Genomic DNA, 57,671 nt, shown 5'->3' with positions numbered 1-57,671 from the left:
AAGAGATGTAAACCATTATCTCACCCGAATAGTGTATCGGAAGTGGTGAAAATGTTAGTGGAGGCTGTTGAGGAAAATCCGGAAAAGCGTTGGAAGGATAAGGATTTTCAGCAATTATCGGTTGATGCATCCACTGCCCGGCGCCAATTTAAGAAAAGATTTGGTATGACATTTGTTGAATATGCGAGAGCCCGCAGGATGGGGCTGGCCATGAAAGAAATCAGATCTGGTGCCAAAGTCATTGACGCTCAACATGTAACCGGTTATGAATCAGCCAGTGGATTTAGAGACGCTTTTTCAAAAATAATGGGTTCAGCTCCGGCTTGTTCCGAACATAATACTGTGTTAAAAACAGCGTGGATCGATACCAGACTCGGGCCGATGATCGGGATTTCTGATGAAAAGGAACTTCATTTATTAGAGTTTGTTGACAGACGGGGCCTGGAACGGGAAGTGGAAAGGTTGAGACATAAAACAAAGTCAGCCATCATTCCGGGCACATCAGAACCACTTCGTTCGATAGAAAAGGAACTGGACGCTTACTTTAACGGAAACTTGTCAGCGTTTACCACTCCTATCCATATGAGTGGATCTCCATTCCAAAGGAAAGTATGGAGTGAGCTAAAAAGAATTCCAATTGGGGAAACAAGATCATATACCGAGGTCGCCCAAAATATCGATCAACCTGACGCCGTACGTGCAGTGGCAAGGGCAAATGGATGTAACCAGCTTGCCATCATCATACCTTGTCACAGAGTGATCAGGGCAAATGGTGATTTAGCAGGTTATGCGGGAGGTCTTAACCGGAAAAAATGGTTGATTGAGCATGAACGGAAGGTGGCAGATAAGAAGGGGCAGTTAGGATGATGTACAGCAGTTTCTCTCATATGTAAATGATTCAATGCTTCCATGAGTAATTAGGTGTTGCAGATTCCGGAAAGAGCTACTAGACTATGAAATAGAGTTCTTACAGAATTGGGAGCAATGTACATATGGGTGTGTTGAGAAAAGCAGTCATTTTAGGGTTGGCATCAACCATACAAGGTTTGGCTATGGCCGTGTTTTTGTTTCCCCACTTCATCCCTTCCGGTGGTGCAGCAAGTGTGAGTGTGCTATTAAACTATTTACTGCATGTCCCGTTTGCGGATACCTTATGGGTTATGAACGCGTGTTTATTGGGAGCAGCTATAAAGTGGCTTGGGAAGGGAAATGCCTTCTGGACCATGTATTGCGTAACCGTCACTTCAGTGGTGGTGGATGCGGCAGATCCATTGATGACGGGTACTGTTTCATTTGTATTTGTGGATCTTCTCATTGGAAGCATCCTTTTTGGAATCGGCGTCGGAGTCCTATTCAGGATGGGTGCATCCTCCGGGGGCATGGACATTTTAGCCCTGATCATTTCCAAGCTGAAAGGATACTCACCCGGGAAGACGTTATTCGCTATAAATGGCAGTGTATTACTCTTAACAGGGATCGTAGTGGATCTGAAAATCATTCTATTCGCCATAGCGTGTCAATTCATCGCGACAAGAATCTTGGATATCATCAACAAGTTTGATATCAGGCGGAGCATTCCACATGTCGAAAATGTGTAAATGAAAGGTCCGTCCCTCACAGAGGGACGGATCTTTCATTTAGGAAATTTCTTTGATGATTGATTTGACGGTATGTGTAGGAGAATTTTCAAAGAAAGAGATGTATTGAAACAGTTTGTTTTTCGGCAGGAGGTTTTTCCGTATTTCCTTGGCTGATTTTCCTTCCAGATGAGCTTTCGTGACAGATTCCTGGAGGCGGAGAAGGTAATCCCTTTTTTTCACCAGCAACTTTCTACCGTGCTTAAGGTACCCTTGATGAGAACAATACACCTCTTCAAAGGAATACGTCAGGACTTTGTTTATGGAACGAATCAGTTCTGGTACCGATTCGAACGAGAAATTAGACGTGGGAGAATGAAATAAATATAAATCTCCGGAGAAGCAAATCCCTTTTTCCTCATCGACCAGGACAATATGATCTTCAGCATGGCCGGGAGTATGGACGATTTGAAAAGTATGGTGCTCGGTCTCAAATGTAGCCTCTTGAAGAGCCTTCGGATGAAACGAAGGGCGGTTATGCCAAAACATGGCCCGGTAGAAAGGCAGTTTGGTACTATGATTGCACTTATCGATTCCCAGAGGATGAATCCATTGAGGAAGGGAATAAAATCGTTCAATCCAAGCACTATTACCGGTATGATCTTCATGGTGATGGGTGTGGATGACCCGCTTGATTGGAAGCTCTTTGAAAATGGTACGAACTTCGTTTTTCATACTATACGGCCCCGTGTCTACAAGAACATCATCAACTTGAAAAATATAAACGGGCATTTTTTGACCAAAGGTTTGAACATTTAATTTGAAAGATTGTATCAACGCAGTTACTCCTTACCAATAAGTGTTATAGTACAATATTCGAATAAAATGTGAAAATCCCTGCTTGCATCTCCATCTTTTCCAGGGACGGACCTCAAATATCATCTATTACTCCCATGCCGAAAATGGTAAACTAGAGAAAAAGTAGTTGTTTGATATAGGAGGCAACGTTTTGCAGAAATGTAATGTATGTGGTCATCAATTTAAGTGGAAAGAGATAGTGTTTTCAATTTGGGGTTCCTATAAACCGATTGAGTGCAGCCAATGTGGAAAGAGGCATACAATCAATTTTGTTTCAAAGTTCATTGTTTCCCTACTTATTATCGTACCGGCTGTAGTATTCGGTTTATTAATCGCACCTGCCCAAGGGCTTTCGAAACCTTTGACATTCGGCCTTATCGTTCTTATGGCTTTTGTTATTTCACTATTTCTTCCGTTATTTGTTAAATATGAATATAAGCAAAGATAGAAAGAGAGAGCTGCCTACCATGGCAGCTCTCTTCTTTGAAGATCACTATTTCTTCTTCATTTCTTTTAACACTTCTTCTAATCGATCAGGATAGTTCGTAAACATTCCCGTCACTCCCCACTCAATCAATCTTTTCATATCTTCTTTTTCAAGGACAGTGTAAGGATGGATAAGAAGATCATGTTCACGTACTTTTTCTACATATGCTTCATCGATTTTTTTATAACTCATTCCAAGACCAACGGCATATTCTTCATAATGGTCAAGCTCCTCGTCCGTGATGGTTGCATCCTTTTTATAATCAATTAACTGGACAAGAGGGATGTTTGCATTCAAGTCATGTACTTTTTGAAGGCTGGCTTCACTAAAGGATTGGATGATCACTCTGCTGGAAGGGCCGTTTTGTCTAGTCAGATTATAGTCTTCCAATATCTTAAGTAATTTTTCCTCCATGCCGGGATATACTTCAGGTGACTTTGTTTCAATATAATAATGCTTGTCTTTTCCGAAATGTTGTATGACTTCTTCAAGAGTCTGTACTTTAAGGCCGTTATATTCGGACTTAGCTCTATCTGGATACATCCTATTGAACCAGGAACCCGCATCCAATTCTTTGATTTGGTCCAAAGTATAATCCTTAACAAGTCCGGTCCCATTCGTTGTTCGATCAAGTGTTTCGTCATGCATGGCAATCAACCTGCCATCCTTCGTCATTTGGAGATCAAGTTCTATGTAGTCCCCGCCCATTTCATCACCCAATTGATAGGATGGCAGCGTGTGTTCAGGAGCGTAACCTGATCCCCCTCTGTGTGCTATGTTCATAAATTTGTTGTCATTCATTGGAGGGTGGCCTGATTGTGCAGAGGCAGTCTGAACAGTACCGGCTCCAATCCCTATAATTGCTGCTGATAGACAAATATTTTTAACCAGTGTATTCATTCTAATTTCTCCCTTCTGATTTAAGCTCATTTTAAGGATATAAAATGAATGTGAATGAAAGTGGAGAGTAATGAAAAGGAGATGTGAAGATTGTATGTATGGAATATGACAGCTGAGGCGAAAGGCGTATGTCCAAAGATGCCAGAATAATTTACAACATTAGGAAGACACTATAACAAAAAGAAAAGGAGCCGTCAGATGGAGGAACAGGATATCAGATTGACTACATCAGAAATCTCCGCTTTATGGACGACGTACATTAAATCCTCGGCACTGAATTGTTTTTATACTCACTTTCTTACGTACCTGAAAGATGAAAGGATTTTGTCCCTTATTGAAGACAGCTTGAAAACCAATGTTGCAACCATGAGGGAAATCGAGAGGCTATTTGTTTCAGAGGGGTTTCCCATTCCCTCAGGTTTCACGGAAAAGGATGTGGATACGTCTGCACCGCCTCTTTACACGGATATATTTGCTCTCAGCTTTGTTTATCGGGGAGGACAGGTCACGAGCAGCCACTTTACGACCATCGTAAGCTCTGTTGCCCGTTCCGATGTGTATGACTTTTTCGAGAAGTGTTTGACGAAATCTCTCTCCCTGTATAAACGATCACTTCAACTGATGTTGGAGAAGGGGATTTATGATCGTCCGCCGAAGATAAATTATCCCAAATCCATTGAATATATTGACCATCAGCCTTCTTTATTGGAAAACTGGCTTGGGGAAACAAGACCTCTAAATGCGTTGGAACTAAGCGAATTATTCTTTGTGATTGAGCGGAATTGTATTGGGATCATATTATTGAAGGGGTTCATCCAAACATCGAGAGACAAGGAAGTAAAAGAGTATCTAAAAAAAGGGAAGAAACTGAGTGAAAAGCAAATTACAACATTCAATAACGTACTCGTAAAAGATGATGCCTTTCCCACTTATCCCGTCTCAATGGAAGTGACAGCCTCGACTATCGCGCCATTTTCGGAAAAACTGATGTTGTTTTTCATTTCATCCTCCAATTCAGTCGGCCTTTCGACATTGTGTCAGGCCATCACGATGTCGACGAGAAAGGACTTAGCCGTTCATTACATGCTATTTGTGACCGAAATCATGAAATATGGGGCGTCGGGTCTCAAACTTTTAGTTGAGCGGGGGTGGATGGAGCAGCCACCACAACAGGATGACCGAAAAGACTTGAGTAAATAATGGCTGCCGATAACCCTTCACTCATCACAAAATGTTCGGAATTTCTTTGGTTTCTTTATGACAAATAACGTTTGGATAGGATAGAATATAAGATACATTAAGGTAAGGCTTCAAAAGCTTTGAGAGTATCATGTGATTGGATCAAAATACGGTTTCCCTATTTGAGAGAATTCAATAGAAGGAAAGCGGTGCTTGATCGATTTCCTGATTCATTCCAGGTTTTTGGTAGGTTGTGCTGTTTATAAGGAGAAATGGATGCTAGAATACATCGTACATCAGGGAGTCGGCAAAGAGTATGTGGTTTTCCTTCATGGAATCGGAGGGACCTCAAGTATTTTCTGTAAACAAATGGAAACCTTTAAAAATCATTATAACGTCGTGACTGTTCATTTGCCCGGTCATGGAAATTCACCAGGGGTTGATACTTATAATGAGCCATTTACAATCAATTTAATTGTTCGTGAGATTGTAAAAGTGTTGGATGAAATTGGAGTAGGACAAGCTCACTTTATCGGGATATCTCTTGGTTCAGTGGTAATTCATGAACTGATGCAACAAGTTCCAGATCGTGTGCAAACGGCGGTTCTTGGAGGTTGCATCACTCGTTTTACTTTATTCTCAAACACATTGTTGCAGGCGGGTCATGCAATCAAAGGCATGATTCCATTCATGTGGTTATATAAATTATTCGCATATGTCATGATGCCCAAAAGAAATCATAGAATTTCGAGGAAGTTATTTATCCGTGAAGCAAAGAAAATGAAACGGAAAGATTTTCTGGGGTGGTATCAGCTTACCCCATATGTGAAATCGACCTATGCCTCTGTACAGGAAAGGGCCTCACACATCCCGAAACTGTACATTACAGGAAAAGAAGATCATCTGTTTGTCCGTTCGCTTGATGAAGATACAAAAGGAGATCCTTCAGCTATGAAGGTATTCCTTGACGGTTGCGGACACGTTTGCAATGTGGAAAGGCCGACTGAATTTAATCGGCTGGCCCTTGATTTCATTCATCATAAACAGGTCCTTCTGCAGAAGGTTCAATAATTTGCATCTCCCATTTCATAATCGAAATGGGAGATTTTTTGTGCCTTTTTATGAAATAGGATGAGTTGATGGAATAGACATACCGAATGCTGTGAAATAGGGTTGAAAGGTCCGTCCCTTAAGAATGGCGTATAAAAAGGCGTTAAATCAGGAAAGTAAGGGGTGAAATCAGGGTCCGTCCCTTTAAAGGAAATGGAGGCATGTTGGGAGAATATAGTATAGATGGGTGTAGGTTGGGGGGATTTAAGGTTTTGATTCGTGAGGTTTTGAATTTCAGGTATGAGGAGTATCCGTTTGAGTTGTTTTCAGGGTCTCATTTGGCAGCTATCATTTTTTCTGTAGGATGCATGGCTGGCTTATTTACCTTTAGGAATCGTCTAAAGGGTAGGGCGAAGAGTTGGCTGAAGTGGTTGCTGGTTATCTTACTCGTATTAAGTGAAGTGTCTTTCCAGTTTTGGTATGGTTTGAATGATCAGTGGGATGTAACGATAAATTTACCTTTTCAATTATGCTCTTTATCTTTGTATCTTTGTACCATCATGCTTATCAGCAACAATTATAGAATTTTTGAAATTAGTTTTTTTTCCAGTATGTCAGGGGCATTTATTGCCATCATCACCCCTGAATTATTTTTTGGCTTTCCCCATTTTCGGTACTTTCAATTCTTTCTCGCCCATTTGTCGATTGTTCTATCATGTTTGTACATGGTTTGGATAGAAGGGTACAGATTGTCATTCGGGTCCCTGATCAGGGCGTTTGCGGCATTGAATGGAATTGCAGTAATAGCGTATGCAGTAAACAAAGTAGTCGGAGCAAATTACATGTTTCTCATGCATAAACCATATAACGCAAGCCCGATTGATTATTTAGGGGAGTACCCCTGGTATCTCCTTTCACTCGAAGGGGTGAGTCTTATATTATTTTTACTTCTCTATGTTCCTTTTTATCTTTTTGAGAAAAATCGGAAAAGTGGAAGGTAAATATATGAAACTTTCCTTTGTCTTCATTCGTCTATTAACATATAAAGCAAGGAGAAGGGTTGATGAGTCAGCTATTTATCTTAAGTGTAATCGTTTTGGTTTCTTACGGTTCGGGAAGCATCACAGGCGCTTATTATATAGTGAAATGGTTCACTGGTAAGGATATTCGTAGGATCGGAAGCGGCAATGTAGGCGCAACGAATGCAGGCAGAGTGGCAGGGAAGAAAGGATTTTTACTGACTCTCCTTATAGACGCAGGTAAAGTCTTATTGGCACTTTCCTTCACCTCGATACTGACGGATGGGGAGGGATATTTGATCATAAGCGCGTTATCAATCATGATTGGACACCTGTTTCCCCTTCAACTCGGTTTTCACGGAGGGAAGGGGGTTGTAGCCTATTTGGCTTCAGCATTATTTCTCTGCCCGTTAAGTATTGGTGTTTTCGCTATGATGATGGGGGGATCATACCTCATCATTAGGAAATACACATTCTCAGGTTTTCTTTCAATGGGTACCATCCCGCTGACTGCCTATGTGATTGAAGGTTCATTCACAAAAGCTATAGGCCTTGGGGCTTTATTTATAACTGTCCTATTGTTCCATAACCGATCATTTCATCATTCAGTCGATACATAGGAGGTAGGAGAATGAATAATAATACTCTACACTATAAAATTGCATGCGAAGCGGATGAATTTCAACAAATATACGCGTTAAATTATCAAACGTTCGTGGAAGAAATCCCTCAGCACGAAGAAAATGATACGTGTATGCTGGTGGATAAATTTCATGATGAGAATACATATGTGGTCGCAAAAGCGGATGAGGAAGTCGTCGGGATGATTGCCGTAAGGTCCAAACGGCCCTTTTCGTTAGATCAAAAGCTGGACAATCTGGACGAGTATCTACCTGATCAGGCTGTCCCTTGTGAAGTCAGGCTACTTTCAGTTAAGGAAGAGTATAGAAGTACAAGGGTCTTTTATCAATTATGTGACCGCCTCGTGTCCTATTGTTTGGAGCAGGGATTCACTATGGCGTTGATTTCCGGCACCGTACGTCAGCTTAAACTTTATAAGCGGATCGGCTTTCTTCCCTTTGCTGAACTTGTGGGAGAAGAGGAAGCAAGGTTTCAACCTATGTATCTGACACGTGAAAGCTTCGAGAATTCAACAAAAGCATTTCAGCGCTTAATGATCCGTAAAACGGGTGCACGAACGACCCGGTCTTTCCTTCCAGGTCCAGTGTCAATTCATCCAACAGTGGAGGCTGCATTCAAAAGGGACGCAACTTCTCATAGAAGCAGCTCCTTTCTTCGGGAAATGGAAGTAGTAAGAAAGAGCTTACGTGATATGACGGGGGCGAATCATGTACAGGTAGCAGTGGGAACGGGAACATTAGCGAATGATATAGTGGCAGCTCAGTTGAAAAGGATTCCGGGAAAAGGTCTTATTCTTTCAAATGGAGAATTTGGCAGTAGATTGATGGATCATGGTAAACGATTCGATTTATCCTATCATACACTCGAAAAAGAGTGGAATGATCACATAACGATAGAAGAAATCGAAACCGTTCTTCAATGTGATCCCGGTATAAAATGGCTTTGGACGGTTCATTGTGAGACATCGACAGGTTATTTATATAAAATAATAGAAATTCTTTCACTCTGTCAAAAATACGATGTAGAACTTTGTATCGATGCCTGCAGTTCAGTCGGAACGGTTCCAGTCGATTTTAATAACGTGTTTCTCGCCACCTCGGTCAGCGGGAAAGGACTTGGCTCGTATCCTGGACTCGCCCTGATTTTTCACCGTGAAATAATCAATCCAAGTCCTTCGATTCCCAGATATTTAGATGTCGGTATGTATGCTTCGAATGGCAGTGTTCCCTATACTCATTCCTCAAATCTACTGGCCGCTTTAAAAGAAGCCTTTCAGTTGATTGACTATGATGGGACCATGAAAATCTCAAAACATGTAAGACGGATGTTGGCTGATGGAGGGTTTCAAATCCTCGGGGGGAAAGATTATTCCCCCGGTGTGATTACCCTTGCACTAAATAGGGAACAGTGTAGTAGACAATTCGGGGATGCCTGCAAGAGTCGGGGTATCTTATTAAGCTATGAAAGTGAATATTTGATCAAAAGGAATTGGGTGCAGGTGGCACTCATGGGTGAACACAACGAACGAGAGGTTTTGAATGCCATGACAATGATCATCGGAGTACATAACAGTATGATTGGAACAAAGGTAGTGAAATGAGTAGGATTAACGATTTTTTTTCGTGTTTTAAGACAAATAAACTGGTTGGGTTTGCCCTGCTTTCCCTATGGATCAAAACCGTTTTGGTCTCCCTGATAGGGTTCAACCTCCATATAGAGACTTTTCTGGACGTATTGCTCATATTATTGAATCCGGTCGGTTCCATCATGATATTAATCGGATTCAGCTTTTTTTTCTTTAAAAGGGTCAAGAAGATCCTGGTCGTTCTTTTTATGGGGATTGCGACGGGTCTCCTTTATGGCGACCTTCTTTACTTTCGATTTTATTCTGATTTCGTAACGGTTCCCATTCTTTTTCAATTTAAGAATGTAGGGGGGATCGGACCAAGCACGTTTGAATTGATGAGTCCGTGGGATGGCCTCTTATTGGTCGATATCATCATTGCAGGATGGATGATGAAGAAAGGCAGGGCAGCTTCTGACAGATTGTCCCGTAGATGGAAGTTGACCTATATTGTAATGAGTCTCTCCCTATTGGTGCTCTCCATCGGGATGGGATTGCTGAAATCCCCCTACTTATTTGCCGAGTCCTATGATAGGGAACAAATGGTTAAATCCGTTGGCCCTTATAATTATCATATGTTTGACATCGGAATTGCCGCAACGAACCCATTCTCCCATCTGCTTGCGAGCAAATCCGACACCAAGGCATCGATGGAGTATACTCAATCTACAAAACAAGATCCTTCTGACTTATTCGGGGTGGCTGAGGGGAAAAACCTGATATTAGTCAGCATGGAATCCACCCAGAATTTCGTTATCAATACAAAAGTGAATGGAGAAGAAATCACACCATTTTTGAATTCCCTGATTAAGGACAGTTTTTACTTCAGTAATATATACGATCAGACGGCACAAGGGAAGACGTCAGATGCCGAGTTCATGATCGACACCGGGCTGTACCCATTATCCAGTGGATCAGCTTTTGTGAGAAAACCGGATAATACCTACGCCAGCCTTCCACATATGCTCAAAAGGAAAAATGATTACTATGCAGCCGTTTTTCATGGAAATGAGCGGACATTTTGGAACCGCGAAATGATGTATGAGTCTCTGGGTTACGATCGCTATTTTTCAAAGAGAGATTATGCGGTAACAGAAGATAATTCGATCAATTATGGGATAAAGGACATTCCCTTTTTCGAGCAGACAATCTCACATCTTGAGAAGATCCCTCAGCCCTTTTATACGCGTCTCATAACACTCACGAACCATTTCCCTTTTTTGTTGGAAGAAGATGATCAATTCATCGATACAGCTTCTACGGATGAAGATGTTGTAAACCGCTATGTCACAACGGTCCGCTACGAGGATGAAGCGATCAAAACATTATTTGAAAAGCTTAAGGCAAATGGGATGTATAAGAATACGGTTGTGGTCCTTTATGGGGATCATTACGGGATTTCCGAGAAATACGAACCGGGTGTATTTGAACTATTGGGGCAGAAGGATACCCCAGTCAACCATGCCAAGCTTCAGCAGGTTCCCCTGATCATCCATGTTCCGGGAGAAGAGCCAAGGACGATTGACACCATTGGAGGGGAAATCGATATCCGGGCAACGGTCCTGCATTTATTGGGGATAGACACAAAGAATGCTCTCTCATTTGGTCATAGCCTATTCACACGAAATGAAAATCATCCCGTTATTTTCCGGGATGGGGATTTCATTACAGATAAGTATATTTTCCAGGATAATGTTTGCTACAATAAAAAGAGTGAGGAGTCTGTCAATGATTCTTTCTGTGATCCATTCAAGGAAACGGTTAGAAAAGAGTTGAGGATGTCAGATGACATTTTATATGGCGACTTATTGAGATTTCTGGAATAGAAAAGTAATTGAAAACCCCCGGCTTAGGTGAGTGCCGGGGGTTTTTAATTTATGAAATGATCATAATTTTATTATGTAAACAAAATCCGTGATCCTTTATCTTTTATCGTCAGAATGAAGGGGATAAAATCTACCATTGAACCCAATCACGTCGATATGAGTGGTGTGCAAAGGATCATACAGGCTCTTATACTGTCTGCTTATACGTAAAGTAAATATCCCCGGGGAATAGGTACCTCTTACATCAGAATACTTAATCTTCTCGGTAATATCTCCACTAACACTATTCATTTCAATGATGGAACAATCTTCGTTGCAATCGATCATATACTCCTCCTGAAGCCACTCTTCAAAGTCTTTTTCCGTCGGTCTGTTGAGGATCGTAACAATACTTAGTGCTATGATTACAGCCATGACAAAAAGAAACGTCCATCTTTTGTTCATTGTTCGATTCCTTCTTTCAAAAAAATATTGGAAAATACTGATAAAATCAGTTTATCACAGATTGCGGGGTAAGGGTGAAAAACACCATAAGAAAAGAGCTTGGGCTCCAAGCTCTTTCTAACGTTTCATTTTTAAGGAAGAAGTGGCAGTTTGATTCTTACAACAGTCCCTTTATCCACTTCACTTTCATATTCAATCATCCCCCCCATTTCACGGATAAGTTTATTTGTCACCATACTTCCCAATCCCGTTCCTTTGGTTTTCGTTGTATAAAAGGGTAAGCCGATTTTCTTTAACTCGTCCGGGGTCATTCCCTTTCCGTTATCCGAGATGCTGATATAAAGAGAGTGAGAGAAGGGATCTTCTTTTAGGGTGATTGAAATTTCACCTTGATTCTCGATGGATTCGATTCCATTTTTCATAACGTTCATGATGGCTTGCTTCAAATGGTCCTCATCACCTTTAATATGATGGGAGCCGTTTCTGTGAAATACGATGGAAGTGTTGGAGTAAGCTGCAAAAGGTCTTAACAGGTCCACGCAATCCCCGATGACATCTTCAATGTTAAGCCTTGACAGTTGAAATCCGCTTGGTTTGGCTACGCTCAGGTAGTCGGTGATAATTTTGTTCGTTCGATCCAATTCATTAAGGATGAGGGGAGAGTACCTTTTTAACCTCTTATCCTGTGAATCCTCGCTTAGGTGCTGTATGAAACCTCTCACTGTGGCAAGGGGATTACGGATTTCATGAGCGATCGAAGCCGCCATTTGTCCAACCATATTCAGTTTATCAAGATATACCATTTCTTCAATCTGTTTATTCGTTCGAATCAAGTGCTCGATAATGAACACTAGGGAGAGGAAGGTAAAATAAAAAACAGAAAAATAAATAATATAAAAAGGCAAGTGCAGAATTGGAATATAGACGTTAATAATCGTAATGTAGAAAATGGAGTGGATCAGAAAGATAAGTGTACTTCCTAAAAATTTGTACTGTGTCTTCAGCAACATCTTACGAAAGATCATTCCCATCAGGAGAGCCAATACGGAAACGGCGATACCCACTCCAACGTACGGACCTCCGATTAAATAACGGACGATGATGACACACCCGAGCACGATGGAACCTGATAATAATCCTGCATAGATGGTTGAAATCAGGATTGCAATCATTCGTAAATCAAAATGGGTGGCCCCAAGCGTTTCAATGGGATACAACATGCATAAAAGGGCTCCAAACGATCCAATCAACCCGTACGTGATTTTATGTTTAAAAATAGAATCCTGTTTTTCTTTGAATGGAAAAAGAACATTTGCATTATAAGTAAAAGAAAATAATATCGTAATATTGACCAATAAAGTTTTGATTAATGTAATCAAAGAAAAGCCCCCAAAACTAATTGACTAAAGGAACCCCAATGGCTCCCTGTCTGATAACACACGAACATACAAATATTAAAAATACTTTATTTCTCCCTTTTAGTCAAATTTCAGGGACGGACCTCTAAATCGCTTGGATTTTTAAGCAATCGTTTTGATGAAATGCAGTGTTGAAGCAGGTTACAAGCAAGTTCGAGATCGTATATGTGACTTATTCCGAGGTCCGTCCCTCTCTATAAGCAGGTATTTTAGCAGGGAGGATCGAATATATACGTTATACAGGCTTGTTTTTAGGGCATTGGATGAAGAGGTATGATACATAGGTGGGTGTTGCCAAGTGCATAGGGTAGTTCGGCTGTTCAGTTAGAGTATCCCATGAGGAGGAATGATGATGATCGAAGGACAGGTCTTGCATCAACGGCAGCAGGTGAAGGTCATGCATAAGAAAATCCCATTGAAAGAAGTGGTGAAGAGGGCGTTCCTGATCACTGTAGGAGCTGTGATCATGGCTGTCGGTCTTGAGATTTTCCTTGTTCCCAACCAGGTCATTGATGGAGGGATTGTCGGCGTTTCCATTATGCTTTCCCACATAACGGGCATTAAGCTGGGTCTTTTTATCTTTATCCTGAACATCCCCTTTTTCTTCATCGGTTATAAACAAATCGGTAAAACCTTCGCATTCTCTACGCTTTATGGCATTATCATTCTTTCGATTTCTACAACCTTCCTACATCCGGTTGCAGCCTTTACACAAGATATTCTGTTGGCATCCTTATTTGGGGGCATCGTTCTCGGCATAGGGGTCGGTATGGTCATCCGATACGGGGGTTCCCTGGACGGAACTGAAATCCTCGCCATTCTATCAAGTAAAAGGCTTCCCTTCTCTGTTGGGGAAATCATCATGTTTGTGAATCTATTCATCTTAGCCAGTGCAGGCTTTGTCTTCAGCTGGGATAGGGCCATGTATTCTCTACTCGCTTATTATGTTGCATTTAAGCTTATAGATATTACGATAAAAGGACTGGATGAATCTAAGTCCGTTTGGATCATCAGTGAGAATTACGAAGAGATTGGAGACGCACTCCTTCATCGGTTAGGCAGGGGCGTCACTTATTTAAAAGGGGAAGGTGCCTTTTCAGGAGATGACAAAAAGGTCATATTCTGTGTCATCACACGACTTGAGGAGGCAAAGTTGAAGGACATCGTGGCTGAGCATGATCCCTCCGCGTTTCTGGCGATAGCGGATATCGCAGAGGTAAGGGGTGGAAGGTTTAAGAAAAAAGACATTCATTGACCAAAAGTGATATGAAAGTTCCATGAAAGATGCACAGAATCGGAATTACTCCCAGTTCTGTGTTTTTTTATATTCTTTTTGTACTGGGTTATGTATATATACTTATTGTCGTCTACATGTCCTTGTAGTACTATTATCTAGATTGAGAGGAAGAAAGTACTCGATTTAATTAGATTCAGAACATTCAATGAGGAACCTTCCATCGAGTCAGTAAAAAATATCATCTTCAATAGAGGAGAACATAATCATGGAAGTTGTAATACTCATTAAAGCATTTATTCTCGGTATGGTAGAAGGTTTGACGGAGTTTGCTCCAGTATCCTCTACAGGCCATATGATCGTAGTGGACGATCTCTGGATCAAATCCAAAGAAGTGTTGGGGAAGTATCCTGCCAATACGTTTAAAGTAGTCATTCAACTTGGATCCATTCTTGCGGTAGTCATCGTGTTTCGGGACAGATTCAAGGATTTACTGGGACTGAATTCCCGTAAAGAAAAAAGATCATCAAAATTAAAACTATCACATATATTGGTCGGATTGCTCCCGGCAGTCATCCTTGGCTTACTATTCGAAGACTACATCGATGAACATCTTTTTTCACTAAATACGGTCCTGGCGGGGTTAGCCATAGGCGCGTTCCTTATGATCGCTGCCGATGTGTTCCGGCCAAAGGTACAGGCGGTGGAGACCGTTGATGAAATCACCCACAAGAAGGCGTTGCTGATCGGTCTGATACAATGTCTGTCATTATGGCCGGGCTTTTCAAGGTCTGGTTCTACCATATCAGGGGGTGTATTGCTTGGATTAAGCTACCGTGCAGCCTCTGATTTTACTTTTATTATGGCTGTACCGATCATGTTGGGTGCAAGCGCTCTTTCCCTGATGAAAAACTGGATGTATTTTAATGCTGAATTCATGCCTTTCTTACTTGTTGGATTCATCAGCGCGTTCCTGTTTGCTTATTTATCGATCCGCTTTTTCTTAAAAGTGATCAATAAAGTCAAGTTAATCCCTTTTGCCATTTACCGTCTGGTTCTTGTGGGGATTATTTTACTGATTTTTGTATAATGTAACCTTGACAGGTAGAAAATACTCCCATATAATTTCAATAACACTTTTATCAGAATGAGAATATACTATACGAAAGCAAAGAAGAGGACATGATTCATTCACTATTTTCTTGATCAGAGAACAGGGTCACCGGCTGAGAGCCCTGAAGAGAATTGAATGTCTTACCACCTTGGAGCTATTATGGAGAAGGTCAGTATCCATAATCGGGAAAACCGTTATCTTACTTAAGCGGAGCGTTTTATTTACACTTCGAAATTAGGGTGGAACCACGACCGCACTCGTCCCTTGGTTAGGGATGAGTGCGGTTTTTTTAATTGAATGAAGCTTTGCGCTATGAAGAGGACACGAATCATTTCCACTTTCTTACCAGAGAACAGGGTCACGAGGCTGCAAGCCCTGAAGAAAGGAAAATGATTTACCACCTTGGAGCTATTATGGGGAAACGACAGTATCCATAATCGGGAAAACCGTTATCAACTTTGAGCGAAGGACGAAAGAACTTTTTGTCCTTCGGAATTAGGGTGGTACCACGACCGCATTCGTCCCTTGGTTAGGGATGAGTGCGGTTTTTTATATACAAAATTTCAAGGAGGAAAAGACATGTCTATTCAATCAGAGGTAGAAAAAAGAAATCACAGGAAATTAGGTCAAGAGCTGGAATTATTTATCTCTATGGAAGAAGCACCAGGGATGCCGTTTTTTTTACCAAAGGGGATGCTCTTGCGGAATGAACTGGAGGAATTTTGGAAAAAGGAGCACTTGAAGGCAGGCTATCAGGAAATCAGGACACCCATCATGATGAAACAGGAATTATGGGAGAAGTCAGGTCACTGGGATCATTATCACGAAAACATGTATTTCTCAGAGGTGGATGATCAGAAATATGCCATAAAGCCAATGAGCTGTCCTGGAGCTGTCCTGATTTATAAAAGTAAACGGAGAAGCTATCGTGAATTACCTATCCGATATGGGGAGCTTGGTTTGGTTCATCGGCATGAGCTTTCAGGGTCTTTAAGTGGTTTATTGAGAGTCCGCTCTTTCACTCAAGATGATGCCCATCTATTTGTAAGGGAAGATCAGATTCGTGCAGAGCTTCATAAAGTTCTCGATCTCATTGATCGTTTTTATGGGAAATTCGGTTTCGAATATAAAGTCGAACTTTCAACTCGCCCGGAAGATTTCATGGGATCAGTTGAGTTATGGAATCAAGCGGAAGGGGACCTTGAAAGTGTATTAGAAGAGAGAGGCGTCGACTATCATATCAATCATGGAGATGGAGCCTTCTACGGTCCGAAGATCGACTTTCACATTCTGGATTGTCTGGGTAGAAGCTGGCAGTGCGGAACGGTTCAACTTGATTTTCAAATGCCTGAAAAATTCCAGTGTGAATATATTGGTGAAGATAATCGGGTAGAGAGACCGATCATGATCCATCGGGCCATTTATGGATCGATCGAACGGTTCATGGCGATTATCATTGAACATTTTGGAGGAGATTTCCCCCTTTGGCTGGCTCCCCATCAAGTGAAAATCCTTCCTATATCTGAAGCTCATATCCCGTATGCCCAAGAAGTGAAGTCACAGCTTGAAAGAGAAGGATTCAGGGTGGAACTGGACGATCGCGTTCAGAAAATGGGGCTGAAAATCAGGGAAGCCGAGATGCAGAAAGTTCCTTATATGATGGTCGTAGGGGATAAAGAAATCCAGCAACAATCGGTGTCACTCAGAAAAAGGAAGGAGGGTAACGTGGGAGTACTTCAAGTTAGTGACGTTATTCAGAAATTGAAAGCGGAAATGGGGCAGTGAAGGAATTCTTACTCGTATATTAAAAGGAAACAGTCGAGTAACAGCAGAAAATAAAGGGGGGTTGACGGTGGAAGTTAGAATCCTGAACCGTTTCGAACCGGATAGGCTGGATGAAATGAAAGATGTTTACCATTCGGTAGGGTGGCTTAAACATTCAAATGAGGTGATATCCAAAATATTTCTCAGAAGTGATATCGTATCTTTGGCCATTTTAGAAGGGCGTATTGTGGGAGTGGGAAGAGCATTGACGGATGGTGTCTTCAATGCAACGATCTATGATGTGGTCGTGCACCGTGATTATCAACGCAAGGGGATTGCAACTCTTATCATGAAGGATTTATTGGAGCAACTCGCGGATGTATCTTGTGTCTTATTGATTTCGACTACGGGCAATGAAGCTTTCTATAGAAAACACGGTATGAAAAGTTTGAAGACGGGAATGGCAAGGTATCTCAATCCATCCCTTGCCCAGGAGTATTTAACATAATCATGGAAAAGAGCCAGCCACTATGTGACCGGCTCTTTCCCTACATATCTTCAAATCGAATGCGTTTTCTCCTTGGGATCTTCGAGGTTCATTTTTTCTAATTCAAGCCTCATTTTTTGGGTTTCTATGACAAAATTTTCATGTTTGAGTTTTTCAAGTTCGAGTTCATCTTCTATCATTTTTTGTTTCAGCTTGGATTGTTTTTGGAAATGGTCTGTAATGATACCAAGAATGGGGATGGAAAAAATCATGATTACAGCTATGGTTCCAGTCATTTCAATCCTCCTCTTTCTCATTTTATGCTCGACTTGTGATAGTTAAATTATAACAAAGTGCGAGATGAAATAGAATAAAATGTGGTAATCATAAGTAAGAATTCATTATAAAAATATATACGAATGAATCCGTGAAAGAGTTTCAAAAATTTGAAAGTAATAGAGTGGAATTGACCCGGAAATCTGCAAAAAGAGGGAAGGTTATACATTCCACTTTCTTTGAACAAATGTCAGCAATGTCCCCCGGTATTTTTTAACGGCAGAATTCATGATGGCATAGATCAGGATCCCGAATAAGGGAATATTGATCATCATACCTGTAAAGAAAGCTTTTCCTATTTGCAATCCGACTCCCACTGCATCACCCGAGGAATCAAGCGGAAAGAAGAGATGTCCTACCACAAGATTCAAGTAAAAGAAGAAAGGGAAAGCCCAGATCAAAGAGACCCCGCCAACTAAACCGGCGAACGGGTTTCCTTTGAATATCTTTGCACTGGCTGTAGAAATGACAGGTCCGATCCCAAAGGAAGGCACGAAATTAATCAATAAACCAACTGTGAATCCTAAAGCGATGCTATGAGCATTATCTTTAAGACGCAATAGTTTTAAAGTCAGGCATTTTAATTCTCTTAGTTTTTTTCTAATCATATAATCATCACCATATAGTTTAAGAATGTGATTCCGTTCAATTTATGTTAGTGTCATCCTTGTTTATAGTATGTCTAATTTTGAGGTTTGTAAATTAAAAATGGGGTTTTTTATAGGAATGATTGAAATTTTTTCATGACACACCTTTATGAAGATGAATAAAATGGTATTCTAATACTAATAGAATATTTGGCAGAGCGAGGACTAAAAATGAAACTAACGAAAAAAATCCCCAATATGGTGACCTTGGGGAATTTATATTGTGGATTCTTATCCATCGGATTTGCAGCAAATGGTCAATTTAAAAATGCAGCAGTATTAATCATTATAGGCATGATGCTCGACAGTATGGACGGGAGACTCGCAAGAATGCTCAATGCAGACAGTGTTCTGGGTAAGGAATTGGATTCATTGGCAGACATCGTGACATTCGGGGTCGCACCATCGTTTCTAGTGTACTATACATACTTCTTCCAATTCGGATTATTAGGATTCATAGTGGCTGGTTTATTCCCTTTATTCGGTGCTTATCGTCTTGCACGATTCAACACAAGTCCGCCCAAATCATCTCTTCATTATTTTGTGGGAGTCCCTATAACGGCTGCGGGTGGAATCCTGGCCATTCTGACACTGTTCGGTAACTGGATTCCGAATATCGTGACAACGGTCATTTTTACAGCGATGTGCTTTCTGATGGTGAGCAGGATCAGGATACCGAGCCTGAAAGAGGTTCCATTACCTAAGTATGGGACGATTGTGACACTCTTTATCGGGGCATTATTGTATGTCATCTTCAAGGGGACATATGAAGAGTTTCCTTATTTGATTTACATTGCAACGCCTTTGTATATTGCTTACCTGGCGTACCGGTTTATAAGAAGATGAGTGTTCCCTTCCATTCGAAAGACAGGATATAGAAATAAATTGAAATGAGCCAGGCGATGACTGCCTGGCTCATTTCTGTATTTTATTACATCATCCTGATTACAAGCCCACCAAGTGCACCTGCCATTACCACCATCCAAGGTGGCAGCTTCCAGAACACCAGCATACTGAACAGAATAGCCGCCAAAGCAAAATCGACAGGAGCAAGGATCGATGATGTCCAGATCGGGTGATAGAAAGCCGCAATCAGAATTCCGACGACTGCTGCATTCACCCCCATCAATGCGCCTTTTATCTTTGGATTCTGCCTAAGGGAATCCCAGAACGGCAAGGCCCCTGTAATCAACAGGAATGCAGGAAGGAAAATGGCCACCGTCGCAAGCATTCCACCTTTCCATCCGTTTATAACAGCTCCAATATAAGCGGCAAAGGTAAAAAGGGGACCCGGAACAGCCTGAGCTGCACCATACCCTGCTAGGAACTGTTCTTCAGTTAACCAACCAGTCGGGACAAATTCACGTTCCAACAAAGGTAATACAACATGTCCCCCACCAAAGACCAGAGCCCCGGATCTATAGAAACTATCAAAGAGAGCCACCCATTCCAATGTGGTTGCTTCCCGGATAATCGGCAGGAGAATCAATAACCCAAAAAATATCAATAAGCAAATCACCGCTAATCTGCGGGAAATCGGAATTTTCACTCTAGCTTCCTGATCTGAAGCATGATGTTTATAGAGTAGGAAGCCGATAAGAGCAGACAGAAGGATCACTGCCACTTGGGAGATGGCAGTCTGCCACATCAAAATGACAACCAGAGCAAATAGGGCAATGGCTTTTCTCTTTAAATCCGGCGTCAACTTTTGTGCCATCCCTAAGATTGCGTGACCGACTACTGCAACTGCAACGATCTTCAACCCATGTATCCACCCGGCATCAGTTACCCCCACCCCCTCAAGGAAGAGGGCAAAGAGTACTAATGCAACGACCGAAGGAAGAGTGAATCCAAGAAAAGAAACCATACCCCCAAGCACGCCGGCTCGCATAATGCCTATTCCCATCCCAACCTGACTGCTTGCCGGTCCAGGCAGGAACTGACAGAGGGCAACGAGATCGGCATAGCTTTTTTCATCCATCCATTTCCTTCTGCGAACATATTCTTCATGGAAATAACCAAGATGGGCAACCGGTCCTCCAAATGAGGTGAAGCCAAGTCTAGTTGAGATAAAAAGGATTTCCAGTAGTGTTTTAATATTCATTGCTGATTTCATGATTATTCACCTTCTTATCAATCTTTGATTTCTTTAAAGAGCTCGAACGCTTTGTTACGGGCCTCAATCAAAACTGCACTTCCTTTATCAGTGATGGAATAATACTTCCTGATTTTCCCGTCCACGTTTTTATCTTCTTTTATTAAAAGGCCGTCGGTTTCCATCGAATGCAGGATCGGATACAAAGTCCCCGAGCTGATGCTATATCCATGTTCTCTCAGTTCCTCCAGCATCCATGTCCCATAAATGGGCTCCTCTTTGGCATGATGAAGAATGTGTATTTGAATGAAACCGAGGAATAGTTTCCGTAATACTTTATCTTCCACTTTTATCACCTCTGTTTAATATCGATATTCGATATCGATAATCGAAATCGATTGATTACACTATAGCATACGATTTACGATAATAAAAGATTGATCAAATAGATTTACACAATTTTAATATATAAGTGGAATGATTGACCATTTAAAATGAACGATCTGAGTCATTCTTACTAATCTCGCATCACCGTTTAGACCTTTCTTCACATATTACTTAATCCGGGCATATCTTCTGAATCATGTCGATATACTTTACAGGTTTAGTTCAATGGCAAAGGAGAGAGGATATGATCAAAAAGATTAGTATGACGATTTTGGCACTGTTTTTACTCCTGCCATCTTGGAGTATGGCGGGATCTTTCGGAAATGATGATCCTTCTGGAGTTCCTGGACAGTGGTATGTAGGGTCGACTCCTTCGTATGTGGCTCCTTCTAAGCAACCGATCCTTTTTGTTCATGGTTTAAACAGCTCTTCCAATACATGGTGGAACGAAAACAATATGTACGACACCGCCTACCAAAATGGATATGAAACCGCTTTTATCGATTTGTATCCTACAAAGAATATGTGGGACAACGGCGCGCTCCTGGCGCAAAAAATACGAGAGATTTACAATTACTACGGAGAGAAGGTTGTGGTTGTCGCCCACAGTAAAGGAGGAATCGATACCCAATCGGCTCTCGTTCACTATGGTGCCTTTCCTTATGTGTCAAGAGTGATCACCCTTTCTACACCTCATCACGGCTCCCAATTGGCGGACTTGGCTTATAGCAGTTGGGCGGGTTGGCTTGCTGGCATCCTTGGCAGTAAGAATGATGCCACCTACTCATTGCAAACAGGGTATATGGCTTATTTTCGCTCCGAAACCGATCAGCATGTTAATGTCAATAAAAATCCGATCTATACGTTCGGAGGGACAAAGTGGGGGAGCTTTGGAAGTTCCTTGTATTGGGGTGGATTATATCTGAGACCTTATGGAAGCAATGACGGGGCGGTTACGGTCAATAGTTCAAGACTGCCGTATGCCACAGAATTGAGGGTGGGGGACTGGAATCATTTCACCATCAAAGAGGGATCGTCCACATTCAGTTTATTTAGGGATTACTTGAATGAAACCAACATAAATTCCACGGGTTCAAAGACTCTAAGTAAGGAGCAGTCATCTTCCCTCAACACTGAGGCATCCTGGTTTGTCAGAGGAGGGGAAACGAATGGGAAGAAAGTAGAAAAAGTTATGGTGGAAGCTGGTGCAGAGTCGGTCACCTTTGACTGGGTCAGTGATAGCTCTTCCTCTCAAATGGCTTTGAAAGATCCCTCAGGGAAAATGACTTCTTCCTTTCATGTAAAAAAAGATGACAGTGAGTATTTCAAAGGGGCCTATCATCACACAATTACGATTCAAAAACCAGCATCTGGTGAGTGGACCTTGGAATCACACCCTTCATCACCTGAAAAGTACCTTATGGTCGTTTCCTTTGACAGTCTGTTGAATGATAGCGTTGAAGTTAATATAGTCCAGGATGAAATCATTTTGAATAAAAAGGACAAAAAAGTTGATCTGATTCACGATATGACTCTGGAATATTATAAAAATGGAAAGTTGAAAGAGCATAATGTGAAATCCAAAAATGGCTCTTTAAAACTGCCGAAGCTCGGAGAAGGGGTTTATAATATAACCGTTGATTTAGATGGTAAAAAGAACAAAAATAAGTTTAATCGAACCATCATCAAGACGATTTATGTCGATTCAACAGGTAAGGTGTTTGCGCAGTAAAAATGAAGAATTAGAGTTTAGAGAAGCTGATGATAGTGGGCTTCTTTTTTTGTGGAATACAGGCAAAAAGATACTGAACCATTCGTCTCGCTTCAATAGTTCGACAAAAGTAAACATTTTTTGGAAATGATAGGACTGATTATCTATACACCATTACGGAACTCGGTCCCAATGTTTCATTTTTTAAAAAGGAAAAGGGTTTCGATCTTTTCATCTTTAATTATATGAGGGAGACGAAATATGAGGAGGAATACATAATGAAGAAGAAACTAATGATTGGTGCTCTTTCAAGTGTGTTGGTAGCGTCAGGAATATCCTACACTGCCCCGGGAGTATCGGTTCTTGCGGATGGCCCAGATTATAAAGGAAACGAGACGATTAAAAACGAGCGTCTTCATAGTTACGAAGAAATGGCGAGCATGCTAGAACATCTGGATCAGAAATCAGATGCTCTTTCACTGGAAGTGTTCGGCCAGTCTGTCAAAGGCAGAGATCTTTATCTGGCAAAATTCGGAAACAATGAGGATAATCCGACAGTCCTTTATTTAACTCAGCAGCACGGTAATGAAACATTGACGACTGAAGGAGCTCTTCAGTTTATCAAGCACTTAACATCAAACTCAAAAGAAGTGAACGAATTGCTGGAAAACGTGAACATTCTGGTTGTTCCCCGCTTGAATGTGGATGGGGCAGAAGGTGACGTGGATTTTTCATTGGATGATTATGTGTCGGGGACCCACACGCGCTACAATGCGAATGGGGTGGATTTGAATCGTGATCATGTCGATCGGAATCAGCCTGAAACAAAGGCACTTCATGAAAACGTCCTACAGGAATATATGCCTGATTACATGATTGACCTTCATCATCAAGGGGCAGAAACCACTCTAGGGGATACAGATGAGCTTGTCTCCGGTTCCATTTTATATCCGACTAATGAAGAAGTAGATCCTGAAGTCGTAGAAAAATCAAAACAGCTTGGTGCAGTCTTATATAACACGGTTGAAAGCCGCGGATTCGGGACCCTCTCTAAATACATTGGTGGTTCCGCTCAAACGATTAGCCGAAATGGACTTGCGGCTGAATACGGGATTGCGACCCTCCTTTTTGAGATGAGGGGTATGGCTGATCACTATAGAGAGGATTATGTCCTCGGTCAGAAGAGCAATGGATATCTTATAAAGCAAGCGGTCATTAGTTTAGAGGCGACGGCAAAGGCGATTGCTGATGGCTCCATTGAAGAGGTGGATACCTCATTCTGGGATACGCTCCCTGAAAGCTCATATAATCGAAGTGAAAGTGAATAAGGAATGTTTATCGGGTGCACTTCTTTAGAGAAGATGCACCTTTTTGATGGATAGGACAAGAATCATCTGACTGCTTCATTCCCTTTCTCTTTTTCAATTCCAAAATACATAGGCCTATACTCTACTATTCATGGTACACTTTACATAAAAAGCATTAGAGGAGTTAAACGTATGTATGAACATTTTGAAGTAAACATAACACCTTTAAATCGTAAGAGAACCGTACGTGTTTATTTACCGGAGAATTATCATGAAATGGAAACCAAAAGGTACAAAGTACTTTACATGCACGATGGGCAAAATCTTTACCGGGATGAAGATGCCGGATATGGAATGGCATGGAGAATCGGAGAGTATCTAGATAAGGAAAAGATGGATCTCATTGTAGTTGGGATTGACTGCAATGATGGATTAAAAAGGTTGGACGAATATGGGCCGTGGGAAAGTATGGAAATGACTGATGTGTTTTCAGCAGATCGCACATCGATAGGGGGAGAGGGCAAGGAGTATATCGAATTCATCGTAAATGAATTAAAGCCCCTGATCGATCGCACGTACCGGACGAATCCAGAAGAAACAAGCATGGCTGGAAGTTCAATGGGTGGACTGATATCGACCTATGCTGCGTGCAAATATCCTCATATTTTTAAAAAAGTAGCATCCATTTCATCTGCTTATTGGTTCAATCAATTGGAAATCGAGGACTTGATCAAAGAAAGTGATCTGTCCCAGGTAGAACGTTTTTACATGGATATCGGAACAAAAGAAAATACAGAAACCATTGATGATTTGACCTACATCGATTCAAGCCGGGATGTCTATCAGATACTCAAAGAAAAAGTTCAGGACTGCCGCTTTGAAATAATTGATGGTGCGGAGCACAACGAAATAGCATGGAGAGAAAGGGTACCGATGATTTTTGAATACTTGTTCAAGGATGAAGAGGTGGTCATGTTGGGTGCTTTATATCTTTCTGGCGGTGGGGATAGTGATCAGACGTTGTCGATTGATAGGGAGTTTGCAGGTGAGTTGACCGGGGGGAAGTCGTTATTATATCTGCCGATGGCTATGGACCAGGGTGATATTTCGTATGAGGCGTGTTATGAGTGGATTAAGAGTGTGTTTGCACCTTTGGGGGTTCAAGACATTACGATGTGGGTGGATCTTAAGGGGAAAACTATGGAAGACCTTAAGAGATACTCTGCAGTGTATATAGGAGGTGGGAACACGTTCAGTTTAATGCATCACATTCTTCAATCGGATTTCCACGTTCACTTGTCCGCTTTCAAAGAAGAAGGCGGCATGATTTACGGCGGCAGTGCAGGTGCAATTGTCATGGGCAGTAATAAAGCAACGTGCATCCATATGGATGATAATGATGTCCAGCTCAAGACGATAGGTGGATTGTCTTTTCTAAATGACTTTTCGATATGGTGTCATTACGAGGAAGAAAATGACCCATTGATCCATCAATTTATTCAGGCATACCGTAAGCCTGTCATAGCCCTGAGTGAAGAGACCGGTCTGAAAATCAAGAGTGGCAAAATGGAAGTACTGGGTACTAAGCCCGTCCATATTTTTGATAGGAACCTGATGAAACGGGTTTTTGAGCCTGGTCAACCTATTTGAAAACCGATGAATAATAAGAGAAAGAAGGAGAATGATGAAGCAAAACATTTATGATAACCCCACATTTTTTGAAGGATATATGAATTTGCGCGATTCCAAAATGACCTATAATGATTTCCTAGAACAGCCTGCAATGAAAGATACACTTCCAGATCTGAAAGGGAAAAGGGTAATGGATCTTGGATGCGGAACCGGCGGGATGTCGAAATACTGTATTGAAATGGGTGCATCAGCTGTCGTAGGGGTGGATATTTCTGAAAAGATGATCTCCAGGGCATTAGTAGAAAATAAAGACGAAAATATAACATACGTTTGCAGTCCGATTGAAGATCTATCCTTTCAAAAAGAACCTTTTGACTTGATTGTAAGTTCACTGGCGATCCATTATATAGAAGACTATGAATTTTTGATCCGAAAGCTCCACTCCTTTTTAAAGCCGGGCGGGTTGTTAATCTACTCAACTGAGCACCCAGTCGTAACCGCCAGAAAGGACATGAAAAATTGGTGGCAAAATGCAGAAGGGGACCGGCTGCACTGGGCTCTTGATCATTACCGGGAAGAAGGGAAACGGGAACAGCATTGGTATGTAGACGGAGTGATCAAATATCACAGGACAATAACGACCTTGGTGAATGGTCTAACTGATCATGGTTTCATGTTGGAAAAGATGTTGGAGCCCCTGCCCACAAAGGAAGGGATCGACCTAATACCGAGTTTAAAAAATGAAGAACGAAGGCCATCATTTCTTATTATTAGATCAAGGAAAACAGACTGATTCTCTAATCTAAACGTAGGATAAGGAACTGATATACTAATAAAAAAGGACCTCAGCTTGTGATGTCCTTTTTCATCTATATAGGAGCAATTAATGTGCTTCTACTGCTTTATTAAGTGTTTGATAGACTTTAATTGTAGAAATGTTAATTCCCATTTGCACAAATTCGATACTCATCTCGGGGCGCATCCCTGATAAAATCGGTTCAATTCCAAGTAATTTAAGGCTGTCAATCAGTTTCATGACCCCTTGTTGAAATAACGGATTCACTTCATACACACCGGAGAGGTCAATGATCAATTGTTGTATGGAAAGCTTTTTGCACTCGAGCAGAACATGCTCTGCCATCATTTCTCCACGAACTTCATCGACTTGACCTATTAATGGCAGTACAGCCAAGTCTGAGAAGATGGGGACGACCGGCGTAGATAAGGAAAGATATTTTTCCTCCGAGATCTTCAACTGCTCATCTGCAAATTCACTATACGCTTCACAAAAAGCGGAAATCATCGTTGTGAACGATTCGTCGATATCATGTGTAATCTCCAGAAAGATCTCTTTCGTCAGAGTGTCATCATTTTGAAGGATTACATCTTCCAATATCGCTTTTTTATACAAAGAGACTTTACTTATTGACATATTGAGAGGGATTCCTTGACCGCAAGCAAGTCTTCCAACCTCTTTTCCCCAATTCCTTGAATGACTCTCAAAGCTTTCTTCCTTCAGTAATCCATTGCCAATGAGTTCGATGAGCCGAACAAAATATGGCAGACTGTCACTTCTTCTTTCCTCTTTATATAGGTCGGGGTACGAGGTTGCAAGTTCAGAGAAGATCGAGTTGGCGATTTCCCATTTTCTATCAAGCAATTGATCCCCTGTGGAAGTGGTAATTGTATGGTGAGTCATTTTCATCCTCCAGTTGAATCTTTTTCCTTTAGTATAGAGCATTATGCATATTTAGTATAGGCGATTAATAGTATACCAGGTATATTGACAAAGAAGTTGATTTTACCATATAATTTCAATAATTTATAATATTTCCAATTTATTCGATTCGAACAGTGGATTGTGAAAATCTGGTCTATGCTCGGATTGTTTTGTGAAATCCATCAAGGTTGGAATCGTACAATGAAGATAACTGAGGTGGTGACTCTCGTCCGTAAGATTCAGGTCTTTTAGGAGGAGGTTTTTTTATTTAATTCAAGGGAGTGTTTTGAAATGAATACCGTATTAATTGAAGTTCCTACAATGATTGAAACAGAAAGACTGAAACTAAGGATACCTCAACCGGGTGACGGCACTGCAGTCAATGCGGCGATCAAGGCTTCCTTATCTGAATTACAGCCGTGGCTCGGCTTCGCCCGAAGTAACCCATCTGTTGAAGAAACGGAGACGAACACCCGTGAAGCACACGCCAAGTTCATTACCAGGGAAAGCCTAAGATATTTGATCTTTTTGAAAGATACCAATAAATTCGTAGGTTCTACAGGTTTTCACAATATCGATTGGAGTGTTCCGAAATTTGAAATCGGATATTGGATCGACACCCGAATGAGTGGAAATGGATATATGGCCGAAGCAGTCGGGAAGCTAACCGAATTGGCTCTGAATGAGCTGAATGGAAAAAGAGTCGAGATAAGATGTGAATCCACGAATGACAAAAGCCGGGCGGTTCCGGAAAGACTCGGCTATGAATTGGAGGGGATCCTTCGAAATGAAGACTTGTCAGTCGATGGAGAACGATTAACGGATACATGTGTGTATGGGAAAATATCCGGAAGCTGATAGGCTCATTGTGCAATAAACTCTGAAAATAAGAACGTTCAACAATTGTAGACGGTAAAAAAACTTTAATTTATAGAATATAAAGTTCCAACTGAACATAAAACAACCAGTTTTCTTCAAAAACTGGTTGTTTTATTCCGTTGATTTTATGAAACGGGCCAATCTTTTTTTAACATACTATAGGTTACAAGGTCTTCATAATGATCATATAACCACTGCCCATCCCGTGTGATGCCTTCTTTTGTAAATCCTAAACGTATGGGAACACCTATGCTTTTCTCATTGTTGAAGGCACATTGGATTTCCACCCTGTTAAGATCCAGTTCGTTAAATAAATAGTTTACGAGGGAGGTAATGGCACGTGTGATGATCCCTTTTCCTTGTGCTTGTTCACTGAGGAGATATCCAATGCTCGTGCTACGGTTTTTCCAATCGATAAAATGGAGTCCGACCATACCGACCAATCTCCCATGATAACGTATCCCTGCATCAAATCCGTTGTTTTCCGCATAATTCCGGATCCAAATAGGGATGACCGGCTCTAAATCCCCTGGTGATTGGCGTTTATCTACCCATAGAAGCCACTGTCGAAGATGATCCCGGTTCGAATCAATCAGTTCGTATAATTCCTCCTTATGGTGCTGTTGAAATAGCTCGATTGAAATCTCTTTATCCACTGTGAATGAAAACATTGGAACATCTCCTTTATTATATTTAGAAGATTATACCATATTCATCGTGTTGATTCGTTTATATAAGAATTAAATGTATGGATAAAAAGGGGATTTATTTTATAATAGTAGAAAATAGTTGAAGGAGGTGGTGACATGGTAATGAGATCGATCTTGCCAGAGTCCCAAGCGTCTCATGCAAAGCCTATTATTAGAAAGGCGACACTTTGCATGGGATGGTATCGAATTTGATCGCCCTGAAAGTCCATTTCTAGTAAGTCGGCTTTGCACCTTATTGACTGAATTCAGGTAGAAGATAAGGAGCTGACTGAAATGAAATATGTAAAAGCGGAAAGCGTGTTACCTCAATCATTGGTAAAAGAGATCCAAAAATATGTACAGGGGGAAACCCTTTATATACCGAAACCGAAAGCGGAGTACCGAAAGTGGGGGAGCCGTTCAGGAAGCAGGAGGATCATTGATGAACGAAATGCCAAAATCAAAGCAGCTTTCTCAAATGGAAAGCCGATCCAAGAATTGGCCTGTGAATATTATCTTTCAAGTGAAACAATCAAGAAAATCGTTTACAAAAAGCACTGAGTTGGATCAGTGCTTTTTTCAGTGTATATATTAATTCTAAGTGAAACTCTACATATCCAGAAAGTATAATAAGGGTATATAGTATAAGAGAGCACATGTTCATCTGCATGGCTGAAAAGAGTGCAAAATGTTTTAGATTTAGGAGCGATAACGATGGATCCATTTATTCGAAATGATCAATACAATTTCATCAAGTATCAAACACAGGCGCTGATTAACGGGTATTCAACCGTAAATGATCTTGGTGTTCTCGAAGCATTGAGGGGACTCGTGTACGATAAGGTGATGAATCTATTTGAAAACCTAACCCCACTGCAGCAAAAGGAACTCCAATCGATTGTTACTATCAGGGATACAGAGCAGGCAGAGGACTTTCTGATTGGACTAAAACCATTCGTGATCCCTTTTCCTGCATTGAGTGATTCCGCAGTGAAAAAATTATTCCCTAAGGTAAAAAAGTTAAAAACACCTGCATTGGATGAAATACAGTTAAAAGATATTTCCTATCTGGGCTGGAACGATTACGGTCAGGAAAGGAAATATATCGTTGCAGAATACGAAGGGAAGTTGAGAGGCTTCAAAGGGACATTCAAAAACAGCAGCAAGAAAGGACTTTGTACGATATGTAACACGTTTGGAAACGTAGGGTTTTACCTTTCCGAATCCAAAACGTCTGCTCATGGAACCTTTGTAAAGAAGGGGAATTATATTTGTCAGGACAGCGATGAATGCAATGAAAAGCTGAAAGATAAAGAGAAATTGGATGATTTTATCCAACGGATTAATCATTAAGACCATACGCCGGGTAAAGTTTCCGGCGTATGTTTTTTTATCTTTATACTATATTACGGAATTCCAATTCTTCTCAACACTTATAAATCCCTTGAAACATTCCCATACTTTCAGTAGTATAGATAAGTAGAAAATTGTAGAGTTTCGAAATGAGGGTTTTAAATGGAAAAGAAATCCATATATGGATTAACATTAGATCAACTGACAACTTGGCTTGTTGAAAATGGACAAAAGAAATTCCGCGCGGCTCAAGTGTGGGATTGGCTATATAAAAAGAGAGTGACAAACTTTGCGGATATGAAGAATTTGAACGCTGACTGTGTTCAGCTCCTGGACGATCACTTCTATCTTCATACGCTCACACAAGAGGTTAAACAGGAATCGAAGGACGGTACAATCAAATTCTTGTTTAAACTTGAAGATGGTAATCTGATCGAGACCGTTCTGATGCGTTTTAACTATGGCCTGAGTGTGTGTGTCACGACACAGGTAGGTTGTAACATCGGTTGTACATTCTGTGCAAGTGGACTCCTGAAGAAGAACCGTGATTTATCAAGCGGCGAGATTGTCGAACAGATTATGAATGTTCAACATCATCTCGATGAAGCAGGGAACGGCGAGCGTGTCAGTCACATCGTCGTAATGGGGATTGGTGAACCGTTCGATAACTACGATAATATGATGGACTTTTTCCGTGTCGTGAATGATCAGAAGGGTCTTTCCATCGGAGCGCGCCATATTACCGTTTCCACAAGTGGACTGGCTGACAAAATTTACAAATTTGCCGATGAGAATATTCAAATCAACCTGGCTGTATCTCTTCACGCACCAAACAACGAATTGCGTACAAGAATCATGAAGATCAACCGTGCGTATCCGCTCGAGAAGTTAATGCCAGCGATTGATTACTATTTAGAAAAAACAAATCGACGCATCACGTTTGAATATATCTTGTTGAGTGATGTGAATGATCATAAGGAAGAAGCCCTTCAGTTGGCGAAACTGCTGAAGAATAAGCGTCATCTTTCTTACGTTAACCTGATTCCTTACAATCCGGTCGACGAACACAATCAATATCAACGAAGTACAAAAGAAGCGATCGTTGAATTCTATGGTACCTTACTGGAACATGGTATCAACTGTGGTGTACGTGTGGAGCAGGGGACAGATATCGACGCAGCCTGTGGTCAGTTGAGAAGTAAGCAAATCAAGAAGGATAAAGTGAAATCGTAATATGTATATATGAAGCACGTGAATTCCTGAGTGGGATTTATGTGCTTATTTTTTATGATTAAAAAAGTCTGAAACTTTTTATTCTATAATTGTTGAATTTATCATTCTATAATTATAGAATATATATAGAAAGAAATTTTTGGAAAAGGGGTTTGTGAATATGGATATACTTCATATGACCAGTCGGAAGAGAGAAACATACGAGGTGAGAATCGAATCTTCCCTGCTATGGGAATGTGCTTTAGGGATTGCTGCGATCACCAACACGAGGCTTATTGATACGTTAGAGAGGCCCAAAGAATTTTGGGACAAGTTGAAAAAGTCTCTAACGGACTCCCTGATGCAGGATTTAGAGTATGTAGAAAAGAATAATACGTGGAAATCCCTTCTCCTGTTATTGCATCAAAGGGAATTTGGTACCTTACAAGAGTTCATCACGTATTTGGATGATTTGGAAGATGAAGAAATCAAATACCACTGCATTCCCTACATAGGACATAAATTTCAAGAACTTCGAAAGCTTGCATCAAAGGGGGATGTGACATCACGGAACAAATTAAAAGAACATACGGACGATAACCCATATTATCCAGGCTATATCGAATTCATCTGCACTACAAATGTCCATAACCTTAAGAAGCACTTAATGAGTGTAATGACCAGATGGTACGAAGAAGTGATTCGACCTGAACAAGAGACACAAACTGGAATATTGAAAAGGGATAGGCAGTCTAAGGTAGAGATGAGTGAAAAACTCAATCCCGAGGCTTTGGTGGAATGGGCCACCGGCGGCATCACCTATTTACCCGAGCCAGCTGTCCACACTGTACTCCTCATTCCCCAGTCCATTTACCGCCCTTGGAATGTCGAAGGGGATATTGAAGGAGTGAAGGTGTTTTATTATCCAGTCGCCAACGAAAGTATCTATCCCGATGACAAGGATATGCCAAGCTATTTTCTCGTCCAGAAGCATAAGGCACTCGGGGATGAAGCCCGCCTGCGAATGGTGAAATTCTTGAAGAGATCAGAACGGACCCTCCAGGAAATCACCAACGAACTGGATATGGGGAAATCCACCGTCCACCATCATTTAAAAATTCTCAGATCTGCCAGGCTCGTTGAAACCCTGGATGGAAAATATCGCCTGAAAGAGAATGCCGTTCAATCATTATCGAATGAATTGAATCACTATTTAACAAAGGAATAAAGGGGTGTCCAGAATGGGAGAGCGTGCGGTCAAGCTGAGTGAATGGGGAGATTTACCACCTTTAAAGAAAAATTATCCTGTTTTCAAGTTTATGGGTGGAAATCTGATTTCATTTTTCGGAGATCAAATCTATCTAATTGCCATTCCACTTATGGTTTTATCTATAACGGGTTCCCCCCTGAGCATGGGGATTGTAGCTGCACTTGAGAGATTACCGATTCTGTTGCAGCCTTTCGCGGGTGTTTTGTCCGATCGATTCAACCGGAAGCGTCTGCTGCTATTTTGCGATTTAGGGCGGTGCATACTTGTTGGGATCATCGGGATTCTATTTATTAACGGTACTTTGGAGATGTGGATGGTATATCCCTTGGTGTTTGGTATTGGATCTCTAAGTCAAATCTATAATACTTCTCAATTTGCTTCAGTTCCAGGTCTGGTAAGAAGAGAAGACCTTCAAGCCGTGAATTCATTAAATTCCGGGGTGTTCAATTCAGCTGTATTTTTAGCACCGGGTATAGGTGGGTTGATCATTTCTTTTTTAAATCCAGGATACGCCCTGTTGGTGAACAGCATCAGCTTTCTCGTCTCATTTCTTGCCATTGCGAGTCTCAAGATGAAGAGGAATGAGAGAGATTCATCAAGAGCTTCCATATGGGGAGAAGTCAGAGAGGGATTTGAATTCGTTCTAAAGACCAAACCGATTTTGTACACAAACCTTGCCATGGTATCTTCCGTATTCGGAACAACATTGTTCCTTACATTAATAGTGTTTCACTTGAAAGATTCCGTGAATATGAATACGGTTATGATAGGCTGGTTGTTATCAGCTGGCGGAGTGGGTGCGATTTTGGGTGCGGTGACGTCAAACTTCTTTCGGAAATGGTTTTCTTATAGAAGCATATTATTTACGGCCTCTGTGGTTGGAGGACTTTCGATTCTCCTTTTCGGTTTGATGGAATCGTATTTCTGGCTCGCGGTCATGAACGCTGTAGGGACCTTCTGTGCTTCGCTGATGAGTCCCTGCATCATTACGATCCGACAAACGTTGTCCCCCGATCACTTATTGGGGAGGGTACAGGCCACGAGCCGTCTCATGACGTGGGTCCTCATGCCCATCGCCGCTTTCCTGGCAGGGATACTTGCCCAAGCAATCGGAACCAACCTGACCATCGTACTTGCCGGAGCGATCTCAACCCTCGCTTCCATACCTTACCTGCATCATAGCTTAAAAGATCAGTAGAGGGACGGACCTCTTACGTTCATTATGGTAGGATGGGAGTAGCATATTATTGGTAGAGACATCAAGGTTTTATTCATTATGAAATAACGAGACTCAGAAAGGGGAAAAGGGATGCAATCGAATCACCATGACATCACCATCATCGGAGCAGGAGTAAGCAGTATTTTTCTTGCTTATACCTTGATAAACGAAAATGAACATGTTTCCATTCACATGATTGATATCGGGAAGGAACTGAGTGAACGTACATGTGGTTTAGATGAGGGAGGACCCTGTACGTGTGAAAGTATGTGCAGTAAATACATAGGGTTTGCAGGTCTTGGGAAATCAGAGGGCAAATTTAATTATACGAATGATTTTGGCGGGGAACTTGGCAGGAAACTCGGACAGCAAAACACTCTTGAATTGATGAGGGAAGTAGACAATATTCTCTGTGAATTTGGCGGTGATAGCGTACCCTCATATAGTACGAAAAATGAGAAGCTTTCAAGTAGGGGAAGAGAGGCGGGCTTGAAGGTTCTTTCCACGGAGGTCCGACATTTAGGAACACTTCTTTCGAGCGAGATTTTCGAGAAGATGTATGAAGTGCTGAAAAACCGTATAACCTTCAGCTTTGAAACCCGTGTCGAGACCATCTCTAAAAAGGGTGAGGGCTTTCTCTTAACATCGACATGCGGTCCATTCACCACAGAAAAACTGGTGATAGGGACAGGCATGAGTGGAAGCAAATGGCTTAAAGGACAAGCTGCTTCACTTGGCCTTTTTCCGGGAAAGACGCGACTGGATATGGGGATTCGCGTGGAAATGAAAGGTGACCAGCTTCAATCAATTCTACAGGACACCTTTGAAACAAAGTTGCAGATCGAAAGGGATTCATTCAGAGCTACTACCTATTGTATGAATCCACATGGAAGGATCATCCGGAAACATCAGCATGGCTTGGTGATGCCGGATGGACAAAATGCCCGTGAAGAGGATACACCGAGTGCGAACCTGAACTTCAGTTTATTTGTTCCACGTTATTTTCAATCCCATGATGAGGCAATGAAGTATACAGGGGAGATCATAGGTGGAATCAATCAAGGACGAGGGAGGATTGTCGTACAGCGATTGGAGGACTTTAAACTCCAAAGACGTACTGAATCGTTGGAGGGGAATTTGATAGGTCCGTCCCTCAATGCGGAATGCGGAAATATGAGAGAAGAGGTCCCGGCATTGTATGGGATGGCCCTTACCGAGTTTTTAGGTTCTCTGGAAGCTCTTATTGGGGAACCGATCCACCCCGATACGCTTCTGTACGGGTTGGATGCGAAATTTCATGAATCTAAATTACCGACGGATGAGAACTTTGAAACGGATATATCAAATCTGTTTCTGGTTGGTGATTGTTCAGGAGAAACTCATTCCCTGTCCCAGGCTGCGGCAAGCGGTGTATATTTAGGAAAATACTTCATTAATCATATTTCCAATAAATGATAATTTTAGAATAATTTGAAACCTTTTTGCCTGTTTTAATAGTACTACTAACAAAAGTCCTTATTTGATTGCAAGTTTCGTGTTTCTAGTATTAAGCTGGGGGATTTCATTTTATATGGCATATCATTAAAGATGATGAGGAGGGGATGCGTTGTCTGACTGGGGTGTTTTGTTTCTCTTATTTCTGATCATGATGATCATCTTGGCCTTGACCAACATTTTGGTTATGAAGATTTCAGGTAAAAATAAAAAGAAGAGAATCTGGTCAGGAATCATCTGTATATTGATCACACCTGTGGTTTTTTTCTTGACCGGTTTGTCGGTAAGTCCATTAGATCCATATGGATTTGGGACAGGAGTGCTCATGATAATTTATGGTGCTTTTTTTGCATTGAATGGGGTAGGGATTGTTGTAACTGGACTATTTCTTGAATCAGAGAATCGTTAAGAAGAGGAAGGTTCACAAATGGGTTCTCAAACAGAAATCTCTTTAGTCCTATGGACATCAGTGCTATACTTGATGGAATGAGCAATTTGAAAAGGGGAATAAAAGCCGTATGAGATATATGAAATCACAAATGAAACTGTTAGTCAGGGACAATAAAGAATTACAAGGAAGATTGAAAGTACTGATGGAAGAAATGAATATAGAGAGAACATTTGCCCTTAAAGCTCTGTATCATTCGGAAGTTGCGGATGGTGGGAAATTTCAGGCTGCGTATCAGGCATTGGACTTACCGAAGGAGTAAGTCTTTTTTTTATGAAATGGTTCCTCGCTTTTATCTTATATGGTAAAATCATACATATTGTGAGAGGGTGTACACATATGAAATTTGTATTTGACTTAGACGGAACGATTTGCTTTAAAGGGAAGCCCATTTCAACAAGAATCGTCCAATGTTTACTGGAGCTGAAATCGGATGGTCACGAAGTAATATTTGCATCCGCCAGACCGATTCGTGATATGCTCCCTGTACTGGATGCACGATTGCATTCTTTTCCTTTGATTGGTGGGAACGGTTCTCTTCTTTATCATAAAGGTAAAGTGATTCATTCAACTTCTTTTCATGAAAAAGACCTTAAGATGATCCATGACCTCATCCATCAATATGAGGCAACCTATTTAATCGATAGCGAGTGGGATTATGCTTATACAGGTCCAGCCGATCATCCAATCCTTGATTTCCTTGATCCCGACAATCTTGCACAAAGGCATCCAGTCGCTTCACTGAATTCAATAGTGAAGATATTATTGTTATCAGCATCTAACTTTCAGGGATTAATTGATGAATTACAAGACTTGGATATCGTCGTAAACTTACATACGAATGAAAACGTAGTGGATATCAGCCCTTCCAATATTCATAAATGGAGCGCACTTTCGCGATTTGGAGTGGATGAAGGAGACTTTATTGCATTTGGTAATGATACCAATGACATCAGTATGTTCCAGAAAGCAAGACATTCTGTCATGATAGGGTATCATAAAGGACTTTCGAGCTTTGCTGATGAGCAAATCCCACTTACAGGAGATTATGAAGGGGAAATCATTAGGAAGTTGAGGGAATTGTCATCTGCATATAGTGAAATCAGTGTGGAAACGAAGTAAGCTGGCTTAGGAGAAATCCTTTAAGCCGGCATTTTTTTTGTCTTAATCTTATTGATTGACTATCAGAATGAAATATATTATATTAATTGACGGGTCAACAATTGACCTGTCAATTATTTAAAAGGAGGAGGATGCTTTGTCCAACTCGTGCCGTGAGGAAGAGAAGATCATTGTTCAACTCAATGATATATATAAGCAAATGAGTCCGAAGTTTGAGCGCTGTACCGGTATCAGTCAATCGCGCCTGGACCTTTTGCACAGACTGTTTGAAGTGGAAGAAATCAGTCAGACCGCGCTTCAGCGTGAAGTGAATATAGACAGTGCCGCCGTGACCAGGCACCTGAAACAACTTGAAGGAAAAGGAATGGTTTCCCGTCGTAAGAATCCTGCGGATAACCGTTTTACTTATGTTCGACTGACAGAAGAAGGAAGAATGAAGATTGAAGCTTACAGGGAAGAGAAAGAGATTTTTATCTCTAAAGTCTTCAAGACCTTCACTGAAGAAGAACGTTCGATTTTATCTGGAATGCTGAACAGAATTCAGGATAATGTCCAAGACATCGAATACTAAATAAAAACACATAAAGGAGAATGCATCATGAATACAACAAAAATCAATGATTTCAATGAAATTATCACAGGTCGTCGTTCAATCCGAAACTATGACCCATCCGTAAAAATCAGCAAAGAAGAAATGACAGAAATTCTTACAGAGGCAACACTTGCACCGTCTTCTGTTAATCTGCAACCTTGGCGTTTTGTTGTCATCGACAGTGCAGAAGGAAAAGAAACCCTTGCACCACTTGCCAAATTCAACCAAAACCAGGTGAAAACATCTTCTGCAGTCATCGCTGTATTTGTTGATATGAACAGCCTCGACTATGCGGATGAAATATACAACAAAGCTGTTGAAGAAGGACTAATGCCTGCAGAAGTTAGAGACAGACAGCTGCCAGCCATTAAAGGTTTACTTGAAACAATGCCTCAAGATCAGTTCAGGGAAATGAACCTTATTGATGCAGGATTAGTATCCATGCAATTGATGCTTGCTGCACGTGCCCACGGATATGATACCAATCCGATAGGTGGATATGAAAAAGATCAAATTGCCGAAGCTTATGGTATGGAGAAAGAACGTTATTATCCTGTCATGCTGATTTCAATCGGGAAAGCTGCCGATGCGGGGTACAAATCAGTCAGATTACCAATCGAATCCATTGCAGAATGGAAATAATTTAAAGAGGAGTAAAGAAATGATTATTATACATGCAGAATTTCAGATCAACCCAATGAAAGAACAGGCATTTCTAGAAGAGATCCGCCCACTTGTCGCTTCATCCAGAGCAGAAGCTGGCAACATTTCCTATGATTTAATGAAGGATACAGAGAGAGAAAGTGTCTACACCATGGTAGAGGTGTGGAAAGACCCATCTGCTGTGGAGAGTCATAATTCCAGCGAACATTTCACATCATTTGTTGGAAGGGCACCTGAGTATTTAGCGGCTCCCTTAGATGTGAAGATATATGAGGGAAATAAAGTAGAAAAATAATAACTTGAGAAGCACCCGGCATGAGCTGGGTGCCTTTATTTTTTTAAAAACTAAATCTCAATAATAATCGGCAAAAGAACAGGCTTTCTTCTTAACTGCTTGAACAAAAATTGACCCACGTCTTTTTTGATTGCTTGTTTCATTTCTTTCCAATCCCGGATATTCGCTTCGGTCAAATCATCGACTACCTTTTTTACCAATTGATTAATATCTTTAAGGAGTTCCTCAGAATCACGAACAAATACAAATCCTCTTGAAATCGTATCCGGACCGGAAATAATGGTATGATCAGCTTTATTGAGGGTTACGACGATTATCAGCATCCCATCCTCTGAAAGCTGCTTGCGATCGCGCAGGACAATTGAGCCAATATCTCCAACACTCAAACCGTCCACATAGGTATCACCCGCTTGATGAGAGCGGGTTTGATGAGCGATGGAATTCTTAATATCAACGGCTTCCCCGTTTTTGATGATAAATGTATTCCCATTCTCCACGCCCACCGATTCTGCAAGTAAACGGTGATGGTGGAGCATTCGATATTCCCCGTGAATGGGGATAAAGTACGTTGGTTTCATTAGTGTCAGCATGAGTTTTAAGTCTTCTTGATAACCATGCCCTGAAACATGCATTCCTGTAGAGCTTCCACTTCCATAAATGACGTGGGCACCGAGTTGGAAAAGGTTATCAATGATGCGGGATACGTCTTTTTCGTTACCGGGTATAGGTGATGCTGCAAGGATGACCGTATCATCTGGATAAATGGATACACCGCGGAAGTTACCAGTCGACAATCGACCGAGGGCAGCCATGGCTTCCCCTTGACTCCCTGTACATAAAATGGCTACTTTTTCTGGAGGTAACGCATCGATTTCACCTGCATCAATCAGCATGCCCTCAGGAACCGTCAAATACCCCCGATCCATTGCAACAGATACTACATTAATCATGCTTCGACCTAATAACGCCAGCTTCCGATTCGTCTTGACGGAAGAGTCCACCACTTGCTGTACACGATTCACATTGGAAGCAAAAGTGGAAACGAAGATCTTGCCACGCGCTTTAAAGAATGCTTCATCCATATGGTTACCTACCATATGTTCTGATGGTGTAAACCCGCTCCGTTCTGCATTGGTGCTTTCAGAAAGCAGTACCAGGACACCTTCATCTCCAATCCGTGCCATTTTATGAATATCTGCATATTGGTGATTGGCAGGAGTTAGATCAAATTTAAAGTCTCCTGTATGAACGACCTTTCCTTCCGGCGTATGAAAGACAATTCCCAGACAATCGGGTATGCTGTGACTGACCTTGAAGAAAGATACATCGATGGATCCCAAATTGATTGAACTCTCAGCATCAATCGTTAAAAGTTTTGTATCCCGGACGAGCTTATGCTCTTCTAACTTTAATTGGATTAATCCCAATGTGAAATGAGTAGCATAAATAGGGATGTTGATTTTTTTGAGAAGGTAGGGAATCCCTCCAATATGATCCTCATGCCCATGCGTGACAATGAGACCCCGGATTTTGTCTTTGTTTTTCTCAAGATAGGAAACGTCGGGAATAATTAAATCGATTCCTAAGAGACTCTCATCGGGGAACTTACCCCCGCAGTCAATGATGACGATATCATCACCATATTTCACTACATACATGTTTTTTCCAATTTCATTCAATCCACCCAGTGCAAAAATAGTCAAACCCTGTTCATTTGTTTCCAAGAAAGAACCCTCCAAGACAAGTTTTTCTTACTATTCCCGAATTTGATTGTTTCAATTAGAGAATTCAGCTTTCAATTGATTTAGAAATGCCTGTCTAATCAATCACACTTATTAAATGGAAGGGAATTACTGGCCCTTCCTAGAAGTAGGTACAGGGAAACTATTCTTATAAAGGAGATTATCTATGTCAGTTAAATTGTTTGTTGATTCAAAAAACACTTTAGGAGAGAGTCCCTGTTGGGATACAAATAAAAATTTACTATATTGGGTGGATATCATGGAGAAACAAATTTTAAAGTTCAACCCAATGGATAGAAAATTACAATCAGTTAAAATGGATCAATTTGTCGGCTGTCTTTCTCTTACTGACAGGGGACGTTTAATCCTTGGTCTTCAACAAGGCATCTATTTTTTAAATTTGAAGTCAGGTCTTCTAGAGAAAGTAGGAGACCCTGAAAGTCACTTGGAAGAAAATCGATTCAATGATGGAAAATGCGATCCTGCAGGAAGGTTTTGGGCAGGAACGACGGATACACTAGGAGGAGTTAACGGAAAGGGTGCTTTATACGCTCTAGGCTCACATTTACGAACAACGAAAAAGGTTGAAAACGTGGGAACTTCCAACGGTCTGGCTTGGTCACCATGCAACCGATTTATGTATTTCATCGATACCCCGACTAAACAAGTCGTTCGATATAGATACGATGTAACCACGGGGCATATCGAACGCCCGGAGGTAGTTATAAACTTTCCTGAAGGTGCGGGATTTCCAGATGGCATGACCATCGATGAGGATGGAATGCTTTGGATTGCCCATTGGGGTGGTAAGGGGATATCGAGATGGAATCCCTATAAAGGGAAGCAGCTTGAATTCATTGCGGTTCCCGCTGTGAATGTAACGTCCTGTGCATTTGGTGGACCGGAACTAAACGAATTGTATATTACCACGGCAAGGACGCGAACGACGGATGAACAATTGAATGAATATCCACATGCTGGTGGGGTCTACATTTTAAAGACTAATATTAGAGGAATAGAGAATTTTGTTTTTAGAGAAAAGAATGAACATGACACTCAATTGAAAGATTAAGGATATTTAAATATGGAAAATTATGCTATGATGACAAGAGTATTTTTAATAAGGAGTGAAGAGAATATGTCAACCAATACTTGGAAACAAGTCGATCAATATTATGCTAGTAAACTACAAAAATCGGATTCCATTATGGAGTCAGTTTTGAAAGAAAATAGTGAAGCCGGACTTCCTGCAATCGATGTATCTCCGAATCAGGGGAAGTTCCTTTCCTTACTTGCCCAGCTTAAAGGAGCAAAAAGCATTCTGGAAATAGGGACCTTGGGTGGGTACAGTACGATTTGGCTTGCCAGGGCCCTCCCGGAAGATGGACGTCTGGTCACCCTTGAGTTCAGTGAAACACACGCAAAGGTTGCCGCACGAAATATTCGTAATGCGGGGGTAGAAGAAAAGGTGGAAATCAAAGTGGGTGCGGCTCTTGATACCCTGCCGTCTCTCAAAGGTCCATTTGATTTCATTTTCATAGACGCCGATAAACAAAACAATGCCAATTATTTAAAGTGGGCACTTCAACTGGCCCAGCCTGGGGCGGTCATCATTACAGATAATGTGGTTCGTGGCGGAAGGGTGATTGACGAAAATAGTGAAGATGAAAGCGTTCAAGGGGTCAGGTCCTTTGCCGAGATGTTGTCTCGAGAAGACAGGATCGATTCAACAGTCGTTCAAACAGTCGGCTCGAAGGGGTATGATGGGTTTGTAATGGGAATTGTGAAATAAACATAAGAATTCTATTGTAATGATCACTTTTTTTCTGTAAAATAAATGAAAATTCTAAATCCAACATGTCATGATAGGAATCAGTAGTGACTTATCTCCCTGTCTTAGAGAGCTGATGCTTGGTGGAAATCAGCACACAGATAAGCACGAATTACCTCCTTGAACATTCTTTGTGAACACAAAAGTAGCAGAGAACGGCCGGTCCGTTATCCGAATCGAGTGGAAGAGAGATCTTCAATGAGGGTGGTACCGCGTAAACCACGTCCCTTTTTTAAGGGGCGTGGTTTTTTAATTATGACGTAACATTACGAATATGGAGTAGATCAGTTGGTTAGTCGGAGAAAATTCCGTTTTAACAGTGAATCCTAAGATCTGCTTAATTCTATCAACAATCAAGGAGGAACAATCATGGATCAGAAATGGGAATCTCTTTCAAAAACTCAGCAGCAAGAAGTCGAAAGGCAGCTCCTGCAATATAAAAATGGAGTGCATGAAATCATTCCAGAAGCAGAATTGAAACAAAAACTGGTGAAATCAATCTCCACTGGCCATCCTTTGAAAATCAAACTGGGGCTGGATCCAACTGCTCCGGACGTTCACATCGGACATACAGTAGTACTGAATAAGTTAAGACAATTTCAGGAAAACGGTCATACCGTACAGCTGATTATCGGGGATTTCACGGGTAAAATCGGGGATCCCACGGGGAAATCTGTTGCAAGGAAGCAACTGACGGATGAAGAAGTGAAAAGAAATGCCCAGACCTATTTTGAACAATTCGGAAAGGTACTGGACAAGGAAAAAGTGGAGCTTCACTACAATTCAAGCTGGCTATCATCCCTGAACCTTGAAGATGTGATTCACTTATCTTCAAAGATCACAGTCGCGCGCTTGATCGAGCGAAACGATTTCTCCAAACGGTTATCAGAAAAGAAACCGATTTCACTTCACGAACTTTTCTACCCTTTGATGCAGGGATATGATTCCGTCGCCCTTGAAAGTGATGTGGAGCTTGGGGGTACAGACCAACAGTTCAATGTCCTGATGGGGAGACATCTTCAGGAGCATTACAACCAGGAAAAGCAAGTGGTCATATTATTGCCATTACTTGAAGGGCTTGACGGCGTTGATAAGATGTCTAAATCGAAACATAATTACATCGGGATTGATGAAGATCCCAATCAATTGTTTGGGAAGACGATGTCGATCCCTGATGAGCTAATAACAAAATACTTTAATCTGATCACCGATTTATCGTTAGAAGAAAAGGAGAGGGTAGCACTTGAAATAAAGAGTGGGGCACTTCACCCGAGGGATGCCAAAATCCTTCTAGGAAAAACGATTGTCAGGATGTATCACGGTAAAGCAGCAGCGGAACAGGCAGAGAGCCAGTTCAAGGAAGTTTTTCAAAAGGGGGCACTTCCTGAAGATATTCCTGAGGAGGAATGGATGGGTGAAAAAAACATTTCAGTAGTCGATCTCCTTGTAGCCTTAAACATGCAAAGCTCAAAGAGTGAGGCACGCAGGATGATAATAAATGGAGGCATCAGGATCAATTCAGAAAAGGTTCTGGATGTGCAGTCGAACGTTGAGATTAAAGATGGGATGGTTTTGCAGGTAGGCAAGAGAAAATTCGTACGGGTAAGAGTGAAAAACGAAATATAAGATGAAAAATTAGCATCAGCCCGAAAGGTGGTCATGGGGAGTCATGGGGGGACTCTTCATGGCAAATCATTTATGCTATAATTTTCCACATAGACAATAATAGAATGGGTGATTACTTTGAATGAACTACATAACATGATAAAAGAACATGCAGAAACGGAGCATTTTTCTGGAACGGTTTTGGTACAGAGAGACGGGGAGAGCTTCTTAGAATTGGCATTTGGGTCGGCCGATCGAAGTGAAGGAAGAGAAAATACCCTGGATACACGATTTGGTATTGCATCGGGTTGTAAATTGTTTACTGCTATAGCCATCTGTCAACTTATAGAAAAGGGAGAAGTTTCATTTCATACGCCGATAAAAGAATACTTTGAAGGCGCATTCCCACATTTTGATGAGAGTGTGACCATCCATCATTTACTTACCCATACCTCGGGAATTCCTGATTATTTTGATGAGGAAGTGATGGATGATTTTGAGGATTTGTGGAAACAGACCCCAATGTATTTAATGAGAAAAGGGGAAGATTTTCTTCCCCTCTTTCAAAATGGCCATATGAAATTTTCTCCTGGTGAAAGGTTTCATTATAACAATGCCGGATATATCATTCTGGGGTTGATGATCGAGAAGCTTTCAGGGATGACGGTGCAAAAGTACATCAATAAGCATATCTTTGAACCGGCGAATATGAACACATCTGGGTATTTTCGTCTGGATCGATTACCTGAGAATACAGCTTTTGGGTACATTGATGAGCCAGACAGCTCATGGAGAACCAATATGTATTCCATTCCCATAAAGGGTGGTGCGGACGGCGGGGCATATGTCACGGGTCCTGATATGCTTTCGTTCTGGGAGGCACTTTTAACCAATAAGCTTCTTGATGAAGAGAGTACAAGGCTCATTTCAGAACCCCATGTTAGAGTCAAAGAAGGGGTGAACTACGGGTATGGTATGTGGTTGAATCTCCCCCATAAGCATCACGTGATGGGGTATGACCCAGGGGTGAGCTTTCATTCTGCCTATTATCCTGAAGAGAATATAAAGACAGTCATTCTCTCAAACGAGAGCTCTGGTGCTTTCGCTATTATGAAATTGATAGAAAGCTATTTCAATAGATAAAAGGGGTATCACAATGGGTACTGTAAAAATAGAAAAGGCTAATATGGAAGATGCATTAATCCTTACCGGACTAAAAAAGAACGTTTTCGATACCGAAAAAGAAAAGTGGCTAGGGAATCAGGAAGATATCGTGGATCACAATATCCAGCCGCCAGGCTATGATTCAATCGAAATGACTAAGTATATGATCAGGGAATTGAATTATTTTAAGATCCTTTATGAAGGGATGCTTGTAGGGGGATTGATTCTAACTGTGGTCGGCAAACGCCACGGAAGAGTCGACCGGATATTCGTTGATCCCTCATACCAAGGAAAAGGAATCGGCACTATAGTAATGGGAGAAATGGAATCTGAGTATCCAGAAGTGATGACATGGGAGCTTGAGACCTCAAGTCGACAACTGAATAATCACCGTTTTTATGAAAAAATGGGTTACAAGAAGATCTTTGAAACGGATGATGAATTCTGCTATGAGAAAAAAATGAAAGAAGGGGTTTTTGTTCAGGGTGAGTCAAGGGAGATCACCATTCAAGGTGATACATTAAGCGACGAGGATCTTTCTGAACTACAGGTGGAGTATAGCAACCTGAATAACATCGATTTCTATGGAATCAATGGAAGCTATTCCACTTTTAGCAACAGCAATTTGATGGGTGCCGGGTTCAACAATTGCAATCTCAGTGAGTCCCGTTTTCAAAACATCAATCTTCAAAAAGCGTTGATTGCAGACCTTAATTTGTCTCAAAGTGAACTGGCTCATGTCACACTGGGGGGAGTACACGTTCATGACACAAACCTTGGCGAAAAGAATGAGCACATCAGGTTTGAACGATGCGACTTGCATGGTAGTAAGTTGGATAACTGCAATTTGAACCATGTCGAAATTGCAAACTGTGATGTAACCCGTATGAAGATCAATGGCATATCAGTGGAAGATCTCATGAAAGCATACGAATCGGTTCAGGACAAAAGGAAAGATTAAATTGCACAGACACCCATTATTCATTCAATCATATTATAGGTATTGACTGAATAAAAGAGGTGTTACTTAGAATGAACCCATATCAATTTTACCGACAATTCAAACCTTTTTATCTTGATGGCTATTCCCGGACACCGGGAAATCAATCTTTGGAGTCAAATCTTCAAAAAGCCATCAATGGTGAATATAGCGCCATTATTTGTTATGAAAAGCTTGCGAAAATGGCCCCTACAGAAGATGAAAGAAAACGGATCCTTGAAATACGCAAGGACGAAAAAAGACATTTGAAGTCATTCACTGACATCTATAGAAATTTGACAGGGATGGAGTATAGTCCTCAATTGCAGGAAGGTTGTCCGAACTCGTATAAAAAGGGATTGGATTTTGCCTTCCGGGATGAGCAGGATACGGTGGATTTTTATTATAGCGTTTCGGATGGTGTACAGGATGCCTTTATAAAAGAGACATTTCGTCGTGCAGCTGTTGATGAACAGAATCACGCCGTATGGTTTTTATATTATGCCATGCAGAATAAAGGCAGCAGGGGTGCATCAAGACAAGTGGATTACGGGGCAAAAGGAGCACTTGCTGCTGGTGCCCTTTCAGTTCCCCAGATGCTCAATTATGCCATACAGGACGAATACCTTGCCCAGGCACGATACGATCGGATCTTAGAGAATTTCGGGAATGTCCGCACTTTTTTACAGATCAAAGAAGCAGAGTTGCGTCATATTACCGCATTGCAGACTTTGTTCCAACGCTACGGATTGCCGCTCCCTGAAGATCAATCCCAATCGTACACAACCACTCCGGATTCATTAAAAAGTGCCTATGCAGCAGGGGTTCAAGGGGAGATTGATAATATGGCTATGTATGATCGTTTTTTGACGTTTAATCTGCCTCAGGATGTGAGGATCGTCTTCACACAATTGAGAAATGCTTCACAGAATCATTTAGCTGCATTTGAGAGAGGACTGGCAAGATAACAAAAACACTGGACATGATATTCTGATCCATAATGAAATAGAAGAGAGAGATGAGTCGCTCATCTCTCTCTTCTTTCTGCTTATTTAAAAATTCCAAATGGCTTTCCAACAGGAAGCGTTTCTTTACCGAAGTGTGTATTCAATACACTTGCGGCTGAACCGTAAAAGCTGAAAAGGGCAATGAACAGTTCAGAGATCGCTGCTAATTTGTGCGTGGCTTCAGGAGCGACTCCCAGTGTGGACAGGGAAAGGCCGATGAATAAGAAATCGATCAGGACAAAAATGATGAATAAGACCTTATGAGTCTCCATGGCACCAACTGTCATGAAGATACTGAATATCAGATAGCCTATATAGGCTATGCCGAGCTGACTTGGATCTATTGCAGCCGCCGCTGCTTCTCCGAATACCCCGAATGAAATCAACCAGGAAGTCCCAACCCCCAGCCAGAATAATCCGAAAGCACCGAATGCAGTCATACCGAATGTATTATTGTGCTTTGCATCTCCAAAGCTTGCCATCAATTGGGCAATGCCTCCGAGGAAAATCGCCCAAGGTAATACGAACGACACGCCGTCAGTCCATCCGAGTTTTGCAGAAGAAGCTACAAGAGTGACCATGGCCAGTCCGAAAAGTCCAAGGGCAGATGGATCAGCTGTCGTGATCTGAACCCGTTGAGTGGTTTGTGTGTGATTCATGATGATACCTCCTATTAAACATACCTGACTAATTTACATAAAAAAGTGTGGGTATGCAATAGAAAATATCATGTAAGCGAAACTTTCATACAAAATCCCGGATAATCATGGAATGATCATCCGGGATTTCGTTTTCCCCTACCAGAATATCCAATTCACAACAAAAAAACGCATGAACTGAGTCAATCTTACATAGATATCAAGTGGGGACAAATTTCTTCCCTCAACAGGAGGTGACAAGGATGGAAGAATATTTCATTTTCATGCTCATTTTTCAAGCCGGCAGCTTCTTCATTTCGTTACTGAATCACATTGATAAGTAGAAAAAGACATGAACATTTTCCGGACTATGACTGGCCTCATAGTGCGGATTTTTTTCTGTTTCCCTTATATTCTATGTCGCTTTTTCCTTCATTATACGTTTCTATGAAAATACTAATCCTCTCAGGATGTTTCTAAATCCGGAAATTGTTGTTATCATTAGAATGTTGAAGACAAAAAAATGATCGGTCATTACTATATATATTCATGGAAGGAATCAGATCCTTGAAAGCTATACATCAAAAACTCATAAAAGAACGCTGCGGTACTGTTTCCTTCAAACGGGGAGAGGCGTATTACCGCTCCAACAAGGTGACATTAGACGAATATTCGAGACATTTTTGTCGAGGGACTGTAATGGGGGAAGAAGAATTTCACGTTACCATTCAGGAGGATTCAAAAGGTGAAATCGAAGCGAGCTGCAGCTGCCCCAAGCTTGCATCATTTGATAAGGATTGTCAGCATATAGCTGCTGTGCTTTTGAAGATGGAAAATGAAGAGCGAAGGATGAAAAGGAATGAAGAAGGCGTAACAGAGGAGTTTTTCACATTGTTCCAGGAGGAATCCTTCCGTTCCCCCGCTAAGCTTCGTCATTTTGAAAACAGACAGATTGTGCCATGTGAATTTCTGATTCATCCAACGTCTACCCAAGATGGGGGAGAGATGCTTGGAATTGAATGTATCATAGATGGATCTAAGCTAAAGCCGATTCGATCCTTTTTGGAATATATAAATGAAGGGAAACCCTTTCATGTTTCAGGCTCATTCATATTCAATCCGGAGTTTCATTGTTTTGAGACTGATACAGCAGCTGTCATTCAATATCTTGTGAATGTGTCAAAGGGTTCAGGTAATAAAAACGATGATGGCTATTTGCTTATTCCTCCATCATTATGGGATAACCTCATTCCACTACTCAAACTTGCTAAAGACGTTAATTTGCAGCATAACGCAAGAACCCATGAAGGGTTTACACAAGGGGAGCTGCCTCTTCCAATACAATTCTACTTTAAGCAGGCCCAGGCTGTAGGTTACAGGTTATACATTTCCGGACTGGATAATATGACGATTTTGGAAGAATATCAAACCGTCATTCATGATGGTGTTTTTACGCAGCTTGATAGTATGGACGTGAAAAGACTTACTGAATTAAAGAGATTGTTAGGCCATTCAGGGTCACGGTTCATCCCTATTTCCCCGGACCAGATCGGCTTTTTCCTTGAAAAAGTGGCTGTGGGATTGAAGAAATTAGGGGAAGTTCAAATATCAGATGACATTGCGGAAAGGTTGGAATCGGCACCGCTTGTTGCAAAGCTTTATCTCGATCGGGTGAAAAACCGATTGTTAGCCGGACTTGAATTCCATTATGATCAAATCGTTATTCATCCCCTGGAAAATCGGGAAGCGCCATCAGGTTCCCTTCTCATACGAAATGTAGAGAAAGAAAATACCATTCTTGAATGGATGGACGAGTTTTCTTTCGGGAAAACAGAAGGTGGTTACTACTTACACAATGAAGATTTGGAATATGAGTTTTTAACCTATGGAGTGACGAAGCTTCAAAAGGATATTCAAATTTATGCCACAACCGCTGTAAGAAACAGGATTTCCCGAGGGAATCATCATCCAAAAATAAGAGTCAAAGTAAAAAAGGAACGAATGAACTGGCTGGAATTCACTTTTGAAATGGATGGCATCCCGGATAGACAGATCATGGAGCTCCTCGGGGCATTGGAAGAAAAACGGAAGTATTACAGGATGCGAAACGGCTCTCTCTTATCACTGGAATCAAAGGAGTTTCAAGATATCCAGCGCTTCATGCATACGTCACAAGCAGAGAAGAATGATCTCGTGAAAGGGCTCGAGCAACCATTGCATCAAAGCTTACACCTTCTGGATACAGTTGAAGGGGGGCATTCATTTACTTTTGAACATTCCTTCCAAGAATTTTACAGGCAGCTTATGAACCCAGACAGCCGGGAGATTTCGGTGCCTTCCCTATTAGACGAGCGGCTGAGAAACTACCAGAAGACAGGCTTTCGCTGGATGAAGACTCTTTCCCATTATGGGTTCGGCGGGATCCTGGCTGATGATATGGGGCTTGGGAAAACGGTTCAGAGCATCACGTTTATCGTATCGGTTCTTGAAGAAATCAGGGAAAAGAAGCTTCCGGCCCTGATTGTCTGTCCCTCTTCCCTGACGTATAACTGGAACAGCGAATGTGGGAAATTTGCCCCCGAGGTCAATGTCCTCATCATGGACGGTAACCAGGCTGTACGAAAGAAGAAACAGAAAGGTATGAGGGATGCGGATGTAATCATCACTTCCTATCCTTTACTGCGAAGCGATAGTAAATGGTATGAACGACAGAAATTCCATACGGTCTTTTTTGATGAGGCACAGGCTTTCAAAAATCCACTCACCCAAACGGCAAGAAGTGTGAAGAAGATAGAAGCGAATAATCGCTTCGCCTTGTCCGGAACTCCTGTAGAGAATTCACTTGAAGAATTATGGTCCATCTTCCACGTTGTATTTCCGGGATTATTCAAAGGACTTAAGGATTACAGCCGTTTAACAAGAAAAGATATAGCGAAAAGAATCAAACCATTCGTTCTTCGCAGAATGAAGAAAGACGTGTTATCTGAACTTCCCGGAAAAGAAGAAATTACCCATTATTCAGAGCTTCTGCCCCAGCAAAAAGAATTGTATGCGGCTTATCTCGCCAAGCTGAAACACGATACGATGAAGCATTTGGATAAGAACACGCTAAGGAAAAACAAAATTAAAATTCTCGCCGGATTGACCCGTTTAAGACAAATCTGCTGCCATCCCGGATTATTTGTAGATGGTTATCATGGCTCATCAGCAAAATTCTTAGAGCTGATGGAGTTGTTGGAGGAGTCCAGGTTGTCAGGCAGAAGGGTCCTGGTCTTTTCGCAATTTACGAAAATGCTTGAGATGATCGGGAGAGAGCTGACACTCAAAGGACAATCCTACTTTTACCTGAATGGAACCACTCCGTCAGAAGAGAGGGTTAAGATGTGCAGTCGATTTAATGAAGGGGAACGGAATCTCTTTCTCATCTCTCTAAAGGCAGGTGGAACAGGGCTGAATTTAACGAGTGCCGATACGGTGATTCTATATGATACATGGTGGAATCCCGCTGTAGAGGAACAAGCAGCGGACAGGGCCCATCGGATGGGACAGGAAAATACGGTGAAAGTGCTGAAGCTGATTGCCAAAGGAACGATCGAAGAGAAGATGAACGAGCTGCAGGAAAAAAAGAGGAACCTGATCCGGGATATCATGGACCCTGATGAAAAGATGGTTCAGACCTTAACCGAAGAGGAATTGAAAGAAATCCTATCCATAGATCAATAACCAGTACAATAGAAATTGGCATGAACGCAGGATTCGGGAGATACTAGTAGGGTGATGAGTACCCTTCTCGGTATCTCATCGTGCGAACTGAAAAGAAACATAGTATAAGGAGCACCCTCAATGACATTATCCATGACGGAAAATGAAATCACCCTTGCCATTATCCAAAGTTTGAAAGATGGAAAGAAAAGCATTTTTTTAGATATAATTGAAGAGCTTCAGCCATACGACATTGCTCAGCAATATCTACATATCCCGTCCAAGCACCGGAATAAATTCCTTTTGTATTTACCTCTTGAAGAGCTTACGGAATTCATTCAGGAGATTGAAAGGGAAGATCAGTTGCTCGTTTTGGAGAAGCTCGGGATAGAGAAATCTACAAAGGTCCTCGATCTGATGGAAAATGACAACCTGGCCACATTGCTGACGGATTTGGAGCCCGAGAAAATAGAGGAATTACTTTCAGAGATGAACCAGGCAGAGTCTCAGGTTGTTCAAAATCTCATGACATACGAACCGGAAACAGCCGGCCGGATCATGAACAACCGCTATGTGTGGATACCTAAACATTATACGGTCCGTGAAGCAGTGGATAAACTGAAGCATTTCGCGGAACTCGCCGAATATTTGAACTATCTCTATGTCATTGACGACGAAAAGAAATTGATAGGCGTCATTTCCTACAAGGATTTATTACTTAGCGAATTACTAGATAAAATTGAAGATATCATGTACAGCCGTGTGGTTAAAGTTGATGTCCATACCGATCAGGAAGAAGTGGCCAAATTGATCAGCCGCTATGACTTCATCACACTTCCGGTCATTGAAGAAGACGGAAGGCTTGTCGGGGTCATCACCGTCGATGACATCATTGATGTGGTCATTCAAGAAGCCAATGAGGATATTGAGAAGTTATCCGCATCGGGTAAATCCATCGACTTTACGACCAAACCATTTGTTGCAGCCTATCGACGTCTTCCGTGGCTTGTTTTATTACTGTTCATAGGACTCGTTTCGGGAAGCATCATTGACAGATTCTCTGCAACCCTGGAACAGGTCGTGGCTCTTGCATTCTTTATGCCGATGATTGCGGGGATGACCGGGAACACTGGTACGCAATCTCTGGCCGTTGTCGTCAGGGGACTGGTCTCGAATGATTTGGATATTAAACAAGTCATAAAGCTCGTTTTCCGGGAATTATGGGTAGGCATCATCATCGGTGTGACTTGTGCCGTCATGATCGCCCTGATTGCCTTTGTGTGGCAGGGCAATATTGTGTTAGGACTCGTGGTGGGAAGCTCCTTACTGATAACATTAATTATCGGAACGTTGGCAGGAACCATCATCCCCCTCATCCTATATAAATTTAACATAGATCCTGCCGTTGCTTCCGGACCTTTGATCACAACGATCAATGATATTCTATCCCTTCTGATCTATTTTGGCATTGCCACCATGTTTATTACAAAATTGATGTAAAGGATTTGGCCAACATATTTCCTGTGGTAAAATACTCAGTGAACGTCAAGGGAGTTAGCATGATTACTTAACAGGGAGAGACTCCTACTGATACTCATGTATCGGTAGGAGTCTCTTTCATGAAAGAATTTTTATGTTAGAGGTGGAAGATTATGATCTATTTATTAGTTGGTGCAGCCGGTATGGTCGGGGCCCTGCTGCGATATTATCTTGGGATATTTGCCGGTGGATGGTGGGATTATACGTTTCCTATGGGGACGTTTCTTGCAAATATGATTGGAAGCTTCGCGTTGGGATATGTCACAATGTACATATTTCAGATGAAGAAGGTCCCTTCAATGGCAGCCACAGCCATCGGGACAGGGATGATTGGATCTTTCACTACTTTTTCCACATTCAGTGTCGAAACGGTCAACCTTCTTACTCATTCCCATTTGGTTCTGGCACTTATTTATATATTAGGAAGCATGTTCGGTGGTTTATTTATGTCATGGGCAGGCTTTACAATTGGGAAGCAGCAATTTAATCTGTATAAGCGAAAGGGGGTCTAAAGATGATTGTACAGGGTATGATGGTCGCGATCGGGGGGTTCTTTGGGGCAATATCCCGCTTTGGGATCAGCCGTTTGTTCAAGAAATATGATCATACAGACTTTCCATACGCTACCTTATTCGTCAATCTGGTTGGGTCATTTCTTCTTGGCTATGTAATCGGCTCGGACATCGCAGAAACAGGTATTCTTCTTCTCGGGACCGGTTTTCTTGGGTCCTATACGACTTTTTCCACTTTTAAATTGGAAACCATTCAACTTCATGCCGATAACAAATGGAAGCCCCTGATTACTTATCTCCTGATCAGCTATACGATTGGTATTTTATTCGCTTTTGTAGGGATGGCTTTAGGCAGGGTGTAAAGAAGACGGTAACTCACATAGATCAATAGTATTCATTAAATGCTCAGGTACTCCCTGGGCATTTTTAAATCCAAGAAACCGTACTGTTTAGGGTAAAAATAAGTGAATTTATGGAGTCAGCCATTATATAAAAATAATATTGACCACAGTGGTCAATACATTGTCCTTTAAAAGGAGGTCTACAAAGGTTGTTTAAGTCATTAAACATCGATCCTGAGAAAGAAGATCGAATTATTAGAGCCGCAACCCGGGTTTTCGCCGAAAATGGTTATGAAAAAGCCTCGACAAATGCCATCGTAAAGGAAGCGAAGATTTCCAAGGGAATTCTGTTTCATTATTTTAATAGCAAAAAAGAATTATATGTTTCTCTTTATGAACACCTCACGGATTTGTTCACAGGAAAAATATATGAAAGACTCGACTGGAATGAGCATGATATTTTCGTTACGATCCGCTCTGTGACATTGATCAAGTTTGAATTATTCTCTGTTTATCCCGATCTAATCAATTTCCTTACCAGCGCTTTCTCGGAAGAAGCTCCCGAAGTAAAAAACGAAATTGAGAAGTATAAAACGAGGATGGTGGAGAGTAGCTTTGCCACTTTATTTTCCAATGTCGATACTTCCAAATTCAAAGAGGGGATTGACGTAAACAAATCGATCCAGGTTATTTACTGGACCTTCGAAGGGATGGCCAATCAACAACAGCAGAAAGCGAAGTCACGATCTGTAGCTGAAATCAATCAAGAAGAAGTGCTGGCGGAAATCGACGCCTATATCGAATTGTTGAAGATTTCTTTTTACAAATAGAAAGAAAAAGGGAGGATCATTTAATGAATGTGATTGAAATTCACTCATTGACTAAAAACTATGGGAAATCCAGGGGGATCAGCGACGTCAGTTTTCATGTTGAAGAAGGGGAGATCTTTGGGTTCATCGGGCCAAATGGTGCGGGGAAATCAACAACCATCCGGACCCTTCTTTCACTGATCCATCCGTCCGCAGGCAGCGCAACGATCTTCGGTATGGATTGCATCGAATCTGCCCCGGATATTGCAAAGGAAGTGGGATACCTGCCTTCTGAAGTATTTTATTATGACAATATGAAGGTCATCGACCTTTTAAAGTATTCTGCCAGCTTTTATAAGAAGGATTGTACAAAAAGAATCAAGGATTTAGCCGATATGTTAAATCTGGACGTAACGAAGAAGATTGATGATCTATCTCTTGGTAATAAGAAGAAGGTCGGGATCATTCAGGGTTTGCTTCACGAACCAAAGCTGATAATATTGGATGAACCTACTTCAGGCTTGGACCCCCTCATGCAACAGAAATTCTTTGAATTACTTCAAGATGAAAATAAGAGAGGAGCTACCATCTTATTTTCATCACATATATTGAGTGAAGTTCAGCGAATGTGTGATCGGGTCGCAATCATCAAAGAAGGAAGGATCGTTCAAGTTGAGAAAATCAGTACGCTAAAAGAAAAGAATCATAAAAAATTCAAGATAGAGACGAAAGGGGATTTCGAACCTTCTTTCTATGAGGTGGAGGGCGTAAGCAACCTGGAAATAAAAGACCGTCAAGTCAGCTTCCTGTTCAGGGGGGATATTAACAAGGTCATGAAGAAAATTGCTGATATTGAAATATCGAATCTCTGGATCGAGGAGCCTGATTTAGAAGAAATCTTTATGCACTATTATGAAAAGGAGGCTTAATCCTCTATGAATATCTTTCTTTATGAGCTAAAGTCTTATCGAAAGTCGACGATTATATGGACTTTGGCCCTTACGTCATTGATGATTCTGTTCATGTCCTTGTTTCCTTCCATTTCTAAAGAAATCGACGAATTCAAAAAGCTCCTGGAGGGGTTTCCGGAGGGGGTTCGAAAAGCATTGGGAATTCAGATCGATAGTATAGGATCCCTAAACGGTTATTATTCGTATTTCTTCCTTTATGTAACATTATGCGGTGCCATTCAGGCAATGAATCTGGCCATTTCGATCGGTTCGAAGGAAATCAGGGAAAAGACGGCGGACTTTCTTCTGACTAAGCCTGTTACCCGGACGAAGATTCTTTACTCGAAGGTATTGGCAGCTCTTGTTTCCCTCCTGCTTACGAATATCGTATACGTGATTTCGGCGATCATTGTCGCCAACCTGGTAAAGGTGGATTCGTTCAGTCTTACTATATTCCTATTGATTTCAACTACTCTCTTACTCACACAATTCATCATGTTTGCCTTAGGAATGATCATCGCGGTCGTATGGTCAAGGGTGAAATCTGTCCTTACGCTTTCACTTGGTATCGTATTCGCCTTCTTTGTTATTGGGATGGTAGCAGCAACAGAAGAAGCAGGGCGTTATTTCACACCTTTTAAGTACTTTGACTACACATATATTATGAATCACGCTGCATATGAATGGTCATTCCTGATGGCAGGAATCACACTGATTGCTGTCTCCATGGTTTTAAGCTTCATCATTTATAATAATAAAGACATTCATACGGTATAAAAGGAGGGGAAGTCATGAATGTATATGTAAGAGAAATGAGGGCTCACCGTAAATCACTTATCATCTGGTGCATCGGGATGATTGGATTGATTGGATCCGGGATGGGGAAGTATGCAGGCTTCTCGTCGTCGGGTCAATCCATGAACGAGTTGGTGGGGGGGCTTCCTAAGTCTATGCAAGCCATTCTCGGAATCGGCAGTCTTGATATGTCGACAGCAAGTGGATATTACGGAGTGCTTTTTCTTTATATCGTACTACTTGCAACCATCCACGCAGCATTGACCGGTGCGACCATCATTTCCAAGGAAGAAAGGGATAAAACCGCCGAGTTTCTATTTGTCAAACCCCTAACAAGGAAGAAGATCATAGGGGTTAAGCTTGCAGCTGCCTTCACTCAAATTGGGGTACTCGCATTGATCACATGGATTTCCTCCTTGTTGATTGTGGGCCATTATAGTGATGTGTCGGTAGCTTTTGATATTGGAGTAGCGGTAGTCGGAATGATTATTTTACAAGTACTATTTTTATTGATTGGAACGGCGGTGGCAGCTTATAGTAAAAAGCCTGAAAAATCAGCTGCAGTCGCAACTGGCGTATTATTACTGACATTCATTCTGTCATTCGCCATTGACTTGAACGGAAAAATCGAGGCTTTAAAATATCTCACACCCTTTAAGTACTTCGAAGCTGAAAGTGTAATGTATGGAGGAGGATTGGGTTCTGCTTATGTGGGGATATCATTCACGTTGATCGCCATTTTGAGCTTTGCGACATTTTTATTTTTTGAAAAACGAGATTTGAAAATGTAGAGATAGGTCTATAAATAAGGATCTGTTTCAAACAGAAACAGATCCTATTCATACAGGTCTATAATTTTGATTTCAACTCTTCAATCTGTTCTAAGTGCCTCTTCTCATGATAACCAATGAACGGTACCCACTCATCCAAACGGATTTGGCCGAAAATAGGGTGAGGATACGCTTTTTTCTGTAAAGCTTCCTTACTCGTTGTTCCAAGAAATTGGAGAAGATCTTTTCGGGACGCTTCCAGTTTTTCCTTCATTTGCTGAAGAGTCTGTTTTTCTTCTGAAGGAACCACAAAAGGAGGGGCGTCTACCTTGGTCGATCGATTTACCGCATAGTGAATCGGCTTCGACTCCACCTGCTGTTCTTCGCCTTTTTCTAGGGTCAACTGAATTGTTTTGGTGAGAGATCTCTCCATTAAATAAAGATGATCCAATACCTGCATGATCGTCCAGCGGCCTTCTTCCAACTCTTTGTTACATTCCTTGTCTGTTAGGTCATTCACACTATTTAGTAATTCAGAACGAATATCTTCAATGATCTTTATTTCTTTCTCCATGCCAGATCCTCCTCATATT

Annotated in this window: 58 protein-coding genes and 1 other annotated feature (1 of these 59 cut by a window edge); of the genes, 45 read left to right on the top strand and 13 right to left on the bottom strand. The window is 41.4% G+C overall.

Going from position 1 to position 57,671, the window contains the following annotated elements; genetic code table 11:
* Window positions 1-867: the 3' portion of a bifunctional transcriptional activator/DNA repair enzyme AdaA gene (locus tag N5C46_RS03990; RefSeq protein ID WP_261751027.1), read on the top strand. It extends 201 nt beyond the left edge of the window; the window shows 867 of its 1,068 coding nt (coding positions 202-1,068); the start codon falls outside the window, past its left edge; its stop codon occupies window positions 865-867.
* Between the two features lie 125 nt (window positions 868-992).
* Entirely contained in the window at window positions 993-1,598 is a 606-nt protein-coding gene (locus N5C46_RS03985; protein WP_261751026.1) for a YitT family protein, read from the top strand.
* A gap of 39 nt (window positions 1,599-1,637) precedes the next feature.
* On the opposite strand, the gene N5C46_RS03980 is transcribed toward N5C46_RS03985, so the two are convergent.
* Complete coding sequence (locus N5C46_RS03980; RefSeq protein WP_261751025.1) at window positions 1,638-2,312, bottom strand: MBL fold metallo-hydrolase; 675 nt, start codon at window positions 2,310-2,312, stop codon at window positions 1,638-1,640.
* A gap of 322 nt (window positions 2,313-2,634) precedes the next feature.
* Between N5C46_RS03980 and N5C46_RS23295 the strand changes: the two genes are divergently transcribed.
* The gene (locus N5C46_RS23295) at window positions 2,635-2,883 is read left to right on the top strand and encodes a hypothetical protein (protein WP_420720450.1); all 249 of its coding nucleotides are present in this window, start codon (window positions 2,635-2,637) and stop codon (window positions 2,881-2,883) included.
* Between the two features lie 45 nt (window positions 2,884-2,928).
* Here the strand turns inward: N5C46_RS23295 and N5C46_RS03975 are convergent, their stop codons facing one another.
* The gene (locus N5C46_RS03975) at window positions 2,929-3,822 is read right to left on the bottom strand and encodes a glycerophosphodiester phosphodiesterase (RefSeq protein WP_261751024.1); all 894 of its coding nucleotides are present in this window, start codon (window positions 3,820-3,822) and stop codon (window positions 2,929-2,931) included.
* A 198-nt stretch (window positions 3,823-4,020) separates the two neighbouring features.
* Here N5C46_RS03975 and N5C46_RS03970 point away from each other — a divergent pair, with 198 nt between their 5' ends.
* The 6 genes from N5C46_RS03970 to N5C46_RS03945 all read left to right on the top strand — a co-directional run bounded on the left by N5C46_RS03970 (window position 4,021) and on the right by N5C46_RS03945 (window position 11,162).
* Entirely contained in the window at window positions 4,021-5,022 is a 1,002-nt protein-coding gene (locus tag N5C46_RS03970; RefSeq protein ID WP_261751023.1) for a DUF3231 family protein, read from the top strand.
* Window positions 5,023-5,277: 255 nt separating this feature from the next.
* Window positions 5,278-6,072, top strand: a complete 795-nt coding sequence (locus tag N5C46_RS03965) for an alpha/beta fold hydrolase (RefSeq protein WP_261751022.1) — start codon at window positions 5,278-5,280, stop codon at window positions 6,070-6,072.
* A 200-nt stretch (window positions 6,073-6,272) separates the two neighbouring features.
* Entirely contained in the window at window positions 6,273-7,052 is a 780-nt protein-coding gene (locus tag N5C46_RS03960; RefSeq protein ID WP_336275527.1) for a YwaF family protein, read from the top strand.
* 62 nt (window positions 7,053-7,114) lie between these two features.
* Window positions 7,115-7,690, top strand: coding sequence for a glycerol-3-phosphate acyltransferase (locus N5C46_RS03955; protein WP_261751021.1), 576 nt, complete (start codon window positions 7,115-7,117; stop codon window positions 7,688-7,690).
* Window positions 7,691-7,701: 11 nt separating this feature from the next.
* Window positions 7,702-9,312: an aminotransferase class V-fold PLP-dependent enzyme gene (locus N5C46_RS03950; protein WP_261751020.1), complete on the top strand. Its 1,611-nt coding sequence runs from the start codon at window positions 7,702-7,704 to the stop codon at window positions 9,310-9,312.
* Window positions 9,309-11,162: an LTA synthase family protein gene (locus N5C46_RS03945; protein WP_261751019.1), complete on the top strand. Its 1,854-nt coding sequence runs from the start codon at window positions 9,309-9,311 to the stop codon at window positions 11,160-11,162. The genes N5C46_RS03950 and N5C46_RS03945 overlap by 4 nt, the downstream gene beginning before the upstream one ends.
* A gap of 96 nt (window positions 11,163-11,258) precedes the next feature.
* Here the strand turns inward: N5C46_RS03945 and N5C46_RS03940 are convergent, their stop codons facing one another.
* Window positions 11,259-11,606 carry a hypothetical protein gene (locus tag N5C46_RS03940; RefSeq protein ID WP_261751018.1) on the bottom strand — a complete coding sequence of 116 codons (348 nt, stop codon included), beginning with the start codon at window positions 11,604-11,606 and terminating at the stop codon, window positions 11,259-11,261.
* 131 nt (window positions 11,607-11,737) lie between these two features.
* Window positions 11,738-12,985, bottom strand: a complete 1,248-nt coding sequence (locus N5C46_RS03935; RefSeq protein WP_261751017.1) for an ATP-binding protein — start codon at window positions 12,983-12,985, stop codon at window positions 11,738-11,740.
* A gap of 436 nt (window positions 12,986-13,421) precedes the next feature.
* Here N5C46_RS03935 and N5C46_RS03930 point away from each other — a divergent pair, with 436 nt between their 5' ends.
* The 4 genes from N5C46_RS03930 (at window position 13,422) to N5C46_RS03915 (ending at window position 17,644) form a co-directional block, all read left to right on the top strand.
* Window positions 13,422-14,279, top strand: a complete 858-nt coding sequence (locus N5C46_RS03930; RefSeq protein ID WP_406688001.1) for a YitT family protein — start codon at window positions 13,422-13,424, stop codon at window positions 14,277-14,279.
* A gap of 247 nt (window positions 14,280-14,526) precedes the next feature.
* Window positions 14,527-15,348 (top strand): undecaprenyl-diphosphate phosphatase, encoded by an 822-nt coding sequence (locus tag N5C46_RS03925; RefSeq protein WP_261751015.1) that lies wholly within the window; start codon window positions 14,527-14,529, stop codon window positions 15,346-15,348.
* 603 nt (window positions 15,349-15,951) lie between these two features.
* Entirely contained in the window at window positions 15,952-17,157 is a 1,206-nt protein-coding gene (gene thrS, locus N5C46_RS03920; protein WP_261751014.1) for a threonine--tRNA ligase, read from the top strand.
* A gap of 67 nt (window positions 17,158-17,224) precedes the next feature.
* Window positions 17,225-17,644, top strand: coding sequence for a GNAT family N-acetyltransferase (locus tag N5C46_RS03915; RefSeq protein WP_406687172.1), 420 nt, complete (start codon window positions 17,225-17,227; stop codon window positions 17,642-17,644).
* A 50-nt stretch (window positions 17,645-17,694) separates the two neighbouring features.
* Here the strand turns inward: N5C46_RS03915 and N5C46_RS03910 are convergent, their stop codons facing one another.
* Together N5C46_RS03910 and N5C46_RS03905 are read right to left on the bottom strand one after the other, a co-directional pair.
* Window positions 17,695-17,919, bottom strand: coding sequence for a hypothetical protein (locus N5C46_RS03910; protein ID WP_261751013.1), 225 nt, complete (start codon window positions 17,917-17,919; stop codon window positions 17,695-17,697).
* Window positions 17,920-18,120: 201 nt separating this feature from the next.
* Window positions 18,121-18,567, bottom strand: coding sequence for a DUF2062 domain-containing protein (locus tag N5C46_RS03905; RefSeq protein WP_261751012.1), 447 nt, complete (start codon window positions 18,565-18,567; stop codon window positions 18,121-18,123).
* A gap of 210 nt (window positions 18,568-18,777) precedes the next feature.
* Here N5C46_RS03905 and pssA point away from each other — a divergent pair, with 210 nt between their 5' ends.
* A complete protein-coding gene (gene pssA / locus N5C46_RS03900; RefSeq protein ID WP_261751011.1) occupies window positions 18,778-19,452 on the top strand; it encodes a CDP-diacylglycerol--serine O-phosphatidyltransferase in 675 nt (224 codons plus the stop codon).
* 85 nt (window positions 19,453-19,537) lie between these two features.
* On the opposite strand, the gene N5C46_RS03895 is transcribed toward pssA, so the two are convergent.
* Window positions 19,538-20,722 carry a chromate transporter gene (locus tag N5C46_RS03895; protein ID WP_261751010.1) on the bottom strand — a complete coding sequence of 395 codons (1,185 nt, stop codon included), beginning with the start codon at window positions 20,720-20,722 and terminating at the stop codon, window positions 19,538-19,540.
* A 17-nt stretch (window positions 20,723-20,739) separates the two neighbouring features.
* On the bottom strand, window positions 20,740-21,048 hold the full coding sequence (locus tag N5C46_RS03890; RefSeq protein WP_261751009.1) for a PadR family transcriptional regulator: 309 nt from the start codon (window positions 21,046-21,048) through the stop codon (window positions 20,740-20,742).
* A gap of 284 nt (window positions 21,049-21,332) precedes the next feature.
* On the opposite strand from N5C46_RS03890, the gene N5C46_RS03885 reads away from it, so the two are divergent.
* From N5C46_RS03885 to N5C46_RS03870, 4 genes are all read left to right on the top strand, one after another.
* A complete protein-coding gene (locus N5C46_RS03885; protein ID WP_261751008.1) occupies window positions 21,333-22,820 on the top strand; it encodes a lipase family alpha/beta hydrolase in 1,488 nt (495 codons plus the stop codon).
* Window positions 22,821-23,077: 257 nt separating this feature from the next.
* Window positions 23,078-24,127 (top strand): M14 family metallopeptidase, encoded by a 1,050-nt coding sequence (locus N5C46_RS03880; RefSeq protein WP_261751007.1) that lies wholly within the window; start codon window positions 23,078-23,080, stop codon window positions 24,125-24,127.
* 171 nt (window positions 24,128-24,298) lie between these two features.
* Window positions 24,299-25,756: an alpha/beta hydrolase-fold protein gene (locus N5C46_RS03875; RefSeq protein WP_261751006.1), complete on the top strand. Its 1,458-nt coding sequence runs from the start codon at window positions 24,299-24,301 to the stop codon at window positions 25,754-25,756.
* Between the two features lie 34 nt (window positions 25,757-25,790).
* The gene (locus tag N5C46_RS03870; RefSeq protein ID WP_261751005.1) at window positions 25,791-26,531 is read left to right on the top strand and encodes a class I SAM-dependent methyltransferase; all 741 of its coding nucleotides are present in this window, start codon (window positions 25,791-25,793) and stop codon (window positions 26,529-26,531) included.
* Between the two features lie 90 nt (window positions 26,532-26,621).
* On the opposite strand, the gene N5C46_RS03865 is transcribed toward N5C46_RS03870, so the two are convergent.
* Window positions 26,622-27,437: an STAS domain-containing protein gene (locus N5C46_RS03865; RefSeq protein ID WP_261751004.1), complete on the bottom strand. Its 816-nt coding sequence runs from the start codon at window positions 27,435-27,437 to the stop codon at window positions 26,622-26,624.
* A gap of 312 nt (window positions 27,438-27,749) precedes the next feature.
* Between N5C46_RS03865 and N5C46_RS03860 the strand changes: the two genes are divergently transcribed.
* Window positions 27,750-28,316 carry a GNAT family N-acetyltransferase gene (locus N5C46_RS03860; protein WP_261751003.1) on the top strand — a complete coding sequence of 189 codons (567 nt, stop codon included), beginning with the start codon at window positions 27,750-27,752 and terminating at the stop codon, window positions 28,314-28,316.
* Window positions 28,317-28,462: 146 nt separating this feature from the next.
* Here N5C46_RS03860 and N5C46_RS03855 read toward each other — a convergent pair whose 3' ends face one another.
* Complete coding sequence (locus N5C46_RS03855) at window positions 28,463-29,008, bottom strand: GNAT family N-acetyltransferase (protein WP_261751002.1); 546 nt, start codon at window positions 29,006-29,008, stop codon at window positions 28,463-28,465.
* Window positions 29,009-29,320: 312 nt separating this feature from the next.
* On the opposite strand from N5C46_RS03855, the gene N5C46_RS03850 reads away from it, so the two are divergent.
* The 12 genes from N5C46_RS03850 to N5C46_RS03795 all read left to right on the top strand — a co-directional run bounded on the left by N5C46_RS03850 (window position 29,321) and on the right by N5C46_RS03795 (window position 38,694).
* Window positions 29,321-29,587, top strand: a complete 267-nt coding sequence (locus N5C46_RS03850; protein ID WP_261751001.1) for a CD3324 family protein — start codon at window positions 29,321-29,323, stop codon at window positions 29,585-29,587.
* 153 nt (window positions 29,588-29,740) lie between these two features.
* Window positions 29,741-30,379 carry a FusB/FusC family EF-G-binding protein gene (locus N5C46_RS03845; RefSeq protein WP_261751000.1) on the top strand — a complete coding sequence of 213 codons (639 nt, stop codon included), beginning with the start codon at window positions 29,741-29,743 and terminating at the stop codon, window positions 30,377-30,379.
* Between the two features lie 162 nt (window positions 30,380-30,541).
* Window positions 30,542-31,612, top strand: coding sequence for a dual-specificity RNA methyltransferase RlmN (rlmN, locus tag N5C46_RS03840; RefSeq protein ID WP_034759748.1), 1,071 nt, complete (start codon window positions 30,542-30,544; stop codon window positions 31,610-31,612).
* Window positions 31,613-31,772: 160 nt separating this feature from the next.
* Window positions 31,773-32,819: an ArsR/SmtB family transcription factor gene (locus tag N5C46_RS03835; RefSeq protein WP_261750999.1), complete on the top strand. Its 1,047-nt coding sequence runs from the start codon at window positions 31,773-31,775 to the stop codon at window positions 32,817-32,819.
* Window positions 32,820-32,832: 13 nt separating this feature from the next.
* The gene (locus tag N5C46_RS03830; RefSeq protein WP_261750998.1) at window positions 32,833-34,059 is read left to right on the top strand and encodes an MFS transporter; all 1,227 of its coding nucleotides are present in this window, start codon (window positions 32,833-32,835) and stop codon (window positions 34,057-34,059) included.
* 111 nt (window positions 34,060-34,170) lie between these two features.
* Window positions 34,171-35,535, top strand: a complete 1,365-nt coding sequence (locus N5C46_RS03825) for an NAD(FAD)-utilizing dehydrogenase (protein ID WP_261750997.1) — start codon at window positions 34,171-34,173, stop codon at window positions 35,533-35,535.
* 151 nt (window positions 35,536-35,686) lie between these two features.
* Window positions 35,687-35,983: a hypothetical protein gene (locus tag N5C46_RS03820; protein ID WP_261750996.1), complete on the top strand. Its 297-nt coding sequence runs from the start codon at window positions 35,687-35,689 to the stop codon at window positions 35,981-35,983.
* A gap of 109 nt (window positions 35,984-36,092) precedes the next feature.
* Window positions 36,093-36,284 carry a hypothetical protein gene (locus tag N5C46_RS03815; protein WP_261750995.1) on the top strand — a complete coding sequence of 64 codons (192 nt, stop codon included), beginning with the start codon at window positions 36,093-36,095 and terminating at the stop codon, window positions 36,282-36,284.
* Window positions 36,285-36,361: 77 nt separating this feature from the next.
* Complete coding sequence (locus N5C46_RS03810) at window positions 36,362-37,144, top strand: HAD-IIB family hydrolase (protein WP_261750994.1); 783 nt, start codon at window positions 36,362-36,364, stop codon at window positions 37,142-37,144.
* A gap of 136 nt (window positions 37,145-37,280) precedes the next feature.
* A complete protein-coding gene (locus tag N5C46_RS03805; protein WP_061810271.1) occupies window positions 37,281-37,715 on the top strand; it encodes a MarR family winged helix-turn-helix transcriptional regulator in 435 nt (144 codons plus the stop codon).
* Between the two features lie 27 nt (window positions 37,716-37,742).
* Window positions 37,743-38,378, top strand: coding sequence for a nitroreductase family protein (locus tag N5C46_RS03800; RefSeq protein WP_420720436.1), 636 nt, complete (start codon window positions 37,743-37,745; stop codon window positions 38,376-38,378).
* Window positions 38,379-38,397: 19 nt separating this feature from the next.
* Window positions 38,398-38,694 carry a putative quinol monooxygenase gene (locus N5C46_RS03795; RefSeq protein WP_261750993.1) on the top strand — a complete coding sequence of 99 codons (297 nt, stop codon included), beginning with the start codon at window positions 38,398-38,400 and terminating at the stop codon, window positions 38,692-38,694.
* A 50-nt stretch (window positions 38,695-38,744) separates the two neighbouring features.
* Here the strand turns inward: N5C46_RS03795 and N5C46_RS03790 are convergent, their stop codons facing one another.
* Window positions 38,745-40,418 carry a ribonuclease J gene (locus N5C46_RS03790; protein WP_420720435.1) on the bottom strand — a complete coding sequence of 558 codons (1,674 nt, stop codon included), beginning with the start codon at window positions 40,416-40,418 and terminating at the stop codon, window positions 38,745-38,747.
* A 184-nt stretch (window positions 40,419-40,602) separates the two neighbouring features.
* Between N5C46_RS03790 and N5C46_RS03785 the strand changes: the two genes are divergently transcribed.
* From N5C46_RS03785 to N5C46_RS03760, 6 genes are all read left to right on the top strand, one after another.
* Entirely contained in the window at window positions 40,603-41,508 is a 906-nt protein-coding gene (locus N5C46_RS03785) for an SMP-30/gluconolactonase/LRE family protein (protein ID WP_261750992.1), read from the top strand.
* Between the two features lie 66 nt (window positions 41,509-41,574).
* Window positions 41,575-42,228 carry an O-methyltransferase gene (locus tag N5C46_RS03780; protein ID WP_261750991.1) on the top strand — a complete coding sequence of 218 codons (654 nt, stop codon included), beginning with the start codon at window positions 41,575-41,577 and terminating at the stop codon, window positions 42,226-42,228.
* Window positions 42,229-42,289: 61 nt separating this feature from the next.
* Window positions 42,290-42,499 (top strand) — a binding site (T-box leader).
* A gap of 137 nt (window positions 42,500-42,636) precedes the next feature.
* Window positions 42,637-43,893: a tyrosine--tRNA ligase gene (gene tyrS, locus N5C46_RS03775; RefSeq protein ID WP_261750990.1), complete on the top strand. Its 1,257-nt coding sequence runs from the start codon at window positions 42,637-42,639 to the stop codon at window positions 43,891-43,893.
* Between the two features lie 135 nt (window positions 43,894-44,028).
* Complete coding sequence (locus tag N5C46_RS03770) at window positions 44,029-45,015, top strand: serine hydrolase domain-containing protein (protein WP_261752271.1); 987 nt, start codon at window positions 44,029-44,031, stop codon at window positions 45,013-45,015.
* Window positions 45,016-45,028: 13 nt separating this feature from the next.
* Window positions 45,029-45,997, top strand: a complete 969-nt coding sequence (locus tag N5C46_RS03765; protein ID WP_261750989.1) for a GNAT family N-acetyltransferase — start codon at window positions 45,029-45,031, stop codon at window positions 45,995-45,997.
* A gap of 71 nt (window positions 45,998-46,068) precedes the next feature.
* Window positions 46,069-46,983 carry a DUF2202 domain-containing protein gene (locus N5C46_RS03760; RefSeq protein WP_261750988.1) on the top strand — a complete coding sequence of 305 codons (915 nt, stop codon included), beginning with the start codon at window positions 46,069-46,071 and terminating at the stop codon, window positions 46,981-46,983.
* Between the two features lie 80 nt (window positions 46,984-47,063).
* On the opposite strand, the gene N5C46_RS03755 is transcribed toward N5C46_RS03760, so the two are convergent.
* Window positions 47,064-47,681: an acetate uptake transporter gene (locus tag N5C46_RS03755; protein ID WP_034759706.1), complete on the bottom strand. Its 618-nt coding sequence runs from the start codon at window positions 47,679-47,681 to the stop codon at window positions 47,064-47,066.
* 546 nt (window positions 47,682-48,227) lie between these two features.
* Between N5C46_RS03755 and N5C46_RS03750 the strand changes: the two genes are divergently transcribed.
* The 8 genes from N5C46_RS03750 (at window position 48,228) to N5C46_RS03715 (ending at window position 57,099) form a co-directional block, all read left to right on the top strand.
* A complete protein-coding gene (locus N5C46_RS03750; RefSeq protein ID WP_336275524.1) occupies window positions 48,228-51,383 on the top strand; it encodes an SNF2 helicase associated domain-containing protein in 3,156 nt (1,051 codons plus the stop codon).
* A 120-nt stretch (window positions 51,384-51,503) separates the two neighbouring features.
* Entirely contained in the window at window positions 51,504-52,862 is a 1,359-nt protein-coding gene (gene mgtE / locus N5C46_RS03745) for a magnesium transporter (protein ID WP_261750986.1), read from the top strand.
* Between the two features lie 152 nt (window positions 52,863-53,014).
* The gene (gene crcB, locus N5C46_RS03740) at window positions 53,015-53,413 is read left to right on the top strand and encodes a fluoride efflux transporter CrcB (RefSeq protein WP_261750985.1); all 399 of its coding nucleotides are present in this window, start codon (window positions 53,015-53,017) and stop codon (window positions 53,411-53,413) included.
* Between the two features lie 5 nt (window positions 53,414-53,418).
* On the top strand, window positions 53,419-53,775 hold the full coding sequence (gene crcB, locus N5C46_RS03735) for a fluoride efflux transporter CrcB (protein ID WP_261752270.1): 357 nt from the start codon (window positions 53,419-53,421) through the stop codon (window positions 53,773-53,775).
* A gap of 188 nt (window positions 53,776-53,963) precedes the next feature.
* Window positions 53,964-54,584: a TetR/AcrR family transcriptional regulator gene (locus N5C46_RS03730; protein ID WP_261750984.1), complete on the top strand. Its 621-nt coding sequence runs from the start codon at window positions 53,964-53,966 to the stop codon at window positions 54,582-54,584.
* Between the two features lie 23 nt (window positions 54,585-54,607).
* Window positions 54,608-55,492 carry an ABC transporter ATP-binding protein gene (locus N5C46_RS03725; RefSeq protein ID WP_261750983.1) on the top strand — a complete coding sequence of 295 codons (885 nt, stop codon included), beginning with the start codon at window positions 54,608-54,610 and terminating at the stop codon, window positions 55,490-55,492.
* Between the two features lie 6 nt (window positions 55,493-55,498).
* Entirely contained in the window at window positions 55,499-56,290 is a 792-nt protein-coding gene (locus N5C46_RS03720; RefSeq protein WP_261750982.1) for an ABC transporter permease, read from the top strand.
* Window positions 56,291-56,304: 14 nt separating this feature from the next.
* Window positions 56,305-57,099 carry an ABC transporter permease gene (locus N5C46_RS03715; protein WP_261750981.1) on the top strand — a complete coding sequence of 265 codons (795 nt, stop codon included), beginning with the start codon at window positions 56,305-56,307 and terminating at the stop codon, window positions 57,097-57,099.
* 58 nt (window positions 57,100-57,157) lie between these two features.
* Here N5C46_RS03715 and N5C46_RS03710 read toward each other — a convergent pair whose 3' ends face one another.
* On the bottom strand, window positions 57,158-57,652 hold the full coding sequence (locus N5C46_RS03710; RefSeq protein ID WP_261750980.1) for a DinB family protein: 495 nt from the start codon (window positions 57,650-57,652) through the stop codon (window positions 57,158-57,160).
* Window positions 57,653-57,671: the final 19 nt, after the last annotated feature.

The sequence above is a fragment of the Rossellomorea vietnamensis genome, from assembly GCF_025398035.1.
Taxonomy (GTDB): Bacteria; Bacillota; Bacilli; order Bacillales; family Bacillaceae_B; genus Rossellomorea; species Rossellomorea vietnamensis_B.
Note: the sequence above shows the minus strand (reverse complement) of the source record. Positions and strands in the feature narration are given on the sequence as shown.

What these genes read in the sequence shown, in the direction of transcription:
- N5C46_RS03875 (WP_261751006.1), top strand. Translation starts at nt 24,299, where the DNA reads ATGTATGAACATTTTGAAGTAAACATAACACCTTTAAATCGTAAGAGA.
- N5C46_RS03880 (WP_261751007.1), top strand. Translation starts at nt 23,078, where the DNA reads ATGAAGAAGAAACTAATGATTGGTGCTCTTTCAAGTGTGTTGGTAGCG.
- N5C46_RS03945 (WP_261751019.1), top strand. Translation starts at nt 9,309, where the DNA reads ATGAGTAGGATTAACGATTTTTTTTCGTGTTTTAAGACAAATAAACTG.
- N5C46_RS03960 (WP_336275527.1), top strand. Translation starts at nt 6,273, where the DNA reads ATGTTGGGAGAATATAGTATAGATGGGTGTAGGTTGGGGGGATTTAAG.
- N5C46_RS03780 (WP_261750991.1), top strand. Translation starts at nt 41,575, where the DNA reads ATGTCAACCAATACTTGGAAACAAGTCGATCAATATTATGCTAGTAAA.
- N5C46_RS03715 (WP_261750981.1), top strand. Translation starts at nt 56,305, where the DNA reads ATGAATGTATATGTAAGAGAAATGAGGGCTCACCGTAAATCACTTATC.
- N5C46_RS03725 (WP_261750983.1), top strand. Translation starts at nt 54,608, where the DNA reads ATGAATGTGATTGAAATTCACTCATTGACTAAAAACTATGGGAAATCC.
- N5C46_RS03785 (WP_261750992.1), top strand. Translation starts at nt 40,603, where the DNA reads ATGTCAGTTAAATTGTTTGTTGATTCAAAAAACACTTTAGGAGAGAGT.
- N5C46_RS03905 (WP_261751012.1), bottom strand. Translation starts at nt 18,567, where the DNA reads ATGATTAGAAAAAAACTAAGAGAATTAAAATGCCTGACTTTAAAACTA.
- N5C46_RS03865 (WP_261751004.1), bottom strand. Translation starts at nt 27,437, where the DNA reads ATGACTCACCATACAATTACCACTTCCACAGGGGATCAATTGCTTGAT.
- N5C46_RS03815 (WP_261750995.1), top strand. Translation starts at nt 36,093, where the DNA reads ATGAGATATATGAAATCACAAATGAAACTGTTAGTCAGGGACAATAAA.
- N5C46_RS03855 (WP_261751002.1), bottom strand. Translation starts at nt 29,008, where the DNA reads ATGTTTTCATTCACAGTGGATAAAGAGATTTCAATCGAGCTATTTCAA.
- N5C46_RS03795 (WP_261750993.1), top strand. Translation starts at nt 38,398, where the DNA reads ATGATTATTATACATGCAGAATTTCAGATCAACCCAATGAAAGAACAG.
- N5C46_RS03770 (WP_261752271.1), top strand. Translation starts at nt 44,029, where the DNA reads ATGATAAAAGAACATGCAGAAACGGAGCATTTTTCTGGAACGGTTTTG.
- N5C46_RS03970 (WP_261751023.1), top strand. Translation starts at nt 4,021, where the DNA reads ATGGAGGAACAGGATATCAGATTGACTACATCAGAAATCTCCGCTTTA.
- N5C46_RS03765 (WP_261750989.1), top strand. Translation starts at nt 45,029, where the DNA reads ATGGGTACTGTAAAAATAGAAAAGGCTAATATGGAAGATGCATTAATC.
- N5C46_RS03930 (WP_406688001.1), top strand. Translation starts at nt 13,422, where the DNA reads ATGCATAAGAAAATCCCATTGAAAGAAGTGGTGAAGAGGGCGTTCCTG.
- thrS (WP_261751014.1), top strand. Translation starts at nt 15,952, where the DNA reads ATGTCTATTCAATCAGAGGTAGAAAAAAGAAATCACAGGAAATTAGGT.
- N5C46_RS03755 (WP_034759706.1), bottom strand. Translation starts at nt 47,681, where the DNA reads ATGAATCACACACAAACCACTCAACGGGTTCAGATCACGACAGCTGAT.
- N5C46_RS03950 (WP_261751020.1), top strand. Translation starts at nt 7,702, where the DNA reads ATGAATAATAATACTCTACACTATAAAATTGCATGCGAAGCGGATGAA.
- N5C46_RS03720 (WP_261750982.1), top strand. Translation starts at nt 55,499, where the DNA reads ATGAATATCTTTCTTTATGAGCTAAAGTCTTATCGAAAGTCGACGATT.
- N5C46_RS03885 (WP_261751008.1), top strand. Translation starts at nt 21,333, where the DNA reads ATGATCAAAAAGATTAGTATGACGATTTTGGCACTGTTTTTACTCCTG.
- N5C46_RS03850 (WP_261751001.1), top strand. Translation starts at nt 29,321, where the DNA reads ATGAAATATGTAAAAGCGGAAAGCGTGTTACCTCAATCATTGGTAAAA.
- N5C46_RS03925 (WP_261751015.1), top strand. Translation starts at nt 14,527, where the DNA reads ATGGAAGTTGTAATACTCATTAAAGCATTTATTCTCGGTATGGTAGAA.
- rlmN (WP_034759748.1), top strand. Translation starts at nt 30,542, where the DNA reads ATGGAAAAGAAATCCATATATGGATTAACATTAGATCAACTGACAACT.
- N5C46_RS03910 (WP_261751013.1), bottom strand. Translation starts at nt 17,919, where the DNA reads ATGACTGGAACCATAGCTGTAATCATGATTTTTTCCATCCCCATTCTT.
- N5C46_RS03830 (WP_261750998.1), top strand. Translation starts at nt 32,833, where the DNA reads ATGGGAGAGCGTGCGGTCAAGCTGAGTGAATGGGGAGATTTACCACCT.
- pssA (WP_261751011.1), top strand. Translation starts at nt 18,778, where the DNA reads ATGAAACTAACGAAAAAAATCCCCAATATGGTGACCTTGGGGAATTTA.
- N5C46_RS03810 (WP_261750994.1), top strand. Translation starts at nt 36,362, where the DNA reads ATGAAATTTGTATTTGACTTAGACGGAACGATTTGCTTTAAAGGGAAG.
- N5C46_RS03940 (WP_261751018.1), bottom strand. Translation starts at nt 11,606, where the DNA reads ATGAACAAAAGATGGACGTTTCTTTTTGTCATGGCTGTAATCATAGCA.
- N5C46_RS03760 (WP_261750988.1), top strand. Translation starts at nt 46,069, where the DNA reads ATGAACCCATATCAATTTTACCGACAATTCAAACCTTTTTATCTTGAT.
- N5C46_RS03895 (WP_261751010.1), bottom strand. Translation starts at nt 20,722, where the DNA reads ATGAAATCAGCAATGAATATTAAAACACTACTGGAAATCCTTTTTATC.
- N5C46_RS03975 (WP_261751024.1), bottom strand. Translation starts at nt 3,822, where the DNA reads ATGAATACACTGGTTAAAAATATTTGTCTATCAGCAGCAATTATAGGG.
- N5C46_RS03845 (WP_261751000.1), top strand. Translation starts at nt 29,741, where the DNA reads ATGGATCCATTTATTCGAAATGATCAATACAATTTCATCAAGTATCAA.
- N5C46_RS03860 (WP_261751003.1), top strand. Translation starts at nt 27,750, where the DNA reads ATGAATACCGTATTAATTGAAGTTCCTACAATGATTGAAACAGAAAGA.
- N5C46_RS03870 (WP_261751005.1), top strand. Translation starts at nt 25,791, where the DNA reads ATGAAGCAAAACATTTATGATAACCCCACATTTTTTGAAGGATATATG.
- tyrS (WP_261750990.1), top strand. Translation starts at nt 42,637, where the DNA reads ATGGATCAGAAATGGGAATCTCTTTCAAAAACTCAGCAGCAAGAAGTC.
- N5C46_RS03955 (WP_261751021.1), top strand. Translation starts at nt 7,115, where the DNA reads ATGAGTCAGCTATTTATCTTAAGTGTAATCGTTTTGGTTTCTTACGGT.
- N5C46_RS03825 (WP_261750997.1), top strand. Translation starts at nt 34,171, where the DNA reads ATGCAATCGAATCACCATGACATCACCATCATCGGAGCAGGAGTAAGC.
- mgtE (WP_261750986.1), top strand. Translation starts at nt 51,504, where the DNA reads ATGACATTATCCATGACGGAAAATGAAATCACCCTTGCCATTATCCAA.
- N5C46_RS03965 (WP_261751022.1), top strand. Translation starts at nt 5,278, where the DNA reads ATGCTAGAATACATCGTACATCAGGGAGTCGGCAAAGAGTATGTGGTT.
- N5C46_RS03985 (WP_261751026.1), top strand. Translation starts at nt 993, where the DNA reads ATGGGTGTGTTGAGAAAAGCAGTCATTTTAGGGTTGGCATCAACCATA.
- crcB (WP_261750985.1), top strand. Translation starts at nt 53,015, where the DNA reads ATGATCTATTTATTAGTTGGTGCAGCCGGTATGGTCGGGGCCCTGCTG.
- N5C46_RS03980 (WP_261751025.1), bottom strand. Translation starts at nt 2,312, where the DNA reads ATGAAAAACGAAGTTCGTACCATTTTCAAAGAGCTTCCAATCAAGCGG.
- N5C46_RS03800 (WP_420720436.1), top strand. Translation starts at nt 37,743, where the DNA reads ATGAATACAACAAAAATCAATGATTTCAATGAAATTATCACAGGTCGT.
- N5C46_RS03835 (WP_261750999.1), top strand. Translation starts at nt 31,773, where the DNA reads ATGGATATACTTCATATGACCAGTCGGAAGAGAGAAACATACGAGGTG.
- N5C46_RS03710 (WP_261750980.1), bottom strand. Translation starts at nt 57,652, where the DNA reads ATGGAGAAAGAAATAAAGATCATTGAAGATATTCGTTCTGAATTACTA.